The sequence below is a fragment of the Tardiphaga robiniae genome, from assembly GCF_001618955.1.
Taxonomy (GTDB): domain Bacteria; phylum Pseudomonadota; class Alphaproteobacteria; order Rhizobiales; family Xanthobacteraceae; genus Tardiphaga; species Tardiphaga robiniae_A.
On record NZ_LVYV01000006.1, the window covers coordinates 115344 to 168992 of the forward strand.

The window sequence follows — 53649 nt, forward strand, 5'->3', positions numbered from 1 at the left end:
GCAGTGAGCTGTATGCTCCAGCTCGTCGTGCCTTCGGACAGCATCGGCGCAACCGCCCAGTTATCGCTCCGCACGGCGCCCGGCCGCAGATTGACAGCAGAATCGCCCGGCAACTGGACATCCGTCCCCGACGGGATGACGGAGCCGCGCGCCAGCGTCGTCTGCACCACCGTCTTCATGGCGGTGGGCAGCACGACGTTCTTCGGCCAGACAAGTGCCGCAACATCGGCAGCGGCGCGCAGCGGCGTGCCCGCGCCAAGCTTCATGCCCGCATCGTCAACGAGATCGGCCGTCAGCACGGTGCCGGCGGCAGCCCGAATGCTGCCATCGGCATTATAGACATTAGCCGACAGCACGGTGCCGGCTCCGAATGTGTAGCTTCCCGTCAGCACCGCATCCACCGGCAGCGTGGTGCCGACCGGCAGCGTCATCGCGGCAACCGGGATATCGAAGTTCAAGGCGACCTTCATCGGAAACACGGTTCCGATGTCCAGCACCACGCCATCGATGGGGATGGTGATGTCGGCGCCATAGGCAATGTGCTTGTCGAATTGCGGCAGGCTCTTTTCCGACAGATACCAGCCCTTGTCGCCCGGCGGCGTCTCAGCCGGCGGCGCGAAGCCGTCCGTGATGCTGCCATAGACATGGAGATTGCCTGCCGCGCGGAGCACCAGCGCGCCCGGTTCGCCGAAGCCGCGCCGCGCTACGCTGTGGATGTCGGAATCCGGCCCGTAGCGCCAGTTCGACAGATCGATGTCGCCGAGCACAGTAAGGTTGCCGTCCGGATTGACGACGCTGTTGCTGACGATCTCGACACCCGGACGCAGATGATAGTTGCCGAGCCCGGCAAGTCGCGCCGTGAGGGCGTCGTTGTCGAGCGCCGCGTTGATATAGGCCCTGCTGTGACCGTCGATAATGTTGAGATAGTCTTGGGTGATCAGCTGCGTGGTCTGCCCGGCGGCATCTGCCGTCGGCGCTGGCTGCGCGTCGTCGTAGGTCCGGAAGCCGTAAACGGCGATGGTCTGGGCGCCAAGGATCTCAGGCCTGCCGGCGACATCGACCGCAACGTCGTTATCGGGCGCGACATCGGTGCGTCCGATACGCGGCGCGTTCAGCGTCAGCGTGCCGCGCGCCACACCATCGTGATTCGCCGTATCGGATGTGCCGAAGCGCAGGTCGATCCGTGCGGCGCTGCCAAGCGTCAGCCGGCCGTCTCGCGTGGTGAGATCGACGATAGCCCGGTTCGGGCTGTCGATGATCTTGCCATAGCTGTCGCGGCGGATGCCGGTGGCATGTGCATCGAGCGTGCCGTTGACAGTCAGGTTATCGCGCGCCGCAAGCCGGATCGTACCGACCTCGAAGCCGCTGGCATCGACGGTGCCGTTGACGATGAGGCTGCCGCCGTCGGCCGTGATCTCCACATCGCGGGCACGCACCTCGTCGCCGATGACGATGTCGCCCTGCTTGATCTGGAAACGCCGCGCGCCGAATACCTGGCCATTGGTGAGACGTGTATTCAGCCCGGCGAAATCGTTCACCGCCTGCGCGCGGATCGTGATCTCCGATCCCGCGGCGGGGACGAAGGTGCCGCCCGCATCATACCAGCCGCTGCTGCTGCCGAGCACCGTTCCGCCGAGCGCGACCTGCCCGGCGCCCGCGCCGAGCGCGACGGCCTCGACGGAACCGGCACTGTTCAGCACTGCCGAAACGTCGATCACCGAACCGGCCGTCTGCGTGATGTTTCCGCCGGTGCTGGCCATCACCAGCTGGCCACCCGCACTATAGCGGCTGGCCTCGAAGAAGGAGAGCTTGCGGCCGGCCAGATCGATGCGCGAGCGGTCATCGAGCAGGATGTCGCCGGTGGCGTTCAGGGTCAGTTTGCCGGAGGAAAGCGCGATGGCGCCGTCGATGCGGATATTCTGCGCGGACAGGCTGAGTTGCGCGCCGAGCGTCGTGGACGTTCCGGTCTCGCCTCCAGCGGGCGCCAGCATGGCGATGGTGCCGCCGACGGTGATCGCATTATCCGATCCCGACACGCCGGTCAGCACCGGCGCGGTGATGGTCAGGTTGCCGCCCGAATACTGGTAGCCGGTCACGGCATCGTAGCTGCCCTGTTGCTGATAGACCTTGAGCGTTCCCTTGGCATTCGAGGTGACGCTTTCGGATGCGGTCAGGTTGATCGTGCCGAAGCCGAGCGCCAGACGCTCCGCCGGCATGATCGCGATCGGCTGGGTGCCGCTGGCATAACCGAGAATGATGTTCTTCGCGTTGATATCGAGGGTGCTGCTGCCAAGCAGGCTGCCGATGGCAGCGCCGGGTGTATTCGGCGCATAGCCCTCCGACACATATCGCGCCGGCTTCTGCGCAAGCCCGGTCCAGACGAATTGTTCGGTCGTGATGACGGCGCGATCCCCCGCGCCGCCATAGCCATAGATCGCCGGCGTGCCCAGTACCAATTGGGCAATGGATGATTTTCCGGTTGCGGGATCGAAAGTATCAAGCACCACCGAGCCGTAGATGTTGACGGAATCCCGCGCCGTGATCGTCAGCGTTTCGACCTTGGGCACGTTGGCAGCTGCGTTGCCCGCCAGCAAATTGTTCAGAATGCCCTGATTGAGCGACAGACCCGCCGGCAATTGTCCGTTGGCTGTCGCCTGCTGCAGCGCCGCGTCGCTGCCGAGATTGACCGACGACACCGCCAGCGCCAGATTTTTGGCACCATAGACCGTCTGCGGCGTCAGCGTGAAGGCCTTGTCGGTGGCGATCGCCAGCGTCCCTTCGGTGAGGATCGAGGTAACGCCGCTGCAGCCGCCGCCGGCACAATCGCCGATGCGAATCGTACCTGGAGAGGAGAATCCCTCCGCCACCGGCGGCAGCAGATTGATCAGCCCGTTGGAAACGGCAACCACACCAGCCGTGCTCGCATTGAACACAATGCCGTTGGTGGAGTCATAGACCGCCCGGCCGCGTCCGATCGTGTCGATCGATGCGCCCTGCTCGATCATGATGCCGCCCCATGGTGTGAAGGACATCAGGAATATCTCGGCGCCAGTCAGATGCGCGCCACTGCGAATATCGATGACGGCGGCCTGGGCTTTGAAGCTCGCAAAATTCTCGGCGTAATCGAGTTGAAGCGCACCGCCGACCAGCAGCCGCGGCGTGCCGAGCGCATTGAGGTCGGCGGCGTGAATCGACAGGCCGGCATACCCGGCCGTCGGCGCCGCACCGGCACCAAGGATTTCGATGTATTGCGCCACCACCGAGGTGGTGCCGCCGAAGCCGGCGCTGTCTGCTTCCGGATTGAACAGCGCCGTGCCGTCGAAACTGAACATCGCCACACCGGGCTTCGGTCTCGAATAGAAATATTCGAGCCTCAGCGTGCCGGCATCGGCGGCGATCTGCCCGCGCATGCCACCGAGCTTCGCCGCATTGGCGACGGTATAGGCGTCGTAGCCGGTCTCGTTATAGGTCGAATGGCCGCGCACCGTGGCGGCCGAGGTGATGATCAGCTGGCTTGGCAGCGTATTGCGGATCGCCGTATTGGCGATGCCGAGATAGCCGGCGCTGATCGTGCTGCCGTTGCCCAGCGTCACCGTATTGCCGACCATCGCACCGGTCTTGCCGATCTCGACGCGAAAAGCGCCGGGCATCAAGGCATAGGTGGAAGGCAGCAGCGTGTAGGTGCCGGCGTTGAGGCCGCCGGCATCCTGCGTCAGCGTGATCTGCTGGCCGACCAGCGGATTGCCCGCTCCGGCATCTGCAGTAACTGGCGCATACACATTGCCGAAAGACGGCACGATCGCATAGACGCCGTTGCCCGCAGCACTGACCGGGAATGCCGGATTGGCATTGGCGAAGGGCGTGCGCAGCACATCCACGGAACCGCCACGGCCGCTGATAAAGCCAGCCCCCGTCAGCATGCCGCCGCCGGACAGATCGAGCAGTGCGCCGGCTTCGCCAATCACGCTGTCGCCGTTCAAACTGATGCCACTGGTTCCGAGCGCACGCGGTTTGATCGCCGTGCCGTTGTAGCTGTAGGACACGCCGTCGGAAGTGCCGCCATAGGGCATCAGCACGCCGACGCCGCTGACCGACGTTACACTGCCCGGCAGCAGCTTCAGCAGGCTCGCGCGTCCAGTACCGTTGCCGCGGTTATCCGAGCCGAGGATCAGATTGCCCATGGGAGCACGGACAACGCCGCCCTGCAGCACCGTATCGCCGCCAAGCGCGAGCGTTCCGAACACCGATTGCGGCGCCGCCACTGGGGCGCCATAGCCGTTGATCGTCAACACGCTGCCGACTGCATAGGCGCCAGTGGTGGCGCCCGCCAGCAGTTGTGCGTTGACATCGCTGGCCGGATAGATCTGCGCTGCCGTCAGCGTCAGGTCGCCGGGCGACGCCAGTTCGGTGGTGGTGGCGCCGCTGAGACCCATGCCGAACTTGCCGCCAAGCAACCGCACATCGCCGCGGCTGGTGACATCCACATGGCCGAAGCCACGGCGATCCATCGTCACCAGTGCACCCGACTTCATCGCGACGGTGCCCCCCGCGCCGAAGCCGACGCGGTCGCGGATTTCGACGAGATCCGCCGTGGCGGAGAACCGCGCATCGCTGCTGCGGCTCGAGGGGCCGTCGCGCCAGGTCACCGTCGGCATGATCTGGAAGTCTGCCTTCGCACGCGTGGACCCCGCCAGTCGCAGATAGGATGTCGCGAGCGACACCGCCGACGTGCCCGCCGCCGTCTCGGTCAGCGCGTAGCTGCCGGCATAGATCCGCAGGCTCTGCGCCACCGACAGCGTGACGTCGCCGTCGAAGCTGAGAATGCCATTGACGAGCAGCGACAGCGTGCCGAAGCCGCCATCCGACACCTGGTTGGCGCCGAGCCGACCGGTGCCGTAGCCCAGCGCCGGATCGACTGCATTGGGCACCAGATCGGCAGCAAGGCCGCTGCCGCGATTGATCTGCGAGACGATGAACTCGCGCGGCACGCGGACGGCGTCATCCGCCGCCGCGTTCAAGCTGAGCACCGGCGTTTCCAGTGCGATCGCCAAAGTGCCGCCCGCCGCGCCGAAGCCACCGGCCTCCGCGCGCATCAAGCCATCGAGATACAGGCTGCGCGACGACTTCAGCACGATGGCGCCGCCATTGCTGGCCACGTCGGTCGCGACGAAACCATTCGGGCCCTGCACGTCGATTACCGCATGGGTGCCGGACGCATCGAGCAATGCGCCCGACCTGATGATCACCGCGATATCCGGCGCGGTGATCGATGCTCCCGTCGTCTCCCAGTCGATGTTCCCGCCGATGGCGATGGTGCCGCCGTCGAGTACTTTCTCGAAACCACGGCCATGGCCATCGATCGCCGTCACCGCGACGCCGGCAACGTCGAGCACGGCCCGTTCGCCGATCCAGATCGAGCGGTTGTTGGCCGTCACCGATGGCGATGTCTCCGCCGAGGTCAGCGCCGCCACGATATCGATGGCAATCTTGCCGGATTTGGCATGCAGGGCGCCATCGACGGTGATCTGGCTGGTGCCGCCGCCGATCAGGCTGATGCTGCGTCCGGCATCCACCGTGATCTGCGCATCGGCGCCGATCGCGATGTCACCGCCCTCGAACTGACGCTGCGAACGCAGAACGAGATCGGCGCCCGCGCGCTGTACAATCTTGTTCGACGAGGAGGATGCCAGATAGAGCGGCGGCGTCCACAAATCGCTGCCACCAGCGCCGAAGACGCCTTCCTGTCCGGGGGTAGCCAGCGTGTAGACCGGGACCGTGACATCAAGCACCGTTCCTGCGGCGACCGAAAGCCCGGCATGGCCGTTGATGTCGTAGCTGGAGAAGCCGGTCTGGAAGCGCTCGACATCGAGCACCAGCGCCGTGCCTGCGACAGCAGGCTTGCCGATCACCACGGCCGATCCTGATTCGAGCTTGAGCGTGCCACCGCCGCTGGCGCCATAGCCGGCGATGGCGCCAGCCAGCCTGAGCGATCCACCGCCGGCGACGCTAAATCCTTCGATATCCGCCGACAGGGTCACGTCGCCGCCGCGACCTCCCTTGATCGATCCGTTGCGCAGCAATGCCGCACCCGAGGACACATCGATCAGGCTGCCAGCTTCCACCGCGATATCATGCGTTGAAATAAAGGATACTGTGCCGCCATTCAGATAAGCCTGTCCCTTCGCAGCCGCGTCCTCGCGCAGGTCGACCCAGTTGCCACGCAGGTCGATGGTCGCTCCGCGATGAACCGTCAGAGTGGAGGCGCCGGCCAGCGTCAACGGGCCCGACAGACCGCTGGCATCAGTTGTCCGGAAAATATTGGTTGCGGTCACGCTACCTGATCGGACGGTCACGTCGGCCTTGATATCGATCACCGGCGCGGTGAGATTGACGCTGCCGCCATCGGCCAGCAACAGCGGCGCGTCGATGGAGATCGTGCCACGGGTGCCGAGATCGAGCCCGCCGAGCTTTTGCGCGTTGAGATGAGCGGCATCGAACCAGACGGTGTTGATCCGGTCGGCTGGCGGCGCCGATACGGCGCCGCCAGCAAGCCCGTCGCTCACGTTCGGGACAGTGGAGATGCGCACATCGCTGTTGTAAAGGTTGGTGCGCCCAAGCGCGGTATATTGCCCGACCGCCAGTGTGCCGGCGAGCGGCGTTGCATTCTGCACCTGTTTGTAGCCGTCGGCGACATTCGCGGCGCGCGCGCTGTTCTGGCGCTCGCCCGCGATGACGTCGGCGATGATATCAGCCTCGAAGATCGCGGTCGGCGTCGAGAGATTGAGGCGGCCGGCGTCGCGGCCCACGGTATAGCCCGCCTCGTAGCGCCACGACGACGAGCGATCGAACACCGTGCTCCAGACTTCGGTGAGCTGGTCGGCGACTTTGCCCTGGATATTATGCTGACGCACGAAGCCGCCGGCGGCGCCGATGAACTTCATGTCGGCCGGCGCATTGTCGAAACTGTAGATGCGGCCGTCCGAACCAATCAGCTTGCTCGAATAGATCCTGCCGCCGTCATAGCTCACCGAACCGCCGGAGATGTCGAACTTTGCGCCCGCCTGCGCGATCACCTCCAGCGCCGCCAGCGTGATGGTGCCACCCAGCGCCGTCCATTCGCCGATCTTATGCGCGGTGTTGGAAAGATAACCGCCGAGTTCGAGCAGACCGCCCTTGGTGTAGTAGCGATCGCCGGCATAGCCGCCAGTGCCGGCAGGCACCAGAGCGAGATCTCGGATGTCGATCCAGACATTCTTGTTGAGCAGCGCGCCGCTGTCGCGATTCACAGGTGAATCCCTAAGTTCGTTGCCCTGGACGTTCACCAGCACCTGGTTGGCCGACATCGGCCGCACCGCGCCCCGCACGCCGGAGACGTCGATGCTCGAGCCGGTCTTGGCGAATACCCGCATGCCGGCGCTGACAGCGACCTGGCCGCCCTGCGCCATGGTCTGCGACTGGTTCTGGAAATTGACCACGCCGCCGGTGACGATCTCGATACGGGACTGATCCTGGCGGTCCGCCAGAATCGACAGATTATCGAATGCACCCGTGGCGCTGGCGGCGCGCAAGAGATTTGCCGCCGCCGAGGAAGCGATCAACGCATCGCGCTGGCTGTCCAGCGCGGTTTCGCTGCTGTCGAGTTCGGGCAGGATGGCGGTGACACTGTTCCCAACAAGTGTAACGCTGCCCTGGCTATCGGCCGCCGAATTGGCGAGATGGATGGTGCCGCGGGTATTGACGGAACTGGTGGACAGCAACACGCCGCTCTGCGTGAGCGTGCGCCCGGCCAGCGTGATGTCGCCTTGCTGGGCGAAAATCAATCCGCTGTTGCTGACGCCGCCGGTGCTGCCGATGATCGTGGGCGAAATCTCGATGCCGCGCGTCGTCGAGGTCGCGTTGCCTTCTGTGCCGAAGCCACGGCGCAGGATAAAGCTGTCGCCTGCAGCGAGCAGCGTCTGGCCCTTCGGCGTCGAAATGCTGCCGGCATTCTCGACCTCGCTGCCGATCATCAGGACATAGCCGCCGCCGGATGTCACCGACGATGGCGTGCGCGTTACGATCGACGCACCGGATTCGACGACGACCTTGCCGCCGGCTGCGGTGAAGCTTGGCGCGTAAATGTTGCCGGTCTGGGTGCTGTAGATGCCATTATTCCGGAAATGCGTATCGTCGATGTCCGCCGTGGACGCGATCAACGAGCCGACATTGACTTGCGAACTGCCGCCGAAAATGATGCCGCTCTGGTTGATAATATAGACATGGCCGTCGGCCTGGATGTTGCCGAGGATCTGGCTCGGTGCGGTCGTATTGTTGACGCGGTTGAGCGCAACCCAACTGCCATTGCCCTGCTGGTCGAAGGTCAGCGTGGTGCGCGCGCCGACATTGAACGATTGCCAGTTCAGGATCGCCTGCTGCGTCGTCTGCCGGATGCCGACCTGGGTCTGGCCTGATCCATCGACGCTCTGCGTCGGCGCATTGGCGCCGGTCCAGCCTTCCGGCATGTTCGGCAGCAAAGCTCCGGCGCCAATGCCGTTCGGCACACTGATAGGCGCAGCCATCGAAGTCTGCCGCGCGGCAGCCGCAGCACGCGCCGCCGCTTGCACGCCCTGCATCTCCTGCACGGCACGTGCAGCGCGTGCGAGTGAATTTTGCGACTGCCGCGCGGCCGCTGCCGCCTGCTGCGCCGCCTGCGCTGCGGCATCCGACGCGATATTCGGCGCCGACACCACGCCGCCTCCGCCGCTGCCGTTCAGCGAACGCGCGTCCACGCCGGAAACGCTCAGCGTCAATGCCAGAAAGCTCGTGCCAGCAAGCAAAATTGCCGTAACGGCGAGACCTTGAGCGGCAACACCTTGAGCATAACGGGAGATGAGCATGACGAGCCTTCCGGACGAATGAATTCAACAGGAAGGCACCGGGCCAGCAGACCAAACGCCTCCTGACCGATAAGGACGTTCGCCGATCCGCGAGACCGAAAAGAAATCTTAAGATCCGGAAAGTTTTTCCGCCTAGCTCAAGAACACCAGGCCGCCCGGGAGCGACGTCACCTTGGCGCCAAACACCTGTTGCGCCAGCGTCATGATTTCATCGACATTCTGCACGCGAAAACGGGCATTGACGGATCGCTCGCCCAGGCTGGCGTTCATCAGCACGATCTTGCCGGGGCGATAGCGGTTGATCTCGGCGACGACCTTGGCCAGCGGCGTCTGATGGAACACCAGCAGGCCCTCCTGCCACGCGGTCACCGCCGTCAGGTCGGCAGCCGCGACCGCCCCGGGATTCTGCCCGCCATACGTATATTGCTGACGCGCCTCAAGGCGCCTCGTGGCGCCAAAGCGCGCAAAGTCCACCACGCCCGCAAGACAAGTCACACACGACAGTGTGCCGTCATGGCGAACATTGAAGCGCGCGCCGGTGGCGCTGACCCGGCCATTGCCCGCGATCACGGTCAGTGGGCTGGTCAACTGGCGGCCGGTATCGATCAGCGCTTCACCATCGATCAATTCGATCTGGTTGGTTGTCGTGTTGGTCGCCGACTTCGCCAGCGCCACGCTGGTCCGCGTATTCAGTTCAATTGAAGCGCCATCGACAAGCCGGACACTCTTCTGTTCGCCCGCCGCTGTCCGATGATCTGCGGCAAGCTCCGACATCGACGGCCAGAGCTGCAGCGGCGGTCGCACCACCACATAGGCGGCGCAGGCTGCCAATGCGCCGCCTACTAACAGGCGCCGGCTAGGACGAAACGCTGGCCGCGCGGGCGCCAGAAGATCCTCACCGCTGCGCGCGAGGACGTTCTGCCCGGCCGGCCCAAGCTGCCCCCACAGCCGGCCGGCAAAGGCAAAAGCCTCCTTATGCGCGGCACTGCGCGCCTGCCAAGCCTTGGCGTCCTCGACGTCGGCGATGGTCGCCTCGCCGGAGATGAGACGGCGCACCTTCCCGAGCGCCTGGCGCTGCAGGTCGGTGAGATCGTCGTCGTTGCCGATGGATGGGGTCACGATTGCTGTTCGTTCTGACGGCGCGGAAATTCGCTGCTTTAATTGATAGACGTTTCTCGCGGCTTTGGACCGAATCTCCGCACGACCTGACGTTGCAGGCGTTCGGCGCAGTGGTCCAGCGCATGTTTCAATTCGATCTCGACGAGACGCTGCGAGACGCCGAGCCGCTGGGCGATCTCCTGCAACGTGGCCTCCTCGACCCGCGATGCCAGCAGGATCATCCGCCGCCGCGGCGTGAGCTCCTCCAACGCGGCCTCAAGCTCTGAAATCTCCTGGCGCGCGGCGAGCTCCCGCTCGGCGGACGGGGCATCGTCGGCCATATCGAGCACCGCCATCACCTCCGTCCGGCGCGCCAGCCGCGACTGCTTGCGGCCGCGATCGGTCGCAATATTAAAGGCGATCCGCAGCAGGTAGCTCGGCGGACTGGCAATCGTGCCTGTCGGCGCGGCGCGATGCAGATGAAGCCAGGTTTCATGCAGGGTCTCGCGGGCAAGCTCCGCCGAACCCAAACGCCGGGTGAGCCGTTTGCGAAAATCATCATAGCGCTCCACCAGCAACTGGCGGAGGCCTATCCAGGCAGGATCGGTCATGGCCCGCCCGCTTTTGTACGCGTGACCTGCCGCCCCGACACGGCATCGCAATCTCCGGTCGCCTCGGCCGCGCGCGGCGCGACCACCATTGTCACTGGCTGCGGCAGCCTCGGCGGCGGCGCGTCGAAGCTCACGCCGCGCAACTCGTCGGCGATGATTGAATCCCGCCGGAGGTCGCCGGTAGAGTTGAGTAGGTTGAGACCCTGCAACTCGCCGGACGAACTGACGGAAAATCGAATTAGCGCGCGATAATCCCCGGGGATCGTCTCCGCATGGCGACAGAAGGCTCGCGCCACGCCCACCTGCAGGGCGTTATAATACGAGCCGAATTCGGAAAGTCGCGCACCGCCATATTGCGTCAGCCGCGTTGCTGCCACGACCGCAAGGGCCTTTCCGGTCGATACTTCAGTCAAACCGGTCCCTTCCAGCAAGACCCGCAAGGCGACATCAGGCGCCAGGATGCCTTTCACCGCGGTCGATCGCCGCGTCCGCGCAAGTTCACTATCGTAAAAGGTCTCGATACTTGTGACGGTCGCATAGGCGTCCAACGCAGATGCCAATGACTGCGCGGGGATGTCGAAACTGAGCCGATCGTCTTTCGCGTAGAGTGCGGTTGCAACCGTCAGCGTCATGACCGCCGCGGCTACCAACAGCCGACAGCCTGAAAAAGACCGTCGCCAAACTCTCGAAAGCGCTTCTTGCCACGCATACGCGATTTGATATTCGTACATCCGTCGCGATCAAGCAATTCAGGTAGGCCATTTCGCCCGATAAGACGGCGCATCCGAACGCACCGATCATACCTTAATCTCTTAGAGACCAATTATTACGAATAGACGACCGCCCCGAGATTGGACGGGAACAGTCCAACGTCCACGTTGTGCGGTGAGTTCAACCGGTCCGCGCAAAAATAAAATTTTCAGGAAAGATGGAGCGCGAGATTGGTCATGTGACGTGCCATAGCAGGCGTCCTCTCCGCGATTGCCCTGCCGTTCGACACTTAGGTAGGACATCTTGCGTATTCGATGGGCTGCGGCCATTCAAATTTACTGCCATCATCGCGGCCACTTCTGGCTCCTGGCTAGTCTTTCGATAGATTGAGCGAGAAGCGCAGGTTGATCGGCTGCAACATCTCTGGCGGCGGCGCTTCGCCAATATTGCCGCGGGTCAGAACGGTGCGCAGATCGGTGTTGGCGCGCTCGTCCTTGAACGGCGCGAATGATACCCGTTCAACGGTGCCATCGGGGTTGAGCCAGGCCTTGACGACGAGCGATGCCGGCGCACCATTCTGAGTGCCGTTCGTCTCTTTCAGCCAGGAGCGGAAGCGATTGGCTATCGCTTCATCGGCAGAAATCCATTCCTCGAACCTGTACTTCACCAGCTTCGCAAACTGTCCCCACGCCGGTGGCGCAGCGTCAGGGCTGCGGTAATCGAGACCTTGAGCGATCGCCGGCGACGCCGCAATCGTAATCAGGCCGACGGAAGCAAGCAGTGCACGTAGCTTGCCCATTCTCAGGGCTCCCGTGAAAGAGCTGCGCGTTCGTTTCATGGTGACGCCCTCTAATTTAAACAAATGACACGTGCGGAAATACTTGCCGCCCGATGCGCCCGCGATGCGGAGCCGCTGATTTGAGGCCGATCGTCTTCCTGAAGCCGCACATTGCTGGCAGCAAGAAACGCCTTTGCGCCACCGGCGCCGACAGCGAGCACGCGATTGACAGCAGTCTTGCGACTGACAACGCCTTCGACGAGCCCGCGCGAGTCCAGAACCGGTGCGCCGCTCGCGCCGAAGGTGATGTTGGTATTGAGCGCGATATGCCCGGCTTCGTCGCTTCCATTGGTCGTGCCCACGGATGCGTTGGCGAGCATCGCTCCCCGGGCCAGCGATGTCGGCAAATTCGCGTAGTCGGCCGCGAAGACGATGCCATTAGGAGCGGAAGCTATGCTGCGCGGGAAGGTAGCAGCCAGGCCACGCGTTTTCGCGGTCTTCAACAAGGCCAGATCATAGGGTGTCGAGACGGCCACCAGTCGGGCGGCGCTGGTGCGCCCCTCTTTTTGCACCATGATACGACCGCAGGCCTGCACCACATGGCGCGCCGTCAGTACATGACCAGCATCATCGACGAAGAACCCTGTACCCGCGCGCTCACCGCGCTCCACCGGCGGGAGATCAGCGCGCGTCAACGGCTTCGGCGGCGCAAGCACGGGCACGTCGGTTCGGGCTGGCAACAGGAATTGAGACCGGGCCGGCGACACCGAGCCCGCGGCAAGCGGGACGACCACCAGGACCATTCTGGCGAGCCATCTGGCGATTCCTGACTTGCCCGGCTGCGCAAGACGATCTGGAAGCGCGACGGTCATCGGCAATATCGGGACAGACATGTCTGGCTAGCGCCGCGGATTGCCATTGAACGTCGGCTGCGGCAGCCGGAACGGCACGATCGAGCGACCGTAGTTCTGGCCATATTGCTGCTGAACCCCAGGCAGGTTCACGATCCCGATCCGGGTATCGGACGACCGGGCGTCAATCGGCGGCAAGTTCAGGCTCGGATTAACCTTGTCCACATCCCGCTTCAGCGTTTGATTGAGACAACCATAACTCCGCGAGCCGCCGATCTCCACGTCTACGCAGCGCTCGAACGTACGCGCCGGCGCTGCCTGACCACCGATGATCACCTCAGGCTTTGGTGCATCAACTTGCGGCGGCTGTTGTGCCAATGCCGGCATCGACAGCAAGACGGAACACATCATGATGGAAAGCCTGGCGATCATCACGCTTCACTTTCCTGCCGTCTTCGGGACGTTGATCTGAATGGCAACCTGCGCGAGACGATTGTTCAGCGCTGCGAAGTCCACACGGCCGACGCCACCCAATGTAAGACAGCGCTTACGGCAGCTCGCCATCGCCGTGCCGCCACCGAGACCCGGCCTGAAGCCAAACGTTGCAACCGGCACCGTTCCGGTCAGCGGATAACCTTTAGCAGCCAAACGTGCCCGCGCCTTCGTGCAATAATCGACCGACAATTGCGAGAACCGTGTCTCGCCATGGCCAGCACGATATTTCATCAGCGCCGTACACAGATCGCCGCCGGCTTTTGACCACGCTTGCGCGAGATAGCGCACACCATATTTGATATTGACCTCGGGCGCGGCGAAGCCAGCCATGTCGCCTGAATAGCCGAGCATGCGCGCCGTCGCCGGAATCACCTGCATCAAGCCGATCTCACCATCGGCGCCGATCCGGCTCGGTTCATAGCCGCTCTCCACACCCATCACGGCTTCGGCGACATCCGCCGGAAGGCTCGTGAGGCGCACTTCCTGCTCGATCAACGAACGATAGAGCGCACGCGGATTGGCTGTGCGTAGCGTTGCGACTGGCACCATCGGCGATGCCGGCGGAGCATCCGTTCGCTGCTTGTCGGACGCCGCAGCATCAGTTCCGGCTTCAGCCACTTCGGTCTGCACCGAAGCGACCCTGGTGTTCTCGATGGTCTGAGCCAGCGACGGGACAATGCATGCTGCCAGCAAGCCGACACCAAGAGCCATCCGGGCGCCCGCATTGCAAGCAGTCCGGATGACGAGGGAAGCGCGATGGCTTGCGGAAGAGAGCACGAACTTATCCCGGGTCCTGTCAGGCAACCTTGGCTTCGGCGGGCACCTGATCAGGCGCCGCAGGAGCAACGTTCGCCTGTTGTGAGGTACCAAGCTTCTGCAGTTCCTCCCGCAGATAAGGCACCAGCGCCTGCACCAGATGATCCCAGATCTCCACATTGGCGCGCACATTGTTCGGCGAAACGCCACCGATCAGCGACACATCCATGGTGAGCGCCAGGAAACCCGGAACGACCTGCAAGCGACCGAAGCGACGCAGCGCGTTCCAGCGATTGACAACGTCCAATGGCAATTCGCCCTCGATGTTTAGCCAGGCGCTGAACGTGAAATCCACGAAGCTGTTCTCGTCCGCTGCTAGGCGGTTGCCGGGGCGAACATCGAAGCCGAAGCCGGCCGTCGACGAGCGCAGCAGCGAGATGTTGGCTGCGGGATCGGAAACCAGATCCACCCGGTAGCCCGAATTCTGCATGAGATCACGAAGCGATTCCAGCGTGACGCTGACGAGATTGGTATCAGTCATTACAGATACTCCTGAGTTGCGAACTTGTTAGTTCCGCGCCTTGTCATCGAGCAGTTTGGCAAGCGCGAGTTCGTTGATGATAGGCGGCTGTTGCTTGAGCATTTCCGCGAGGTAGTTCTGTCGCAACGCGGCCGCGCGCTGAGTGCGGATCTGGCGAACAAGTTGTTCGCGCACTTCCGGCAACGTGCGCGTATACGGCACTTTTGTGTCAACCAGACGAATGACGTGGTAGCCATCGTCGAGCGTAATTGGATCGGACACACCACCCTTCGCGAGGCCAGTGATCTGCGCACGGATTTCCGGACGGATCTGATCTTCCGGCAGCAGGCCGAGATCGCCACCACGCTCGGCACTTTCGCCCGCAGCACTATCTGTACGCGCGATCCCGGCAAAGTCGGCACCCGGCGCTTTCAGCTTCCTCTGAACTTCGTCGAGCTTCTTCTTGGCGGCGTCGGCGGTTGCCTTGTCCGCATCCTTCGCCATCGGAATGAAGATCTGCGACAGCTGATACTGACGCGGCACCAGGAATGCCGCGCGGTTGGCTTCATAGACCTTCTGCAGATCGTCATCCGACGGGAAGTTCGCCGGCGGGTTCGAAACCGACTGGAGATAGAGTTCAACCAGCGCATTCTCGCGCAGCTTCTGTAGCTGGGCGGTGACCTGCGGCTGCTGGTCCCACTTCTTGGCGTTCAGCTCCTGCAGCACCAGGCGATTGGCCAACATCATGCGCACCGCCTGGCTCAGCAATGCCGGGTCCTGGGCCACTGCAGCCTGCTCGCGCGGTCCGAGCGTCGCGAGATAGGCGCGCAGATCGTCCGCGCCGACATCGTTGTTGCCGACACGAGCCACCACTTCGCCCGATGCCTTTGCCGACGCCACAGTGCTCGCAGCCGCTGCGGGAGCAGCTAGCGCCGGAGCAACCGCAGCCGGAGCTGCTGGAGCAGCGGCCTTCTGCTTTGTCGGAGCAGGCGCCTGAGCCACGCGCGGCTGTGTTGGCTGAACCGGTGCCTGTGCATGAGCCGCTGTCAGCATGAGGGCCGAAACACCGGCCATACCGAAGCTCGTCGCGAAGATGGAGGAATGCGTACGCATTATTGAATAACCTTTTGCTCAAGCAGTTTGTCGTCGTAGTCCTGCAGGATGTTCTGAACCTCGACACGACGGGCGCCCATCAACGGTTCGTTGATCACGGCAATGTCGCCGAACGAGACGCCTTCGTAACGACGCAACAGCTCACGGCCCACCTTCATCAACTGACCATTTTTTGCCACGCAGCTTTTAGTGCTGGCCTTATAGGCAATCGCCTCGCCTTCGAATTTGGCGCGCTCACCATCCTTGGTACGCGCGACCGTGGCGGCTTCCTCATAGGCGCCCTTCCACTTTTCCAGCGTCTGGTTGCGATCCTCTAGACGCTGGTTGAATTCGTCCACCGCTTCACGATGGGTCTTCTCGACTTCCTTGACCTGGGCCTTGGCCGCAGCGATCTGGGACGTCAGTGCGGCTTTTTCACGCTCGGCATCGGCGACCTTGGCCTGCAAGGCCGAGCGCTGATCTTCAAGCGAGCGGGTCTGGGCCGTTGCGCTACGCAGGGCCTCGCGGAGCTTGTCCGATTCGGCATCGGCACGCGCTTCCACGCTTGCCAATGACGAGAGAACAACAGCGACAGTCAGCAAATGACGTTTCATGATCAGAATTTCGCATTCAGGTCGAACTGGACGACGTCGACGGCATAGGGACCGCCAGCGATGTTGTTGGCACTCAGCCAGCGAAGCGACGCCCAGACATTGTCCGCGACGCCGACATTACCGCCGATGAAGTAGCCCTTGAGGTTGGTGCCACCGAGGCCGAAGTCAGAGTCGGCGAACGCGTCGATCGTGGCATCGGATTCGAGGTACTTGTAGCCTGCGTGGACATTCCAATCCCACAGACGTTTGACTTCCTTATGACCAACGGTCACGCGGCCCATCCAGCCCTGATTGCCGCCCTGGAATGGTCCGATCGAGCCATCCGACGTTGGCGCATTGTTGTTGATAGCGATCAAATTCATCGCATTGCGATCAAAGGCGGTGTTGTTGACGTACTCGCCGTCGATGACAACGTGGACCGGATGGAAATCCCCGAGATCCAGCTGACCACTGATCACGACAGGGCGAGACTGGCTAGCCAGGCCAAAGTACTGGAACTCTGACTGAAGCGTACCGGCAGGCATCACCTCCGGAATGATGTTTCGCAGCCTGCGATACGTATTGCCCTTCTGTGCAAAGGACGGACGGGTCTGGTCGGTGTTACAGACATCGGCAGAGACGAGAACGGAGCACGGGGTCGAAAGTCGCCCCTGCGTGTTGGTGAAGTCATAATAGGCGACGCCGAACCGGAAGCTCGACTGCGGATCGAACTTCACGCCGACGCCGGCCTGCACACCAAACATCCATTTGTCGTTGCTCGGATACTTACCCGGCAGACCGTCTTTAATATCGTTCTGGTCGAGATTGTAGCCAGCATTCAGGTCGGAATTGAATGTCGGGAAAGCACCTGCGACGAAGAAGGGTGTCACGCCAGGGGCAACCTCATGCCGAATCTGGGCGGCAACACCATCGAAGCCGAGATCGCGGTGCCATACGAGATCGGTGGGCGACCAGAATGGATTGTCGAACCGACCCACCGCAACGTTGAATTCGTTGGACGGTTGATACCGCACATAAGCGCGGTCGAGCCACAGCGAGTATTTCGAGAAATTTCCGCCACTGCCGCCCAAGGTCTGGTTCAGAGACACCGGCGAATTGCTATCGCCCGTTGCGATGCGCAAGCCGCCGACGAAGCTGTCGGCGATGTCGATGTCGGCACCCAGACGAACGCGCAAGCGTGCGCGATCACGGTTCTGGCTGGTGTTGTAGGTCGGCGCCCAATAGAACTGGTTCTCGGAGAGGTCGTAAGGCGAACCGGTGTTGATCGCGTTGTAATTGATGAGGCGCGGATCGTTTCCGGTCGGATAGAACTGACCTTCGTAGCGTGCACGCATGTCGCCGGAGAAGCGGATGCGCTGTGCCCATTCCGGATACTTGCCCGGTGACGCCCAGTTCTCGCTGTGAGCCCGATCCATGACTTCGCGCTTGATCTCGTCGCGCAGCTGGCGCTTCACGATCTCCGGCACATAGGTGACGTGCTTCGTTCCCGGAGGTAACGCCGCGGCCGAGGCGGCGTTCGCAGTCTTTGCGGCTTCTTCCGCACGTGCCGCTGCACTCTTGGCGGATTCGCGGGCGACATAGGCTTCGTCATCGGCCTGCTTGATCAGCGCTGTTGCCTGTTCCTCAGTGATCACGCCCTGCTTCACCAGCAGATTGACCAGGCTCGACGTCGAGTTCGGCGAGATCGGCTTGGCGCGTGACACTGCCGGGCGCTTACCATCGGCGCGACCGCCGCCATCCTGCGCCAGGGCAGGAACGGTACAGGCCAGTGCGCACATCGATACGGCGAGCGGCGCCAGGCGCCAGGCGGTATCGGATTTTCTGTCAAACATCGGTCTCAAGTCCCCTAGTGATAACGTGATGCGTATTCTCGACCGTCCCCCGGTCGAGCGAACTAAGTTGGTTTCCGGCCGGTCGCACGGATGTTGATGGGCATAGGCATGTCGGTGGGCGGCGGTTCGCGTAGCGTCAAACGGCCGATCACATCGCTTCGCACTGCGGCATCCACTTCCGGACTGCCGCTCGAGTTGACGAGCTCGACGCGGCTGATGCGGCCGGTGTTGTCCGCCCAGATGCGAAACTGCAGCTGCATCACCGCATTCTTGGTCTTCTCGTTGGCGCGGATCGCGGCTTCGATCTGCGTCTGCACGATCGATGCGTACCACCCCCAACGACTACCGCCGCCGCCGCGACCGCCATAAGGGCTCCCGCCGACCTTGCTGCCGAGATTGAACAGATCGCCCGGCCCGGTCGCCTTGGCGTCGAGCGCCAGCGGTCCCGGCGGCTCCTCGTTCTTGGCGTCCTTGACAGGATCGTCAGCCGGCTTCTCGACGGGCTTATCCTCGAGCGGCTGTTCGACCATCTTGGTCTCTTCGGTCACCTTCGGCTGCTCCATCATTTTTGGAGGCGGCGGAGGTGGCGGAGGCGGTGGTGGCACGATGTTCACAACCGTGAGTTCGCGAACCTGCTTCGGCGCCGGCACATCGCTGCCACCGCTCATGAAGTACCAACCACCGGCAAACATCACCGTGATCACGGCGACGGCGCTTCCGTAACGGATATAGGCAGTCCGGCTGTTCCGCGCGTCCTCGTCCTGTTGCTGTTCGAATGAATTCTTCACGACGCAGCAGCCTCCAGCACTGTCTCGTCGGACAGCTTTTCAACCACGTATTGCAGAACGAATTTCACTACTGCATCGAAGTCCGTCGTCTGGATGATCATCCGCGTCCCGCTTGGGGCTTCGATCACCAGGTCGAATTCGGTGCTCTGCGTATCGAATTCGATGTAGGCGCTTTCATCGATCGATAGCCGCAACAGCGGATGACGCGACAATGTCAGCAACAGACGATCGAATTGCGGAACCAGCTCCGCCACCCGGCGGCGCAACAGTTCCGCCAATCGTACCAACAGCGCCTCACCGCGCAGCGGGAATTGCAGCACGGTGCCGCTCTCCTGATGCAGGCTCGGCTCCGAGTTCCCGTAAAGCGGCAAATCGACCTGGATCGCTTCCTTCTTCGAAGCCCCACGACGCAACCAAGACCACAGGGTCGCGAACGCCCGCTTGGTTTCGTCAGGAATGTGGCTGGCGCTGTGCATCAGCGTGTTACTTCACGAGTGGTTTGGTGGCGAGACCGACCTGGGACAGGCCGACACGGCCGAGCAGATCGAGCACATCCATGACGCTCTGGTACTGTGTCTGCGCGTCACCGCGCAGAACCACCGGAAATTCCGGCGTCAGGGCTTTTTGCTGAACCAGGCGCTGCTCGAGTTCAGGCAACGTCACCGGAATGGTGTCCAGGAAGATCTTGCCGTCATTGGACACGGTGATCGCCTTGGTGGTCTGCGTGGCCAGACTTGGCGCCGCAGACGCCTTCGGCAGATTGACCTTCTGGCCCTGCACCGTCGCCGTCGTCATGACGATGAAGATGATCAGCAGCACATAGGCCAGATCCAACATCGGCGTGATGTTGATGTCGTCATAAGGTTTGTTACGGCTCTGGAGCTGCATAGTTGTTACTCCGCAGCCTGGCGGTGATCCACGACGGCTTCAGGCGAATAAGCCTCGGCCATCTTGGTCACGAACTCGTCGATGAAGACCTGCATGTCGGTGGTCAGTTCGCCAATGCGGGTGACCAGATAGTTGTAGGCGAACAGCGCGGGGATCGCGACGAGCAGACCCGCAACCGTTGCCACCAGTGCCGCCGCGATGCCCGGTGCAATGGCGTTGACGTTGACGTCGCCGCTCTCGGCGATGGCTGCGAAGGTGATCATGACGCCGACCACGGTGCCCAACAGACCAAGGAACGGACCGCCGGAGATCGAGATGGTGAGAACCACCATCATCTTGTTGAGACGCTGGCTTTCTTTCACGAAGGCGCCATCCAGCGCCGCACGAATAGCGGCAATCGACGGACCGCTCAGGCGCAAAATCTTCGCGCTATTACCGAAGCGGTGGCTGATCTGCTCAGCGCCAACGTGATAGATGCGGTACAGCGACGAAGCACGGAGCATCTGCCCTTCTTCGGCACTCAACCGGCTGCCGAGCACAGCGGCACTTTCGTCCACTTCACCGCGATCGAGCGCTGTGAGGTTGTCGGCGAGCTTGCGGAAGCTCTTCATGAAACGGTCGTTGGCATTAGCCTGCTTCTTGAGGTAGCTCGCTCGATCGAACGTCACGATCCAGCTGGCAACCGCCATAACCATCAGCAGGCCGATGACGACCCAGCCGTCGATAGTCACCGACTTCAGGATCACCGCGACATAACCGGACATCCAGCTTGCGGTTTCTTCATCGGCGCTGAGGGCGATCAGCTTGGCCGGTTCGCTGCCCTGTTCGACGGCAGCAAACTTGATGAAGCCTGCCGAACGCGCAATCTTGCCGATCTGCAGTTCGTCGATGTCACCGACAAAGCCGGCCATCGCAGCTGCAGCGACCGGCGCTGGAGCCGCTTCGACAGCGGGCACAGTTCCGTCGGTAGCTGGTGTCACAGGATCGACTGCCGGTGCGACGGGCGTAGCGACGGCGGGAGGCGTCGAATCTCCGCCAAGCCGTGCAACGCCTGTCAGTGCCGGCAGCGACGCAGCCAGGGTCGCATAGGCCGTGCCGTCCAGATAGACGGTGACCGTGCCACTCGCCGCAACAACGGCGAGATGGTGCCAGGAATTTGCAGCGACCGGAGCGCCAGCGCCGCTGCGCTGGGTACCGGCCGCATTGCTCACCTCGACAAATGGGGCACCATTGTCGAGACCGATGATCAGTGCATTTGCGCCATCGCGACGACTGAACAGCGCCGAGTTTGGCTGCGGCGCAGCCGGCTTGATCCAGGCCGACCAAGTGAATGGCGCGCTGTCGGCCATGCCGAGCGAAGGCGAAGCCGGCAAGGTGACGATGTTGCGGCCGTCGAGACGCAGACCGGTACCGATCAGCGCACCGTCAGCCGGCTGGCCGACGCTCTGTGCATTGTTGGCCCAAACCGACGAGTCGATTGCCGGCGTGCCGCGCTCGTTGAAATGATAAACCAGCGCCGTATCGGCATCATAGGTGCCCTTGGCATCGTTGGTCGCGGCGGCTTTCTTGTTGCCGTAGTAGATCCAGAATTCGGACTTGGCGCCCGGTGCCACGTTCGGCAGCGACACCCAGACCAGAGCTTCGCCAAGCAGCGAATCCCACTTTTCGACGTGATGCTTCAGCGGGGTCTTGTCGTCGGATGCCACGAAGCGCAGATCACTACCGTCATCCTTGGCAAGGCTGAAACGGAAATTGCCGACATGCAGACGCACCAGCGTTGGCACGGTGCCGATCGGATCGGTGATGTTGGCGCCGGTGGCGCTGACATCAATGTTGATCTTCTTGCGCAGCTGCCATTCGTCGTTCCACCACGCATTGGCCGTGGACGGAAACAGCGTCATCGCAGCGGCGAAGCCGAGCGCAAGCCCCGCGGCCGCGTTTTTCATTCGTCGGCGCAGGACCGAAATGCCATTGCTCATGTGACCAGACCCCATAGCCATTAGAATTCACCCCAAATTCGGAAATTGACGCGTCCCGAGCCGGCCTGCGAATAGGCCTGGCTGATCATGGGCACCGAGTAGGCGAGCATGCCGTTGACGCCGTCGAAGACTTTGAAACGCGTGCCTGCGCCGTAGCTCCAGACATCGAATTTCGATTGTTGTTCAGGCAGCGGGCGCTGCACGCGCACATGGCCGGCATCCGCAAAGCCGAAGAAACGCCACTCGTTGAAGGTCACGAAACGCGGTGTGCCCTGCCCGGTCTCGTCCTTCATTTCCTTCTGCAGCATCGACCCGACATCGGGCGAGCGCAGTTCGAGATTGCCGACGACGCCGTCATCGCCGAGAACTTCGGACTCAAGATAGCCGCGGACCGTATCGAGGCCACCGACGCTGAACTGTTCGCTGGATACCTGCGGGCCATCCGATACCTGGCCCTGCATCTTGCCCCAGAGCTGGAAGCCTTCAGGCAATTCGTGGGTATGCGTGAGATCGACGTTCAGATGCGAGAAGCTGCCGGAAGCCCAGGCACGCTTGTTGTCGAAAGCAATCCAGTCGCTGCTCGATGGGCGCATATTCGCCGTGACCGACGCATTGAGCTGCGTGAGCGACTTCTCTGCCTGGAACGTCGCGCCATAGCTGGCGACGAACGGATAGTAGGTGATCGGAGTGGAGAAGCCACCGGTGAAGTCGCGCACCGTCTGATCGAAGTGCTTGTAATCGACACCGGCCGAGAGCGTGTGGAAGAAGTTATCGCGCGCAGGCAGCGTCATGACAGCACGACCACCGACGATCTGGCCGGGGCCGATCACGTTCATGCCGCCCACGGTCGCAACGTCGCTGCTCGACTTCACGCCGTAAACCAGCAGTGTCAGCCAATCGATACCCTCGACACGCGCGAGATACGAGCCCGAAAACACCTCGGCATCGCTCTTGTTTTCCGGCGCAACCTGATAGGTGAAGCTGAACGAGTGACCGAGCTGCCACAGATTGTCGTAGCGCACGGTACCGATCATGCGCGTGGCCGATGTGTTGGGCGAGCGGCGATTGTTGACTTCAAGGCTGCCGTGAATCGGCGCCTTGTCCTCGACCGCCAGATCGACATCGACCGTGCCGGGGGTGACGCCCGCACGCAGCGCCGGCGTGACGCGGCGATCAGGCCATTGATTGAGGCTGACGATGTCGCGCGTCACATCGTTGAAGTTCGGTACCGCCCCCTGCTTCAGCGACGTCGCGCGGTTCTTGATATTGGCAAGATCGAAATAGCGCGAATTCTTGACGCGCACCTGACCGACCTTGAGTTCGGAGACCTTCAGGATCACGCGCCCGGTCAACGCATTCTGCTGCGGAACGGACACACTGACGGTCTGGAACCCCTTGTCGTGATAGGCTTTTTCGAGCGCAGCGCGGGCCTTCTCCACGTCATCGGCGCTGCGGCTCGGGCCGAGGAACGGATAGATCGCCTCCTCGACATCGATCTGCGGCAGCGTATCGGCGCCCTGCACGGCGAAATCATCGATATCAAAGCGTTGCAATGGCGCTGCCGGCGCCTGCTTGGCATCCGCTGCGGCTTTCGCGTCCTTGCCGTCCGCTGCAGGCTTGGCAGTGGCCGAGGGCTTATCCGATTGCTGGCCCGGCTTCGCATCGGCCGTCACTGTCGCAGCAAAAATAACGCCGATGCTCGCAAGCATCAGGGCGGTTGGCGCCGAACAACGCAGGAAGTGTTGCTTTGTCCAGCCTGCGCCGACACCGTCTCTGTTCAGAAGAAGCATATATCAAGCCCATAAGAGGGCACACCGAGCACGAGCCGCACGCCCATGTTCAGGTCCCTACGTCTTGAAGACGTTTGGGCGGGTCGTAACCCGCAAAAGAAAATTAAGAGGTTGGTGCCACCCGAATCACCGACAGAGCGCGGTAGCAAAACGGTCGCGAAGAATACTGCGCGCAACACGCAACATGCGACGGTTTGAAGACAACCAAAGAGAAAAGAGAAAGAGAGGAGAGCAATCAGCTCAGCAGGACGATGCCGCCCGGCAGCGCGCGCACATTGGCGGCAAACAGCTGCCGCACCTGCGCAACGAAATCATCAAGCCTGTCAGTGTGAAACGTACCGTTGACAAGGCGCTGGCCGAGCTGCGTATTGGTCACGACGATCTTGCCTGGCCGATAACGATTGACTTCAGCCACGACGGCCGAAAGCGGCCGATCGCGGAAGACCAGCAGTTTCTCACGCCACGCACTCGAAGAACTGGAATCGACGATCGATACCGGCAGCCCCAGCGGATCAGACGCCGAATAACTAACCTGCTCGCCGCGGCCGAGCCGAACGCTGCGTCCGCCATGCGAGATGGTCACCGAGCCTTCATTACATGTCGCGAGAACAACACCGTCGATGCATCGCAGGTTGAAATCTGCGGCGCTGGAAGTAATTTGCCCATCCGCAGCGATCATCACCAGGGGCTCGAAGCTGTCGCGCCGCGTGGTGATCGCAGCTTCTCCGGAAATCAACTCGATCCGCGGATTCACATCGTTCCCACGAACGGCGATGCTGGTCTGGGTGTTCAGCTTGAGCGCGACATTCGACGCCAGCTTGACGTCAAGCTGCTCGCCCTTTGCCGTTCGATAATCCGCCGACAACTCGGCAAGCGACGGCCACATCTCCAGCGGCGGCTTTACGATCATGTAGCCCGTGACGGACGCCGCAAGCGCGCCGCCGATCAGGCTACGACGGCTGACCATCTGTTTTGCGGCGGACACACGTGCCACGAAGGGACGGACATTGCGGTTCTCAAGCTCCGCTCCCATCGCGCCAAGATCGCGATACAGGCGCACCGCTTGAACAAAGGCTTGCTCATGCAGATCGCTCTGTCGGCGCCAAAGCTGCAGCTGCTCGGCATCTTCAGTCGTCGCCTTGCCGGAACGCAGCAGCAGGACCCAGTCCGCCGCACGCTCGAGCAAGTCGGCTTCGTCGAGAGGGGCGCTCACGAGATCACCACCAAAAAGGCGGAAGCTTGGGCAGGGATAATGATGTGAGTCATTGTCGTCGCTGAGCTTCTGATTCTGCTATTGGGGGCCGCGAAAATTACCTTCTGATGTATAGACGGTTGAGGCAAGGCTATCCCGCAAGCGAAAATAACAATAATTAACGAGATTCGCGGGACCGCAACGACGGCCCGGTGATCAAACGCGGGAAATGGCAGTAAGACCGCAATTATTTGGGACGCGGGCCACCGGATCGTCGCAGCAACGTCCGGCCGAGGCGCGCAGCGCAGTGCTTCAGCGAATTGCGAAGGTCGATCTCGACAGTCCGGACGCTGACGCCAAGCTGCGCAGCGATCTCGTGATCCGGCATTTTCCTGACAACGGCAGCCATGAACACCTGGCGGGCTCGGCTCGGCAACTCGGCAAGTGCAAGATCAAGTGCCTGAATATCCTGTCGGCCCTCGACGATCGCCGCCGCGTCGGGCGACTCGTCCGGGATGTCGAGCAAGGCGTCGATCGCATCCATACTCAGCAGACGCTTTTCGCCACGACGCCGATCTGTCGCCACGTTGAGCGCGATGCGGAACAGATAATCTTTCGGACTGTTCACCGCCGGGGCATTCTGCATTTGCTCGATGCGCAGGAAAGTCTCCTGTAACGCATCACCAGCCAGATCTTCCGACCCCAATCGTCGCGTCAAACGCTTGAACAGACCGCTATAATCGGCCGTTAACACGTTCCGCAGAGTTGTACGATTTGCCCCAGTCACCGGCTATAGCCCTTACGCGTAGAAATACTCGTCTCAGCAGCACGGTGTTACCCATCGCACATGACAGATTGATTACGAAGCTAGAACACCTCGAACTCAACAGAGATGTGAGACTATCGCGCATCGAAGGTGACGGGGATCATCACGGTTAGAAGCTCGGGCATATCGGCCGGAATGCGCGGCAGCGGTTGCGCGCGGCGGATCGTTTCGATCGCTTCCCTGTCCAGTACGGAGCGCCCTGAACTCGACTTGATATCGACGCGAACGATGCTGCCATCGCGACGCATGGCGAACATGACCATCACCGTTTCCTGCGAGCCATCGCGGCGCGCATCGTTCGGATAGCGCTGATAGCGCTCGATATGCGCTTCGAGCTGGCGCTGATAACGCGTTGCCGTTCCTGCCGGGACTGGGCGCGCCTGCCCGCCTCCCGCCGGCTTTTGCTCCGGAGATGCCGTGGGACGTGGCGGGAGCAGCGGCTGTGGCGGCATCGCCTGCTGTTCGACCGGCGGCAGCACCTGCTCCGAAATCGTCGGCGTCACCTGGAAATCGGCAATCGGCGGGCTAGCATAGAGTGAAGCTTGCTTCACTTCAGGTGAAGGCGTCGGCGACGGAAGCAATTCGACCTGAATCGTCGAATAGCCCTGCCGCGCCGATGGACCAGTGGGCACATGATGCAGCCAATAAACACCGGCGGCGAGCATCACCGGCACCAGCACGACGCTACCGGCCAGCCAGCGCCAATGCCCAAAGCTGCCCGAGGTGTCGTCATACTGATCGGATACGGGATTCCTCCGTGTCAGATCAGGTGCCCTCCAATGTATTGGCAATGCCATCTGTCCTGCCTAGCGCACGGTGATCATGACCATGACGGGCTGCGGCGTGTTCGCAGGCGGGGCCTGGCTCACCTGTAGCCCATCAAGCAACCGCCCGATGGCATTGTCCCGCTCCTGGTCGCCCGACGAACGGAACAACTCGGTCCGTTTCACGGTCCGCGGTCCGTCGATCCAGAGTTTGATACCCGCACTATAGCTGCCATTGCGCGTCTTGGCTTCCTTACGCAACGCCTGCTGGATATCGGACTGGATCACGCCGCTATACACCCGCAATTGCGATGGATCGCGAATTTCCCGTGTACTGCGAACCCGTAACGGATCGAGCACCAGATCGGCCTTATCAAACACCGCAACGGGCGGCATGTCGGGATCTGCCGAGGCCGGCACCAAGGTGATGGAATTGGCGCGCGTGTAGCGGATCAGCAGATCGACATCGCCGAGCAAAACCCGCAGCGCCGTGTCCCTGGTGAAATCGCCCTCGACCAATGTTGAAACAAGATTATTGGCCGCGCTGCTTTCATACAGTAACTGAACGCCGGTGATCTTGCTATACGTCTGCAATGCAGAGGCCAGTGGCTGAATCGGAATATGAAAGCGCATCAGCGCCGGATTTTCTCGCTGTTCGCTCGCGGCCAGCGCCGAAATCATTGCACCGAACACAACGATGGTAGCACCAACGAACAACAGCGGAAAGAAACGGTGACAAGCAACGCTGAAGCACGCCCTCGACCTCGCCCGAAGGCGCATGAACAGATCGAGATCGTCCCACTGCCGAATAGCACTCATATTACAGACTTCGACTTACTGACCTTGACCAGAACACCGACAACGCCCGTAGTCGCTGGCGACATTGCGTGAGGCACTCATATCGGACGCGCAATGATACAGCAAGGATACGGACGCACCAACTCTACAGACCGACAATAGCGATTGCTAAGCCGCCACACTCGTTTACGTAGTTTTTGTGACACGTATTCTATGTATCTCACTATATTTCGATTCAACGTGAAAGATCGGCGTTCAATATGGCGCCAACCGCAACTGTCGGCTGGCACCACGTCGCAAATCACTCCGTCATCATTCGTTGTCGCACTTCCAGGGGCAGCATCTGCGCTTGGACATCCGGCTGCACTCTGTAGCGCGCGGTGCTGCGATATAGCTTAGCGCGTCGACTGTGGCGCCCACATAACCTGGCGTTCCCCCGCTTGCGCGCCGTCCAGCTCGCTTCAACCGCAGCCATCACCGAGCACTTCCATGATGATGACCGAGGGGGACGCGTTGCCGCTGCCCTGAATCGGCCTCGCCGTCTGCCGCGTCGCCGCTGAAGCATTGGAGTTCGACAACGCTACGCTGGTGCCCGGCATCTACACGGTCGGCAAGCCCGTCGACGTGCCCTTGCACCGGATGATCGCCGCTTTCAGCAGCTGCAGCGCCGCAGATCGACGTTGCCGAAGACTCCGGTGGCGACCTCGGCCACGTCGATCATCCACGCTGTCCGTCGTCGCCGGCATCCAAGCCAGGCGCCGTTTCGCAAGGAAAAGTGGCGTCGAGGATGTACGGCACTCATTCTCAGTGCCCTGTTATTGGATTGCTGACTCCTGAATATCCCTTCCCGAGAAGCATCTCGATCGCGAATTCCGCCTTCCCTCCGGCGCTGACGACGCTTTGCGCCGCCAGGAACCGATATTGCACACGTTTGGTCCATATCGCATCATCTCGCCGTTCTCAGCGAATCTGTCACCTCCCCGCAATCTCGGCGAGGCGTGATCTTTCTGCGTCCGTCAGGACCTGTTTCTGCTCCTGATTCAGCGGTCCGCTGCCGACGACTTGAATGACACTGTTGGTGTTGTAGCTGCGTCGATCATCCGACTTGCGGCGGTCGTCATCCTCACGCTGCTGAGTGTCATTGCCGCCCCCGCCATAACCAAGCACCTCGACAATGATGATCGACGGCCGCTCACTCGACCCGCTCTGCGTCGCGTCCTTGACGGCGTCGAAGGCCGCCTTGTCCTTGGTTTCCACGGTGAGGTTGACCGGCGCGCTTGCCACTTTCGGCACACCCTTGGTTTCGCCGCCGACCTTGATGTTTTCGGCATTGAGCACGAACATCGCCGCCACTGTGAAGTTGCCGCTGACGCGAATGCCGGCGTCACCGGCATCGACCGTGCCACCCGGCGCGATCAGCGTCACGTCACCTTCCTTCACACCATCGAAGCCGATGATCGTGCCGATGCCGCTGCCGCCGATATCCGCGCTCTCCTGCACCTTGGTGACCGCATCGACATCGGTCGTGATGTCAGGCGCCGAGGGAACGCGCGTGGTCTTGGAGCCGCGACCGGCATCGATATCGCCGAGCGTCGACCAGATCACCTCGTCACCGCCGGCGAATGTCAGGATGCGCGAGCGGTTCACCGTCACGCTATCCCGCGCGAAGATGTTGATATCGCCCGACCCGAACGTCACGAGGCCGTCTCCGGCCGGCACCGCCGTGCCGAGCGCCGCGACCTGCAATCCGCCACCCGGCGTCAACGTCTCGATGCCGCCACCGGCCATGGTCCGGAAGGTCGCATTACCGATCTTGACGTCACCGCTCCAGTCCTTGCCCGGAAACAATGTCTCGATCGCCGTGTAGCCGCGACGGTAACCGCCATTGATCGGCCGGTCATTGGCGTCGAGAGCGAGCTGGTTATCGCCGGCAGCCTTGAGCTCCTGGCTGTAGACGTCGCGCAGAAAACGCTGCTGCGTGAGCGACGGCAACGACTTGAAGCGCGACCATGCATCGAGCGGCGCCAGGGTCTCGCCGGTGATGCCCTTGATGAAAGACACCAGGCCGGAACGCGCCGTGTGCTCCTCGCCGCGGCGCATCCCGACCAGATCGAACAGGTAGATCGGCAGCACTGTCCCATCGATGGTGGTCTTGAGATAGTCAGGCATCGCGCCGACATTGGCCGGATCGAGATAGGCAGCGATCATCGCGTCGTAGGACGGCTGCTTGCCTTTCAAGCCTGCCATCACTGAGATCGACGCGCCGTCCCGGGGGAGGCCGCGCACTTCGCTGAGTGCTACGGCCCGGATACGATCACCGACATTCGGCTTGCTCTCATCGTATTTGTCGAAGTTGCCGCTGCTGAAGATCTGGAACGCCGTGCCATAGACGTCACGTCCCGCGACGAGCGCGATGGCGCCCGGCCCCTGGATATCGATCTTGCCGCCGATGATGTCGGTGCCGGCTTCCAGCACCGACACGTCGGTGCGATGCAAATTACGCAAGTTGTAGTCGATGTTGCGAATGTCCGTCCCAGCGCGGAACCAGGTCTGCTCGTTGGTCGTGACCTTGCCGAGCCTCGGACCCTGCGGGCTATCAATCAATGATCCAACGATCGAACCGTTTCGCGCAAAAACGCGGCTAGGCTCGATGTCGCTCCCATTAACTAACTGCTGCGGATTACGCATACTAGCAAGATAACTGAGCAATACAGCACTCGTGCTGGGACCCCATCTGGCCTCCAGTTGATTAAGAATCAGAGCCGTGAAGCCGCTTTCTGATACGTCCTGGAAATCCCTGGGTGTCATTTCCACGCGCAATTGTAGCGCGGCATCTGCCACACCGCCGTAAGGCCGCAGCGGACTTGGCATCATCTCGGGATTGGCGCGCGACATGGTGATATCGCCCAGCACGATCTCTCTCTCTGCCAGGATGCGAAGCTCCGGATTCGCACCTGGCGCGGTGAACAACCGGTTCTGATTGGTCACCGATCCATTCAGCGCGGTAATGCGCGTGACCGAGGGATAGAGATTTGTCGCCAACAGGCCAATCAGCGAATAGTCCACGTCATCATCATATGAACCAACGGAAAGGTCGAGTTGCTTGGACAGGAAACGCCCTTGATTGGTGAGTGAGACGTTCCCGCCTACAGAAATCAGTTCAAGAGAGCTCCTGCTCGTATAGCCGCTCATGTAAGCATTGTATCTGCTGAGGCCTCTTGGAGCGAAAGGGCCGGATGGAATGTAAGTGTCGGAATTGAGCAGCAACGGATCCATAACGGTCTGCAGAACAAGATCGCCCGACGTCTTCACTCTCATCGTGGCGTCGCCCAGCGCGAGGACAGGGGCGATGTTGTAGACAGCATTTTCCTTTGAACGGAGCACCGCGGAGACCGTACGACCAATCGCGAACTCGCCGGCATTAATGACGCCCTCACCACGGCCGACATAGTAATAGCCCGCGCGAACGGCACTGCCTGCCTCGACCTGCATCAGGCCGCCATTGCGCATCTCGAGAAGCATAGCCTCGCCGCTCGATCGCCCGCCTCTGACGCGGCCGTTGGTCGGCAGAGCCACCAGCATATTGACGAGGTCGCCGCCGGTCTTCACCGACACGTTGCCGCCGCCGAGCGCGCCGACACCCTGTTGGAACATGCTATAATCGATCCACCACGAGCTTTGCCGCCGCGGCCCGTTGGGGTCAGGATCCAACAGTTCGAAAACAAAGTCCGCATTGAGCGAGCCGACCTTCTTCAGCCATTCCATGAAAAGCTGGTTGTCATCGGGTTCGACAGGCAGCACCGAGGTTGCGCTGCCCTGCGCCGCGATCCGCAAATTACCGCCGCCGATGCCATAGGCCGCGCCGGTCGGCGTGTTGAAGTCGGCATAGACGGTCTGATCCGCGCGACCCGCGGTGTAGACGGCCGATGTGTTGTGCGCGAGAAGCAGATCGCGGCCTGCGGCGATATCGATGTCGCCACTTCCCGTGCGAACGACATTGCCGGACGCGCTGTTGCCGATGGACAGCGTACCGCTGCCCGCCCCCAGGGCTGCGAGCGGCTTGACGGCAAGCGCGCTCGCCGAACTCAGGTCCGCGCCCGCGACCAGGCGCAAATCCCACGACGCCGTGTTCTGCAGAACGCCGGTGAGCGCCGCGGACGAGAAGCCGTCGCTGATATTGCCCAGGATCGTGAGGTTTCCGGCTGCGCGCAGCGTAAGGCTGCCCATGCGGGCCGACGCAAAATCCGCAGCCAGATTCCAGTCGGTCGCCGCAACGAGATCGCCGGTGCTGCGAATTTCGATGCCGGGCATCACCGCGACGCCACTGGCATTCGCGTTGAGGCGCGCTGCGATCGCTGCAGCGCTAGCTAAGAACGTGTTGGCATGGGTAATCGCATCGCCGCGAACCGCATCCACCGACCCGCTGTTGTAGACACTGACACCCTCCAGAACGCTGGAGCCCGAGCCGACGATGGTCGCCTGCAGGTTTACGACCTCGATCTCGTCGTGGTTCGTCGCTTGCAACGCGCGGAAGCGCACGCGGCCGCCATCGCCTCCCGCCACATCGATCGTGCCGCCGCGGATATCGAGCTGGCCGCCGCTGGCTTCCAGCGTCACCCGGCCGCCGCCGAACTCGCCGGTCGCGCCGGCCTGCAGCAGGGCCGAGCCCAGCATGGTCAGACCATTGCCGGCGCTGACCGAGATCCTGCCGCCATATCCGGAGCGGGCATCGATCGTACCGGCCAAAGTCACCGAGCCCTGGTCCGCGGCCAGCGCGAAATCCGCGACCTGCGTCAGGCCGTCGATCACCACATTGCCGGAGCGGATACGGAATTGACGCGACGCCGAGAAGCCGGCGGCGTTCAGCAACTGGCTCTGCGCCGCAAAATCGGGAAGTGCGGCGATATCCAGGGCAAAGGAGCCGCCCGTCTGACCCGCCGCGGCATGCGCCTCAATGCGCCCGCCGAGCACCACGGTGCCGCCATTCGACGCCGCCAGAGACAGCTTGCCGGCGGCTCCACCGTCGGCATGAGCGGATAAATTGAGATAGCCGCCCGGCGCCACGACGACGGACCCCGCCGCCGTCAGACCGATGCTGCCTGCATCGGCATACTGCGCGACATCGAAGAACTGCTTCCTGAAGCCGCCGACATCGATCACGCCGGTCTGGTCGATCACCACATCGCCGGCCGTTGCCGAGAGATTGACTGCACCGCCGAGGGCGACGATGCGCCCGCCAAGTTCGACGCTGGTGCCGGTGAAATTAAAACGTGCACCGAGGCTGGCTTCCGGATTGTCCAGAGGCGCATTGCCGCCCGCGAGAACGCGGATCATGTTTTGCGCCGTAATCGATTGCGATGCGCCACCGCGCCCTGTCACCACCGGGCTTACCAGCGTGACCGACGCCGTCCCCGCATCGATCGAGCCGTTGCCCTCGCCGGTGATCTGGTGGCTTGCATTCAACGTGACCGTATCGAAGCCGCGCAGCGCCTTTGCACCGCCGCCCAGCACGATTTCATCGGCATTCAGCGACAGTTGGCCCGTACCGACCATACCGGGATTGCCGAAACTGCCGCCGCTGTTCTGGAAGGCGATGGTCTTGCCGGTGACAGCGATCGCGCCGACGCCATAGCCGACGAAGCCGGCGGCATCGAACACGACCTTGTCGAGACCGGCGCTGCCCAGATTGACGGACGTATAGAAATCCATCGTGCTGTAGCTGCGCAATGTCAGCGCCTGGGTGTTGGCGAGTTGTGCCAGCGACGTGGCGTCGAGCACGAGGCCGCTGTTTCCGCCGCCGAAGCCGATCCTCCCGCTCGCCAGCGACATCGCCGCGCCCGACAGCCTCGCGCTGCCGGCGACGACCGTGTTCTGCGTGGCATCCAGCAACAACGCGTTGCCGCCGGAAATGGTCGCATTGGCACCGATGGTAACGACGCCCCCCGTCGATATATCGACATTTTCGCGCAACACGTTCACCGCGTTACTCGCCGACACCCGGATCAACGCGCCATAGTCGCGCGTCGGCGTGAGCAGGACGTCGTTGCTCGGGATGCCATCATTGATACCGCCAGGATCGCCATAAACGGCCCTCACCTGGGGCGCGAACACGAGATCGACGCCGCCTCCCGGTGAATAACCCGCAGCTACGATCACGCTGCCCTCGGCGACGCGAACCTCGCCGCTTGCAGCCAGCAGGATTTCCGGTCCGCTGAGGGCGCTGAACGCATCGTTGCGAACCAGAACGTCGCTGGCCGCGACATCGATACGCAATCCGCGCGCATCGCCGCTGCGCACGCCGCCGATCAGCAGGCTTCCCGCGCCGAAATTGCTCAGCGACGTGGCATCGATGATCAGGTAGCCGGACAGATCGCTGCGATCCTGCCCTGCTCCGACGACAGCGATCTTGCTGCCGGCAATATCGACCAGCCCGCCACGTCCGCCTGCGGCCGGCTGCGATTGCAGTTGCCCATCGAGAACGAGAGAAGATGTGGCGTTGAACACAACTGATCCGCCATCCACCGGCATGCGCGGCGTCACGATATCGATGCCGTTGAGACGATACTGGCTGAGCTTGAATGCGTCCGACGCGAAATACGTATTGGCGTAGGCTTCGTTATACTCGCTGTAGGTCCGCAACGTCACTCCTGACATCACGCGCCAGGACGACAGGAGTTGGTCGAAACCGCCGCCAAAACTGTCGGCCAGACGGCCGGCCATCGTCGTCGAACCATCCGGCATCGTCATCGTGTTCGGCGTACGGGCATTCGCGGACCCCTTCGCCATCGACACGGCGAAAGCGCCAGGCAGCAGCGCGTAGCGCGCCGGCAGCAAGGCATACCAGCCCGCGGCAAGACCGTTGCCGCCAGCGAGCCAGACCTTCTGCTGTGATGCAGCCGAGACATTCAGCCCCGGCATGACGGCGTACATCCCCGGCTGGGCCAGGACATCGTGCGAGCCGCCGGGACCCGGCACATGCTCCCAGGCATAGAGATCGCCGCCACCGCGGATATCGACCACGGATCCCGCAGCGAGTGTCACGTTCGGGCCTTGCAGAACGATGCTCTTTTCCGGCAACTGGCTCAACGGCAGCGTCGGCTTGTCCAGGGCCAGTGTGACGAGCGGACCGTTCCAGAACTCATTGTTGCCCAGCGTGCCGTAAGGCAGGATCAAGCCGTCTCCCGAGACCGACGTGATGCTGCCGGCGCCGAGCGTGATGCTGTCGGTCGCCGTCATCGTGATGCTGCCGAATGGCGCACGCACCACGCCGCCCTGCACGATGACGGGGGCCTGAAGCTTCAAGGTGCCGGCCGCGGACAACGGCAAGCCGCTGTCGCCATTGCCCTGAATATCGAGCTGCGCGCCCGCCTTGATCGACGCGACGATGCCCGTCGCGGGATAGACCTGGGCGGCCTTGAGCGTGAGCTGACCATCGGCCGTCAGATAGGACCTGCGATCCTCGGTGCCGTCGATGCCGCCGATGAGGGCGCCGATGCGCAGGTCGCCGGTCACCAGCCGCGTCTCGGCAAAGCCGGAAAATGTCGCGCGGGTCACGTCGATCAGGTCGGCCGTCACGGTCAGCTTGCCGCTGCCGGCCGCGCCCGCCATGCCGTTGCCGGACAGTATCTGGATGTAAGGCGCCGTGATGCTCGCAGCACCGGCGCCGCCGCTGACGATCGGACTTGCTATCGAGATGGATTTTCCGACCGCGAGATCGACGCCCGGCGCAACCATGAACACACTGGAATTGGTGGTGAGCGTACCGAAGCCGCCGCCATTGACGGCATCGGCGGACATTTTGGTCATCTTCACGACGACGTTGGGCAATTCCCGCGATAATGGAATGGTCGCATCGGGATCGACATAGAAGTGTGTGCTGAGAAGATCGAGCTGATCGATCAGGTTGGGCAGGATCAATGCCAGCGGCTGCTTCACCGTGGCTGGAGACGTGTCGGATCTGAGATTCACAAATGCGAGACCACCAGAGCGGCTCAGGCCGGTGGTCCCAGAATAGATTTTATCGAGCACGTAATAGAAGCCGAAGGTCGGATCCGCGCCTGAACTATACTCGCCATAGACGTCCAGATTAATCGACATGTCGAAATTCGACAGATCGAGCAACTTGATCACACTGTCCCTGCGATCGCGGTAATACAGCATGAATGGTGCAGTATAGGAATCATTGACTTCGGCGACCGAACCGACGCTGATTGCCAGATTGCCACCATTGGCCCCGGCACCGCCGGCATGCGCGAGGAAGGTCGCATCGACGATGTCACGGGCTTCACCGCTGAAGTTTAGCGAAATGCTCCCACCATTGCTAGCCAGTGTATATACTTCGGCGCCATTACGTCCGCGGTTGATATCAAACGTGCCGCTCGCGCCCGACACGTCGACGATTGAACCCGTTTCGAGCTTTATCGTCGCAGCTTTTCTGAAACTCACACTGCCGCCGGCCAATACGCTTCCGGAGCGGAGGCCGCGGATGTCGGTGTCGACGACCGCAAGGCCGCGAGCGAGAATCCGCCCGGTGGCAGCGAGTTTCAATTCACCATCGGCACTGAGCGTGATCGCCCCGGCCGGCGCTTCGAGCGTGCCGTTAACGGCCAGATTGCCCGACGTGTTCGGATCCGAACCGCCTGTATTTGCGATGGCGGTCAGATTAATACTGCCGCCGACATCCGTTTGGACGACTGCGCTAGCCCCGATTGTGACATTGGCGCCGGTGAGGCTCAGTTCGGTCGGTTTGTGGGTAATGCGCCCGATAGGCGGCAACACCGCCAGATGACCGATGTCGCTGATCCGCGCGCCGGATGCGATTGCGGCGGGATTGACACCGCTGAGATCCACGCTCGTCGGAAGCTGCAGGATCGCAGCGCCGTCTGCAACAATGACGTCACCAGTCGTCGTCAGCGCAAATCCACGAAACCCGCGCTCGGCAAACAATGAGGCCGGGAGCCAGCCAGTGGCCGGATTGGTCGGCGCTGCGCCACCGATCCAGATCGAGCCGGCCGTCATCACAGTGATAGTGCCGCCCGAAGCCGCAGAGTATCCGCGCAGATCGAGGCCTGCCAGTTGCGCCGTGGTCGTGGGCAATATCGTCAGAGCGCCGGCATCGCCGAGTTTCAATTTGGGCTTGATGCTTGTCGTGTCGTACCAGCCACCGCCGGAGACATCGAGCGTGACGCCCGGTGCGAAGTCGCCCGAGACAGAGATTGCACCGCCCTTGATAACCGGTGGCAATCCATCGGGGGCCCCGTTAAGCCAGACGCCGCTGACATCGATCGTGGCCGTGGAGCCGTAATTGGCCGTCACGTCACCGGTCAATGAAACTCTGCCGCCCGCAATGCGGATGCTGCCATCGACGACGAAGTGGGCCGGATTGTCTGTGCCGGCATTGCCATAGACAGTTAAAGTGGTGGCCGGTGCCAATTCAAGATTCTGGTCCTTAGCCAGCGTAAAGCCGGCAGCGACATTGAAGACAAGCTTGGACATCCCCGCATCCGCAAGCACCTGCGAGTCGAGATAAGTGGTCTTTCGACGCGCCGACGCTGTGTCGGCTGAAGTGCCGACATACCAGATCGGGTCAAGAACGCTCGTCGCGTTGAAGCTGGTCGGCAGCAGTTCGGGCTTGTCGGTGATGACGAGATCGCCCATCAGCCACTGCCTATGTTCGATACTGCCGCCGCCGATCGTGAGAGAACCGGCGACCGCAAGATTTCCGGATGCCGCCTGTCGCTCCCCGGCTACCGCCCCACCCCAATAGCCGCCCTGGAGCACCATGGCTTCGGCGGCAAAAAACTGGATCGAACCGGCCTGACGACCTTCCGTGTAACCTTTCTCGAACCGCCGAGACTGATTGCGGTCGAAGACCGACATCCAGGTCTCGGTCAGCCGCGGATCGGCCTTGCCCCGGACATTGTGCGTTCGCGAGAATGAACCTGCGAGACCAACATAGATCTGATCCGGCATGGCCGCGCCGATATCATAGATACGGCCATCGGCTCCGACCAGCCGCGTGGTGGTGATCCAGCCATCCTGGTAACGCACCGAACCACCGGAGACGTCGAGCAGCGAGCCTTGGCGCGTAATGACCGAGCCACTCGACTTGATCGTAATCGACGCTTTGCTGGCATCGGCAGACAACGCGCCGAGCGTTGTTTTTCCGACCCCGATCCAGCCCGAGAAATCACCCAGCGGCGTGCCCGCCCAGGCGCCCGGCGAGCCGGAGATCCATTGCACATCGGCCATCGGACCATCGGTGAAGAGGCCGGCAACGCGCTTGTCCACGCTGACGGTTTTGCCGCGCAGCCAGGAGTCCCGATACAGTGGCGAGTCACGCAGTTCGTTGAGACGAAACTCGCCGGTGACAGTGTTGCTCTCCATGGTGAGCAACATGTCCTGCAGGCCGGCGACGCTCAGATAAGCGTCTTCGCCGATATAGACGCGGCTGCCGTCGCGCACGACCATCTCGCTGCCAGTCGGCGTCTCTCCGGCTAAGGTCGATGTACTGGCAACAATGCTGATGGTGCCCGCCGGCACGATCACGTTGGCCCGGGCCTCGATATCGATGGACTGCCCGCGCATCTCGATGCGGCCGGGACCGTAGCGCGTGGCCAACGAGGTCTGTTCGATCTCGCTGGTATCCTTCAGGTCCGGCATCGCCGTGGTGACGCTACCGGAGCCGAGCGTGAGCGTACCTGCCGACCAATAGCGCATCGGCGGCCCCTCCGACGGACCGTAGGACCTCATGCCCTCGCCCCAGGCCAGCAACCGGATCGAACCGTCGCGATTGTTTAACGCGGTCGATGCCTCGAGTGCGCCGTTCTGGACGATAGTGCGCGACATCAGCGTGATGTTGCCGTGGTCGGCTTTCACCATGCCATCATTGACGACGCTGTAACCTATGGCGGCGGCACGCGCGGCCATCTCAGGGAAAACGATCGATTTCAGATCGTTCTTGAACGCGGTCGTCCCATCGACAGGCATAGGGGTCTGGCCCGACGCAGCCATCATGCCGTTGTAGTCGAACACCCAGCGCATCGGCGCCGAGACCGCGACATCCAGCCCGCGCACGTCCAATGATGTAGTCAAATAGATCTGCTCGCCCGCCGCCATAATGACCTGGCCATCGGGTGCGCGGATGGCGCCGGCATTCATGACATGCGGTGCGAAGACGAGCGCCTTGCCGCCGCTCGCCGTGGTGATCTGCGCGCCGGCCTCCACACGCACATCGCCGGCGGGAGCTCCGATCACCGCCGGTGCCGGCTGACTGGGATCCGTCAGCGGGAGGTACTTGTTGGGCTGCTGCTGGCCGAGATAGCCGAATTGCGGCGTGGCGATGCTGCTACCTGATGGATCGTCGAAGATCAGAAGCTGTTTGTTTATGCCAGCGCGGAACTGTTCATTCGACAGGCTGAGCGATGAAGCAACGAAACTGTTGACGTTGACCTGTGACGCCCCGCCGAACACGATGCCGTTCTTGTTGATGACATAGACCTGCCCATCGGCTTTGATGGTGCCGAGAATGCGGCTCGGCGCCAGCGTCGGATCGGTGACGCGATTGAGCGCGATCCAGTTTGCCTTGTCGGCGCCACCGGCACTCTGGTTGAAAGTGATATCGGTTTCACGGCCGACATTGAAGCTCGACCAGTTCAGGATCGCCTTCTGTTCGGTCTGCTTGATCTCGACCTGGGTACGACCATTCGCTTGCACTTGCGACGGCGCTCCGGCACCAACCCAGACATCCGGCGTCGTACCGGCACCCGGCGCGACCGCGAGGCCACCCGCCGTCAACCCGTTGGGCACCCCGCTTCCTGTCGCCGCCAGCGCGGCAGCACGGGCTGCACTCTGCGCGTCACGCATGCCCTGCAAGGCCTGGGCAGCACGTGCCATCGACTGGATCGCCTGCCGGCCTGCGGCCGAAGACTGTTGCGCGCTTGCAGCCGCGGCAGCCGCTGCGATCGCCGCCGGGCTGCTGGGCGCAGCGGAGCCGCTGCTGCCGAAGCCGCGCGCATCTACCTTCGCTACCGTGCCGAGCAACGCCAGAAGGCTGACGCCAACGAGCATCCTGCTGCGGTTGAACGACTGACGCGTGTGGCGCGATGGCGAAGTGGTGGCATGAACGACCATGGAGACTCTCACAATTCCGAAGGCAGACAGGATCCGCCGGGAACGACTCCGGCAAATGTAACGTCCTCCCTGAGACACCTGAGGCTCCGCGGCCCCCACCGGAAATTTATGAATGTTTCATGTCACTGAGATCGCGAGCCAGCGCAGGTAACGGCAGAGGTCAGCCGAGCAGGATCAATCCGCCCGGCAAGGTCCGTCGACGGACGTTGAACGCCAGTTCGATCTGGGCCAGGGCATCGTCGGGACGATCGATCTTGAAGCGACCGTTGACGGGGCTTTCTGCGAGGCTTCGGTCCAGCAGAACGATGTGGCCCGACCGGTAGCGATTCAACTCGTCGATCACGTCACCGAGCGGCGTCATGTTGAAGATCATCAACCCACGCTGCCACGCAGCAGCGACCGCAGGATCGATGGTAAGCACACCTTCAACCGCGTCGGCCCGATAGCTGACCTGCTGACGAGGGCCGAGCGTCATGGTGCGGTCGGGATGCTCGATCCGGACTTCGTTCGCGAAGCATGTCACCCGCACACGCGCACCGATATGGCGGATATCAAAACGCGCATTCGTGGCGGAAGCCCTGCCGTTGCCGGCAACGACCTCGAACTGCCGCGGGCGGCTCTCCGGAAGCGCGAACGAGGCTTCGCCTGCAATCAGTTCGATGGCATCCGAAGCCACCGAGATGCTCGTCCGTGCATTCATCTCGATCGCAACCCCGTCGGACACCGAGATAGTCCGTTGCTCGCCGACACCGGTTCGGAAATCGGCCTGCAATTCGGCGAACGATGGCCAGAGATCGAGCGGTGGCTTCACCAGCATCACCCCGGCTGCGGAGGCTGCAAGCGCGCCGCCGATGAAGGCGCGGCGCCCCATCGTCCTCGCGCGTCGTGCAGACAAATCCGACGGCGTCCGGCTGTCCTCGAGAACGCGGGCCGCGGGGCCGAACTGACGCCACAGCCGGCTTGCGGCGGAGAACGCAGTTGCATGCGCGGGGCTCCGCCCGCACCATTCGCGCAGCGCATCCGCGTCGGTTGCGGTGGCCTCCCCCGATGTGAGGCGCCGGACCCATGCATGGGCTTCACGGTCGAGAGGCGCCAGTTCATGCGTGGATTGCATCGTCATATCTTTTTCCAGCCAAACCGCGTCGCGCAATATTCCTGCGCCTGCTGCAATTCCTTGTCGACCATGCTCACCGATATTGAGAAGCGTTTGGAGATCTGCAGCCGCGATGCTCCTTCGACGCGCGATGCCAGCAGGATCGCGCGCTGCCGCGCCGGCAGCCGGGCGAGGATCGCGCCGAGACGCGCGATATCGGAGCGGCCTTCGAATATCTGCAATGCATCGGGGGCTTCGTCGGCGATGTGGAGCAGCCCCTCAACTTCGACCGCCGACAACCGGCGCTGGTCGGCGCGCACGCGGTTGAGAGCAATGTTGAAGGCGGTCCTGAACAAATAAGCGGTCGGGTTGCGCACCGTTCCGGTCAGCTCAGCGCCGTTCAGGCGCAAATAAGTGTCCTGCAGTGCCTCTTCGGCCCATTCCTGCGAGCCAAGGCGACGCGCCAGCCGGGTTTTGAGAGCGCCATACCGGTTGATCAAAAGCTCCTGCAACGCCAGCAGTGCCGACGCACTCTGCGGGCGCGATGAGAAGCGATCGGCCGGCTCCGGCTTGGCGGGCAAATGCGGTTTCTCAGCCATTGCGGCCGGCACTTCTGGTCGGACGGCAATCGACGGTGCCGCCGGACGATGTCGGCAGCACGACGATCGTGAACGGCTGCGGCATATGAGCAGGCGCCGGCCGCCCGATCGCAAGCGATTGCAGCGCGTTGAAAATGGCGTCGTCGCGCTTGTCGTCGCCGGACGATCCAAGCAGGTTGAAATGCTCGACCCCGCCTGCCGGCCCGACACCGAAATTCAACGCGACACGGTAGTTTCCCGGACGCGTGAGCGTGCTTCCACACAGCGCATCGCTGATCTTTTCCTGAAGCAGCGCGGAGTAACCCTGCTGGATCGCATCCTGCTGTATGATGCCCGCTCGCGCCACAGCATTGACCGGTTTCATCGCCGGCGAGACACCAGGAGCCGCGACGATCGCGAAAGCATCTGCCGCGGCGTATTCCGCCCGCAGACCGCTATCGTGCAGCAGCAGCGCAAGTGCCGCGGCCGGCGTGAAGCGCCCCGCCACCGTCTTCGACACGCGCCCGATGGTGAGACGCCCCTGATAGAGCCCGACGATGCCCGTCGTGGCGCTGTATCGATCAAGCGCCGACGCCAGAGACTGCCGGGGAATGTCAAACTGCAAAACCGTGTCCGGCGCGACCGTCTCGGATAGCGCCACCCGCGAACTCGCGATCAAGGTGAATGGGAGCACGCTGGATACCAAAAAAGTGACGCGAATGACTGCATGCCATCGGCAATAAGGCCTCGATGAGCACCAGGTCTTCACGCCGACACATCCTGAACAGGAATACGATGCGGTCGCACGCCAGCAACGACCGATAGCCCGTCCGTTTCTTACGCTCGTTTAGGTAACAGTTTGGTGACATCCCCGGTCAACTCGACTTCCGCGTCGAACTCCCAGAAATTGGTAGGAAGCCAGAGAGCACTCACGGCTCGTTCGAGCCAAACGCGGACATCGGAGGCGATGTCAATTTATCTGAGGGGGCACCTCAATAGTTCTGCCTCGGATACTGTCGGGTGCTCCAATTGAAGCGCGGACATAGCGCTTCCGCTCCGCCGATCATCAAGCGAGGAGCCCCCTACCCCCATCTACGGCTCATCGAAATTTCGCCGCTCCACCGCTGTCAGTTTCTGCCGTTGCGATGACGACAACTCGCCTGAGCCAATCACCTGCACCGGGCTGGATGGATCCTGCATGCGATTGTTGTCGCTGCGGCGATCGCTGCGGCGAGATTGCTCGTCGTCCAGAGCGTTATCGCCGTTACCACCGCCATAGCCCAGCACTTCGACGATGATCACTGAGGGCTGCGCGTTGCCGCCCTGGGTTGGTGTCGCGGTCTGCTGCGTCGCCGCCGTTGCATTGGAGCTCGACAGTGCAGCGCTGATGCTCGGCGCCTGAACGGTGGGGATACCCGACGACGTGCCCTGTACCTGGATGTTCGCAGCATTGACGATCTGCAGCGCCGCCAGGTTGACATTGCCGGAGACGCGGATACCCGCTTCGCCTGCATCGATGGTGCCGAGCGGCGCGATCAGATCGATGTCGCCTGGCAATACTTCAGCGATCGGGTTCAGGGTCGCGATACCCGCACCGGATGACGGCACCTGCGGTGACAGCACCGCACGACCGTAATTGTCGTAAGTCCGTTTCGGAGGTGTGTAGATCACCGTGGTCTTCGAACCACGGCCGGCATTGATGTCGCCTTCGGCCGACCATGCGAGAATGTTGCCGCCAAAGGTGGTCATGATGCGCGACAGGCCCAGCAGGATGCTGCCCTGCGAATAGATCTGGATGTCGCCCTTGCCCTGCGTGACCAGGCCCGACGATGCCGGCGGCACCTGCCCTTCGACGCCGATGACGGTACGACCGCCCGGCGTGAGCAACTGGATGTCGCCGCCGAACAGCGTGCGCACGCCGGAGCCGCCGAACATGGTGAGATCGCCGCCATAGGCCGATACGTTCGGGAACAGCGCAGCAATGGCATTGCGTCCGCGAAGATAGCTGCCGTAACGCGAGCTGTTCGCGTCGTTATATTCACGGCCACCTGCGGTGAGTTCGGCGAAGTACACTTCTCGCAGGAAGATGTGTTGCTGCTCAGGCGCCAGCCGGGCGAACGTAGCCTGCGCTTCGGTATCAGGGCCGGCAAATCCATAGCGGTCCTTCAGCCAGGTCGCGAGTTCCTTTTGATAGGTCTTGGCGACCTTGCCCGGCTGATCGGCGAGCGGCATGCCCGTAGCGGCCAGATTTCCCGGATCGAGATAGCGTGACGCGAGTGCATCGTAATCCGGCCCCGCCGCTCCGACGCCGGCCATCATCGCGATACTCGCGCCGGGACGCGTATCGCCGATCGCGATCGGTCCGATACTGGTGAACGCGCCCTTGTCTGCCTGATACAAATTGCGCCCTGCCGAGATTTCGAGCGTGCCGGGACCGGCGATGTCGAAATTGGCATAGATGATGTCGCGCCCCGCCGAGATGATCGAGACGTCGTTCGGATCGCTGTGCACGATCAGATTGCCGCGGGTCGTCGCGTCGGGAACTCCGCTCGACTGCGTCGTGTTCGGCGCGAAGCCGGCACCGACGATATCGCGGCCCGCGCGGACCCTGACCGGAGCCCCGGCATTGCGCCAGTTGAAGACTCCGCCTGTCCTGGAGATCGTCAACGTCTCGCCGGTGTTCAGACCGACGATATCGCCGGTCAGCGCATAGAAGCGCACGGGATCCGCATCGGGCGCGCGGCCGATGGGAAGCACAGCGGTGTTGGGACCGAACACGAACAGCGACAACGCGACCGGATTTCCCCCCCCATCGACGGTACCAAGAACCGATCCGTTGGTGAACATTATTTTGCCACTCACCACTCCGCCGCCCATGAAGGCCGGATTCAACGACGTCGGTAATGGCGTTCCCGTGCCGGACGGACTGAATGTATATTGCCCGCCATAGATCGAATTGCCCGCCAGCATTTCCAGCGCGCCGTGGGCGGACGGGGCCAGAGTGACGGTGGGATAATCGGTCGCACCACTACTGCGCATGAATGGCACCGCATTGGCGCCGTAATAGATACTGCCGGTCAGCGCCGCAGCGCGCAGGACCGACGGGTAGGTAAATGTTCCATCGGTACTGTTCTGGTCGCTGTTGAGATTTGCAGACCCGCGAAGCGGCGCTTCAGCCGTGGATGTTGTCGGCGTGAGGCTACCGCCCGCAGAGATCAGGTTGATCGCCGTGTGATCGGTCCATAGCGAGAACCAGCTGCCTCCGCTGTAGTCGACCCCACCGGCCTTGAAAACAGTCGCATCTGTAGAGACGGAGCGACCGGGATCACCCGTGCCTCCGAGCACGAGATCGCCGAGCGTCTGCAGATAGACCGCGGAGTCACCGGGCACCAGCGTGATGCCGGACCGCGCTTCGGACGAGGTCGCTGCATAGGGATCGTAGCCGCGCGGATCGAAAGCGTCCCTCGCTCCATCGCCGAGGCGGTAGATAAGCTTGATGCCACCGATCGACTCTGCGTTCACCTGTATCGCACCGCGAACATTGATCAGCGCACCCGGCAGCGCATGTTTTTCGGTGAAGCTGGTCAGCGCCAGATTTGGATTGAGCGCGCCGGCGATCCGCATGTCGATATCGCCGCCGCCAGTCAACGCCAGCGCCCCGTCGGCACCGACGCGTCCGGTACCGCCGACGGCGACCACCAGACCCTGGCTTCTCTCTTCGCCCGTACCCTGCTGTCCCTGGCTGCCGCGCAGCGTGATGGCGCCTGCCTCGCCGCCGACGCGGATCGCGACATTGCCGCCACCGAGCGCGCCGATGCCGGTGAAACCGACGAGATCGGGCAAGTTCAGAGTATTGTACGGGGATGTGTTGGGAACATAGGTGCCGAAATTGATCCACCACGAGGTTGGCACTGTCGTATCGACCGCTGTCGAACCCGTCCCCTGGCGCCACAGCCAGTTGCCGGTGATGACGCTCGACGGGCTCTGCCGCGCGGACTGGCCGTAGATGTCGCCGGTGAGATTGCCGCCGGCCGAGATCAGGACATTGCCGCCCTGGTCCGGGTACCACGCCTGATAGGTAGCCATCGCAGACGCGTAGTCGGCGCTCAACGGACCGAGCAGCATGCCATCCGCGCGGGGGCGGTTGTTATAGGCCGGATCAACGGCGGTCGCCGTGCCGGCGGTGTAGACACCGTACAGCGAGTCCATACGGATATTGCCGGCGGCCGTCAGCGACAGATTGCCGGTGCCGGTGCGGACCACGCTGAAAGACGACGAGGCATAGGTGGTCGATGGCGGCAGGTTGATGGTGCCAGCATTGCCCGCTCCATTGTCCCAGAAATTGGGCGCCAGACCGAATTCATCCCATGACCCGGCCATGTAGAGAGAGACGATCTCGCGCTGCGTCTTGTTTAACAGCTCGATCTTGTCGTTGATGCCGGGAGGGAGGCCGCCAGCCACGTTCACGATGGCATCCACGCCCTGGATGGTAAGGCCCAATTCGATATGGTGCGCCGCGAGATCCCAGAAGCCGACAAGCGCCGGATAATAGTCTGTCATCTCTGACCATGACGATCCTCCGAGGATCGTTACGGTTTCGGCTTCCGATTTTCCAATCAGGTCATTTATGGTGAGATAAGAGTAATCCGAGCCAAGCATCGCCAGCAGGGCGATAGCGCCTGCCTCGCTCAAATTCATCAAAACACCGCCCGGCGCAGTGCGTGAGACATAGTGGCTGTCGGCGAGTACGATATCGCCCTTGCGCCGGCTGTTGCGTGCACGCACATCGGCCGAGCCGAGATCGGCACCGGCGGTGAACTGCATGTCCCACGACGTCGCGCCGGCGCCGAGCATCGGCGCAACGGCCCAGTTCGCTCCCTGCCGATCACCCGTCGGCGTGCGCAACTCGACCCGCTGGCCGCCCGCAAGTTTCACATTGGTCATGGACGGGATCAGCGATCCCGGCGCCAGCGCGAGAGTTCCAGTGGATGTCATGTCCACCGGCAGCGGCACGCCCTTCGGCCAGATCAAGGCCGCGAAACTGGCCGCGCTGCGCAGCACCGTGCCGGCATCGAGCTGCATGCCTGCGGTCAGCGTCACCGTATTCGTGAGCACCGTACCCGCGGCATAGGCCACCGAACCGTTCGCATTGTAGATGGTCGCCTGGACGACGGTGCCCGCGGGCAATGCGAGCACGTCTCCCAGCGTTGCACGCACCGGCAGCACCGTGCCGGCCGGCAGGTTGCCGCTGAACGATGCCGGCAGATCGTAATTAAGCGTGGCGCCCTTCTTGAACACCGTGCCGGCTTCGAGCGTGACGGCAATGGGCAACACGAGATCGCCGCCATAGGGCACGACGCCCTCATCGAGCAGCCAGCCATTGTCGCCGGTCGTCACCGGCGGCGGCGCGAAGCCGTCATTGATGCTGCCGCGGATGTTGAGATTGCCGGCGGCGCGGAAGTTGATCGCTCCGGGTTCGCCGAAACCGCGCAAGGCGGGATCGTTGCGATTCGCATTCGGGCTGTAGCGATAACCGGACAGATCGAGATCGCCTGCAATTGTGAGGTCGCCGTTCGGATTTTCGGCGCTAATCTTGCTGACGATGTCGACGCCGGGACGCAGATGGTAGTTGCCGAGCCCGGCAAGCCTGGCGCTCAGCGCGTCATTGTCGCGCGCAGCATCGATAAAGGCTTTGTTGTGTGGATCGATGCCGCCGGCGATGATCCTGCCATCGACAGGATCGACGATACCGTCAAGATAAGCCTGCGTGATCTCCTGTGGCGTGTAGCCCGACACATCGGGCGCCCCGGCAAGCGGTGCGTCGTCGTAGATACGAAATGCATTGATGACGGTTGTTTTTGCGCCGCGGATAAGCGGAGCGCCAAACACGTTGACGGCCACGTCATTGGCACCGTTACCCGCGCTATCAAGACCGCCCTGTCCGCCCGTACCGCCAAGGCGTGGCGCGTTGAGCGTCAGCGTGCCGCGAGCAGCACCATCATTCTGGCCACGGCCACTGCCTATCGCAACACCTGTGCCGGCGCGCAGGTCGATCGCCGCATTGCTGCCGATCGTCAGCGTGCCCATGCGGGTCGTCAACTCGACACTGGCGCGATTCGGCGCGTCGATGATCTTGCCATAGCTGTCGAAGCGCATGCCGGTGCCGTGGGCATCGAGCGTGCCGTTGATGACGAGATCGTTCATCGCCGCAAGACGAATGCTGCCGACCTGATAGCCGCTCGCATCGATGGTGCCGTTGACCATCAAACTGCCGCCATCGAGCGTGATCTCGACGTTGCGCGCCTTGACTTCATTGCCGACGACGAGATCGCCCTGCTTGATCTGGAACCGCCGTGCGCCGAACACCTCGCCTGCGTTGAGACGCGCATTCAATCCTGCGAAGTCAGCAAGCGTCTGCGCCTGCACCGTGAACTCGGCCGCATCGTAGGGCACCAGCGTGCCGCCGGCATCGTAGAGACCCGACGCGCCGCCGCGGACCGTGCCGCCGAGATCGACGTGACCCGCGCCGGCGCCGAGCGCCGTGATTGTCGCCGTGCCGCCGCGATTATACTGCGCCGACAGATCGATGACCGAACCAGCATCCTGCCGGATGCTGCCAGCGCTACTGCTCAGCACCAGATCGCCACCCCAGCTATATTTGGTGACGTCGAACATTGGCACCGCGCGGCCCGCCAGATCGATACGCGAGGCGGCGCCGAGCACGATGTCGCCCGTCGCGGTCAGCGCCAAACGTCCCGACGGCAGCACGACGCTGGTATCGATGACGATATTGGCGCCGGTCAGCTTGAGCTGGGCACCGAGCGCATCGACGGCGCCCGCAGCGGCGCCCGTTCCGACCACGCGAATATCGCCGCCGGCCGTGATCGTGTTGCTCGACCCGTTTCTGCCCGTGAGCAGCGGCGCTGCGATCGTCAGATTGCCGCCGGTGTATTGATAGCCGGTCGCGGGTGTATATGCGCCCTGCCGGTGATAGACGCCGAGCGTGCTCCTGTTGGTCGATGTCACATATTCGGCGGCGGTGATGGTGACGTCGGTGAAGCCGAGCGCGAGTCGGTTGTCAACGACCGTGTTGCTCGGCTGCGAAAGTGGCCCGTAGCCGAGCACGACACGATTGGCTGCGATATTCAGCCTGCTGTCGCCGAGCATGTCGGCCATCGCCGCGCCCGGTGCCGTCGTCGAGCCGGTCCAGACGAACTCGCCGGCGCGGATCGTCGCAACGTCATCGCTGGCGCCGTAACCATAGATCGCCGGCGTTCCCAACACCAGACGGCCCACCTTCGAGGCATCCAGCGTCACCGAACCGAATACGTTCACCGCATCGCGTGCATTAAGCGCGAGGGTTTCGAGCGCCGGCGCGCCGATCGCCGTATTGCCGGCCAGCAGATTGGCCAGCACGGTGTTGTTGAGGGCAAGTCCGGCCGGCAGGTGACCGGCTGCTGCGGCCGCCGCGAGGCTGGCATCCTCGCCGAGATTGATGGCGGACAGTCCGAGCACGAGATTCCGCGTGCCGTAGGACACGTTGTTGGCAATGGTAAACGCACCGGCCGTCGCCACGGCGATCGTGCCTTCGGAGACCACCCTGGTGGTCAGATTGCAGGTCACGGTGATGCAGCCGCCGACCGTGATGTCGACGTCGGTACCGTCATCCGCCTGCGTCTCGCCCTGCAGCAGATTGATCGTGCCGTTGGACACCACCAGCACGCCGACGCCGACGAACACATATCCATCGCGCGAGTCGAAGCTGGCGCGGCCGCGGCCGATGGTGCTGACCGACGCGCCTTCCTCGATCGTGATGGTCCCCTTGTCGCCGGGCCCCGTTCCCCTGCCGGCGAAAATCACCTCAGCCGCAGACAGATGGGCACCGCTGCGCAGGATGATCGAGCCATAGTCACCCACAATGCTGGCGAAGCGACCGGCCTGGCCATAGGCAATGCTTACGGAGCCGTTCAGCACCAGACGCGGCGCGTCGAACTTGCTGATCTCGTCGGCATAGACGGAGGCTCCCGCCATGTCGGACGCAGCCGTCTGGCCGGTTGCCAGAATTTCGCTGAGGCCATGAAGCTGGATGGTGCTGCCGAAGCCATCGCTGTCGGCCCGGGCTCCGCTGCGCAACTCGCCATCGAACTGCAGTTGCGAGCGACCGTCGGCGTTGCGCGGCCTGGCCAGCAGGATATTGAGCATACGCGCATCGATGGTCATCGCCGCCCGCGGCACGCCGACGCGTGCGGCATCCGCCAGCACGAAGGCGTCATAGCCCATCTCGTTATAGGATGAGTGCGCGCGAACGGCGCTGGCCGGCGTGATGATGACCTGGTTCGGCAGCGACGCGCGGATCGCGGTATTGGCGACGCTCAGAGTGGCGCTCACGAGATGCGAACCGTTGCCGGTCGGAACGACGCCGGTCGCTGCCGGACTGATGCTGCCACCCAGTTCGACGCGATAGGCGCCCGGCAGCAGCGCATAGGTCGCGGGCATCAGCGTATAGGTGCCGGCCGCAAGACCCGGCACGCCGTCGGGAATGGTGATCTGGCGGCCAACCGACGGCAGGCCGTAGCCCGCGTCCTGCACGACCGGCGCATAGGCGCCGGAATGGCTCGGCACGATAGCATAGACCTCGTTGCCCTTCGCGCTGTATCGATAGCCGGGATTGGAATTGACGAATGGCGTGGTCAGGATGTTCACCGACCCGCCGCGGCCCGACACGAAGCCGGCACCGGTCAGCTCGCCGCCGCCCGACAGGTCGAGCACCGAACCGGGCTGCGCGTCGAAATGCAGCGCGGAGACGGAGACGCCGCCCATAAGTCCTGCACCGCTGAGCCGCACGCTCGCGCCGTTGTAATTATAGGTGATGCCGTCGAGGGTGCCGCCATAGGGCATCACCAGCCCGGCGTCGCTCACCGATGTGATGCTGCCCGGCAGGAGATGAACCGAATCCGCTTGCGGTACGCCGCCTGATGAAATGCTACCGAGGACGATGCCACCGAGCGGCGCACGCACCACACCGCCCTGGTTGACGGTATCGGCCGCGAGCGTGAGCCCGCCGAAAGCGGAATACGGCATATCGGGAATCGTATCCCCATAACGCCGGATATCGAGCACGCTGCCGGCACGGATCATGTTGTCGACGGCCGTATAGCCGGCGGTGATCAACCCGGTCGCGCCCGTCGCCGGATAGATCTGCGCGGCGGTCAATGCGATGTTGCCGGGCGTTTGCAGCGCGGCGCCGATCGCCTGGGATCCGCGGAGCAGACGGATATCGCCGCGGCTTAGGAGATCGAGCAGCGCGAAGCCGCGGCGATCGACGGTATAGGTCTCCGCCATGGTATCGATGTCCTGGCGTACACCGAAAACGACCCGGTCGCGAATATCGAGCAGATCGGTGGTGACCGAGAAGATGGCGTTGGTGGCCTGTTGCGTCGGGGTGCCAATTTGCGTTGGGTTGCCAAAGTCCCACCGCACGGCGGGCAGCGTGTAGGGGTCCTTGGTGAAATGCGTCGCCCCTGCGAGCCGCAGATAGGGCGCCGACAGCGCCACCCGCGAATTGGTATCGGCATTGGCGCCGAGGGCGAAGACGCCTGCATAGAGGCTCAGGCTCTGGTTCATGGCTAGGGTCACGTCGCCATCGAACGAGATCAGGCCGCCCGACAGCAGCGACAGGGTGCCGAAGCCGCCGGCATTGACCCGATCGACGCCGAGCCGCGCCGTGCCGGTGACAAGTCCGGCTTTTGCCTGTGTCATCGAGCCGGCAGAGGCGATCACGCTGTCGCCCTGAATGTTGCCGATGACGAATTCGCGATGCCGCAGCACGTCGCCGGACGTCGCGCTCGTCAGATACAGAGGCGCCTCGAGCGCCAGCGCCAGCGTACCGCCGGCGGCATTCGCGCCGCCCGCCGCCGCGCGCAACGTGCCATCGAGATAGAGGCCATTGCTGGATTTGACGACGATGGTGCCGCCATCGCTGGCGACGTTCAGCGGCGTGCTGGCTTTCTGCAGCCCCGATGCGAGAATGTCCAGCACCGCACTGGTGCCCGATGCGTCGAGCAGCGCACCGCGCCGGATCACAACGAAGGCATTCGGCGTAACGGATTCACCCGTCGCTTCCCAATCCACCGCGCCGCCGATCAGGATCGAACCGCCATTGCCGACGACGCCATAGGTCTGGCCACGCGCATCAATCGCCGTCACGGCACGCGCCGCGACATCGAGCACAGCATGATCGCCGATCCAGATCAGGCCGGCTTTGTCACCAAACCCCCTATTTTCAGTTTTCACCACCCGGGTCAGGCTGATCGTGCCACCCGGAGCCGTCAGCGTGCCGTCGATGGTGATGTCCCGTGCCTGCACATCGATCGACTGACCGGCATCGACCCTGATCGACGCGCCTGCGCGAATGTCGATCGGGCCGCTGGCCTCGGTCAGTCCAGCCTCACCCACATTCGAGCGCAAGATGATGCTGGCGCCGCCGCGCTGGGTCAGCACGCCGTTCATCGGATCTTCCTGGTACAGCGGCGGCGCCCACAGTTCCAGAACGCCGGCCGGATCCGCGCCCGTCGCAGTCGAAGCGGCGGCGTTCGTCACGCGATAGACCGGCATCGAGACGTCCAGCTTCGTACCGTCGGTGACGACCACGCCGTTGCGGGCGGTTACGTCGTAGTTCGAGAAGCCGGCCTGGAACAGGCCGGTCTTGAGTTCGGCGTTGGCGGCGATTGCGATTGGGCGCGGAAGCGTCGTTCCAGCCGAAAGCACGGTCCCCTTCGGGACGGTCAGATCGATCGGAGACGGTTCGCCGGCATTGACGGTTTTGCTATAGGCCGGAACCTGCAGACCGTTCGGGAAAACCAGGGGATCGACTACCCAGCCTGCCCAGATCGCTCCTCTGATGAGACTAATTCTCGTGCCGGCGGGAATATAGGCAATATCGATGTAGTGCTCATCGCGACCGTCATAGTAATAGTATTGAGACCTTCCAGCAGAATTCACTATGACTTCGCCATCGACGACGCCGAGACCGGGAACATCTAGACCGGCAACGCCAATCGAATATTGCGCTCCCAAGTTTGGAAGCGTCCAATCCACTCCGAGGCGGTATCTGCCCCCGACCGACCCAACGATCCCATTCGCCCCCCCCGTCGGCACTTTTTCGCCGGGAAGCGTGACATTGACGGAATAGCTATAGTCGATCGGCAGGATGTCGCCCTTCCCGACCGCATAGTCCTGCATCAGGACGACATCGACCGGCGCAGCCTGACCTGCCCCAAGCAGGCCGTCGGTTTCCAGCAACTTGCCACCGATCGAGATCGCCGTACCGGACTCGATCCTCAGCGTGCCGCCGCCGCTGACGCCGTAAGCGTAGATGGCGCCGTTGAGAGTCAGCAGACCGTCAGCCTGTACGTCGGGAGCCTGCTGGTCGGCGATCAAGGTGACGTCGCCACCGCGGCCACCCTTGACCTTGCCATTGGTCAGGATCGCAGCACCCGACGAGACGTCGATGGTGCTACCCTTCGCCAGTGTCACGTCATGGGTCGAGCGCAGCGTGACTGCACCGCCATTGATGAACGCCTGCTTCGGCGTATCGGACGGGTTCAAGAGCGCATTGACCCAGACGCCGCGCAGGTCGAGCGTGGCGCCGTCATACACCGTGACAGATGCCTTGCCGTCCTTGAGCAGCACTTGCGCGGCGCCGCGATCGCCGCCGCCCTTGAAGTAGTTGTCCACAGTCAGCGAACCGCCACGCGCGGTGACATCGGCCTTGATGTCCACCACCGCTGCATTGAGAGTGATCCTGCCGCCATCGGCCAGCGTGACTGCACGATCGATGGTGATCGTGTCGGCGGTCGCGATATCAAGCCCGCCGAGATGCAGCGTATTGACGTGGCCGGCGTCGAACCAGGCCGTGTCCTTACGTGCCAACGGCAGCGCATCTGTAGCGGACATCCCGCCAGTGACCGCGGCCACATCGCCGAAGCGGACGTCCGATGCGTTCAGACCGCCACCGCCGACGACAACGCCGTAACGCCCGAGTCCAAGCGTACCCTGCAGCGGTGCAGCGTTCTGTACCTGCTTGTAGCTATCGGTGACATTGGCGGCGCGCGCGGAATTCTGCCGTTCACCAGCGATGATATCGGCGATGATATCCGCCTCGAACACCGATGTCGGCGTCGAGAGGTTGAGACGGCCGGCATCGCGGCCCACGGTATAGCCCGCCTCATAGCGCCAGGACGATGAGCGATCGAATATGCTGGTCCAGACCTCGGTGAGCGCGTCGGCGACCTTGCCCTGAATATTGTGCGTGCGCACAAAGCCGCCGGCGGCAGCGACGAACTTCATGTTGGCCGGCGCATTATCGAAGCTGTAGATGCGACCATCGGTGCCGATCAGCCTGGTCGAATAGATCCTGCCGCCGTCATAGCTGACCGATCCGCCGGAGATATCGAACTTTGCGCCCTGCTGCGCGACGACTTCCGGCGCCGCCAGCGTGATAGTGCCGCCCAGTGCCGCCCACTCGCCGATGCTGTGCGGGCTGTTGGCGAGATAGCCGCCGACTTCAAGCAGTCCGCCCTTGGTGT

Annotated in this window: 26 protein-coding genes (1 of these 26 cut by a window edge); all 26 read right to left on the reverse strand. The window is 62.7% G+C overall.

From position 1 onward, the window contains the following. Positions 1 to 8876: the 5' portion of a filamentous haemagglutinin family protein gene (locus A4A58_RS10315; RefSeq protein WP_204378173.1), read on the reverse strand. Its footprint begins 3484 nt before the window's first position; only the first 8876 of its 12360 coding nucleotides appear in the window; it begins with the start codon at positions 8874 to 8876; its stop codon lies off the left edge, out of view. Positions 8877 to 9008: 132 nt separating this feature from the next. Next, positions 9009 to 9995: a FecR family protein gene (locus A4A58_RS10320; RefSeq protein ID WP_068731577.1), complete on the reverse strand. Its 987-nt coding sequence runs from the start codon at positions 9993 to 9995 to the stop codon at positions 9009 to 9011. A 38-nt stretch (positions 9996 to 10033) separates the two neighbouring features. Beyond that, positions 10034 to 10585, reverse strand: a complete 552-nt coding sequence (locus A4A58_RS10325; protein WP_068731579.1) for an RNA polymerase sigma factor — start codon at positions 10583 to 10585, stop codon at positions 10034 to 10036. Beyond that, positions 10582 to 11316 carry an STN domain-containing protein gene (locus A4A58_RS10330; RefSeq protein ID WP_139069824.1) on the reverse strand — a complete coding sequence of 245 codons (735 nt, stop codon included), beginning with the start codon at positions 11314 to 11316 and terminating at the stop codon, positions 10582 to 10584. The genes A4A58_RS10325 and A4A58_RS10330 overlap by 4 nt, the downstream gene beginning before the upstream one ends. Before the next feature lie 350 nt (positions 11317 to 11666). Next, positions 11667 to 12095: a hypothetical protein gene (locus A4A58_RS10335; RefSeq protein ID WP_086937012.1), complete on the reverse strand. Its 429-nt coding sequence runs from the start codon at positions 12093 to 12095 to the stop codon at positions 11667 to 11669. A 50-nt stretch (positions 12096 to 12145) separates the two neighbouring features. Next, positions 12146 to 12745, reverse strand: coding sequence for a S1 family peptidase (locus A4A58_RS10340; protein WP_244499721.1), 600 nt, complete (start codon positions 12743 to 12745; stop codon positions 12146 to 12148). Positions 12746 to 12973: 228 nt separating this feature from the next. Beyond that, a complete protein-coding gene (locus A4A58_RS31465; protein ID WP_244499722.1) occupies positions 12974 to 13357 on the reverse strand; it encodes a hypothetical protein in 384 nt (127 codons plus the stop codon). A 6-nt stretch (positions 13358 to 13363) separates the two neighbouring features. Then, positions 13364 to 14197 (reverse strand): lytic transglycosylase domain-containing protein, encoded by an 834-nt coding sequence (locus A4A58_RS10350; RefSeq protein ID WP_244499723.1) that lies wholly within the window; start codon positions 14195 to 14197, stop codon positions 13364 to 13366. A 19-nt stretch (positions 14198 to 14216) separates the two neighbouring features. Beyond that, the gene (locus tag A4A58_RS10355) at positions 14217 to 14717 is read right to left on the reverse strand and encodes a YbjN domain-containing protein (protein WP_068731587.1); all 501 of its coding nucleotides are present in this window, start codon (positions 14715 to 14717) and stop codon (positions 14217 to 14219) included. Positions 14718 to 14744: 27 nt separating this feature from the next. Next, a complete protein-coding gene (locus tag A4A58_RS10360) occupies positions 14745 to 15809 on the reverse strand; it encodes a peptidylprolyl isomerase (protein ID WP_244499724.1) in 1065 nt (354 codons plus the stop codon). After that, positions 15809 to 16402: a hypothetical protein gene (locus tag A4A58_RS10365; protein ID WP_068731589.1), complete on the reverse strand. Its 594-nt coding sequence runs from the start codon at positions 16400 to 16402 to the stop codon at positions 15809 to 15811. The genes A4A58_RS10360 and A4A58_RS10365 overlap by 1 nt, the downstream gene beginning before the upstream one ends. 2 nt (positions 16403 to 16404) lie before the next feature. Next, positions 16405 to 18234 (reverse strand): putative porin, encoded by a 1830-nt coding sequence (locus A4A58_RS10370; protein WP_068731591.1) that lies wholly within the window; start codon positions 18232 to 18234, stop codon positions 16405 to 16407. Positions 18235 to 18296: 62 nt separating this feature from the next. Then, the gene (locus tag A4A58_RS10375; RefSeq protein WP_068731592.1) at positions 18297 to 19022 is read right to left on the reverse strand and encodes a TonB C-terminal domain-containing protein; all 726 of its coding nucleotides are present in this window, start codon (positions 19020 to 19022) and stop codon (positions 18297 to 18299) included. Next, on the reverse strand, positions 19019 to 19498 hold the full coding sequence (locus A4A58_RS10380) for a hypothetical protein (RefSeq protein ID WP_244499725.1): 480 nt from the start codon (positions 19496 to 19498) through the stop codon (positions 19019 to 19021). The genes A4A58_RS10375 and A4A58_RS10380 overlap by 4 nt, the downstream gene beginning before the upstream one ends. A gap of 7 nt (positions 19499 to 19505) precedes the next feature. Further along, positions 19506 to 19910 carry an ExbD/TolR family protein gene (locus A4A58_RS10385; protein ID WP_068731594.1) on the reverse strand — a complete coding sequence of 135 codons (405 nt, stop codon included), beginning with the start codon at positions 19908 to 19910 and terminating at the stop codon, positions 19506 to 19508. A 5-nt stretch (positions 19911 to 19915) separates the two neighbouring features. Further along, on the reverse strand, positions 19916 to 21856 hold the full coding sequence (locus A4A58_RS10390) for a DUF2341 domain-containing protein (protein WP_068731596.1): 1941 nt from the start codon (positions 21854 to 21856) through the stop codon (positions 19916 to 19918). 53 nt (positions 21857 to 21909) lie between these two features. Further along, a complete protein-coding gene (locus A4A58_RS10395) occupies positions 21910 to 23598 on the reverse strand; it encodes a ShlB/FhaC/HecB family hemolysin secretion/activation protein (RefSeq protein ID WP_068731598.1) in 1689 nt (562 codons plus the stop codon). Positions 23599 to 23914: 316 nt separating this feature from the next. Then, positions 23915 to 24892 (reverse strand): FecR family protein, encoded by a 978-nt coding sequence (locus A4A58_RS10400; RefSeq protein ID WP_081421809.1) that lies wholly within the window; start codon positions 24890 to 24892, stop codon positions 23915 to 23917. A gap of 226 nt (positions 24893 to 25118) precedes the next feature. Then, the gene (locus A4A58_RS10405; protein ID WP_244499726.1) at positions 25119 to 25625 is read right to left on the reverse strand and encodes an RNA polymerase sigma factor; all 507 of its coding nucleotides are present in this window, start codon (positions 25623 to 25625) and stop codon (positions 25119 to 25121) included. A 146-nt stretch (positions 25626 to 25771) separates the two neighbouring features. Beyond that, positions 25772 to 26494: an energy transducer TonB family protein gene (locus A4A58_RS10410; protein ID WP_081421810.1), complete on the reverse strand. Its 723-nt coding sequence runs from the start codon at positions 26492 to 26494 to the stop codon at positions 25772 to 25774. A gap of 9 nt (positions 26495 to 26503) precedes the next feature. After that, positions 26504 to 27280 carry an STN domain-containing protein gene (locus A4A58_RS10415; protein WP_139069825.1) on the reverse strand — a complete coding sequence of 259 codons (777 nt, stop codon included), beginning with the start codon at positions 27278 to 27280 and terminating at the stop codon, positions 26504 to 26506. Between the two features lie 951 nt (positions 27281 to 28231). Next, positions 28232 to 39391: a filamentous haemagglutinin family protein gene (locus A4A58_RS10420; protein ID WP_068731606.1), complete on the reverse strand. Its 11160-nt coding sequence runs from the start codon at positions 39389 to 39391 to the stop codon at positions 28232 to 28234. A 160-nt stretch (positions 39392 to 39551) separates the two neighbouring features. Beyond that, on the reverse strand, positions 39552 to 40511 hold the full coding sequence (locus tag A4A58_RS10425) for a FecR family protein (RefSeq protein WP_068731608.1): 960 nt from the start codon (positions 40509 to 40511) through the stop codon (positions 39552 to 39554). Then, on the reverse strand, positions 40508 to 41083 hold the full coding sequence (locus tag A4A58_RS10430; protein ID WP_081421811.1) for an RNA polymerase sigma factor: 576 nt from the start codon (positions 41081 to 41083) through the stop codon (positions 40508 to 40510). The genes A4A58_RS10425 and A4A58_RS10430 overlap by 4 nt, the downstream gene beginning before the upstream one ends. After that, complete coding sequence (locus A4A58_RS10435) at positions 41076 to 41756, reverse strand: hypothetical protein (protein WP_068731610.1); 681 nt, start codon at positions 41754 to 41756, stop codon at positions 41076 to 41078. Before A4A58_RS10435 ends, A4A58_RS10430 begins: the two co-directional genes overlap by 8 nt. A gap of 398 nt (positions 41757 to 42154) precedes the next feature. Continuing rightward, positions 42155 to 53649, reverse strand: an 11495-nt coding sequence (locus A4A58_RS10440) for a filamentous haemagglutinin family protein (RefSeq protein WP_068731612.1), incomplete at its 5' end; no start/stop codon positions are given.

What these genes read in the sequence shown, in the direction of transcription:
- A4A58_RS10325 (WP_068731579.1), bottom strand. Translation starts at nt 10,585, where the DNA reads ATGACCGATCCTGCCTGGATAGGCCTCCGCCAGTTGCTGGTGGAGCGC.
- A4A58_RS10330 (WP_139069824.1), bottom strand. Translation starts at nt 11,316, where the DNA reads ATGTACGAATATCAAATCGCGTATGCGTGGCAAGAAGCGCTTTCGAGA.
- A4A58_RS10335 (WP_086937012.1), bottom strand. Translation starts at nt 12,095, where the DNA reads ATGGGCAAGCTACGTGCACTGCTTGCTTCCGTCGGCCTGATTACGATT.
- A4A58_RS31465 (WP_244499722.1), bottom strand. Translation starts at nt 13,357, where the DNA reads ATGATCGCCAGGCTTTCCATCATGATGTGTTCCGTCTTGCTGTCGATG.
- A4A58_RS10355 (WP_068731587.1), bottom strand. Translation starts at nt 14,717, where the DNA reads ATGACTGATACCAATCTCGTCAGCGTCACGCTGGAATCGCTTCGTGAT.
- A4A58_RS10360 (WP_244499724.1), bottom strand. Translation starts at nt 15,809, where the DNA reads ATGCGTACGCATTCCTCCATCTTCGCGACGAGCTTCGGTATGGCCGGT.
- A4A58_RS10365 (WP_068731589.1), bottom strand. Translation starts at nt 16,402, where the DNA reads ATGAAACGTCATTTGCTGACTGTCGCTGTTGTTCTCTCGTCATTGGCA.
- A4A58_RS10370 (WP_068731591.1), bottom strand. Translation starts at nt 18,234, where the DNA reads ATGTTTGACAGAAAATCCGATACCGCCTGGCGCCTGGCGCCGCTCGCC.
- A4A58_RS10380 (WP_244499725.1), bottom strand. Translation starts at nt 19,498, where the DNA reads ATGCACAGCGCCAGCCACATTCCTGACGAAACCAAGCGGGCGTTCGCG.
- A4A58_RS10385 (WP_068731594.1), bottom strand. Translation starts at nt 19,910, where the DNA reads ATGCAGCTCCAGAGCCGTAACAAACCTTATGACGACATCAACATCACG.
- A4A58_RS10390 (WP_068731596.1), bottom strand. Translation starts at nt 21,856, where the DNA reads ATGAAAAACGCGGCCGCGGGGCTTGCGCTCGGCTTCGCCGCTGCGATG.
- A4A58_RS10395 (WP_068731598.1), bottom strand. Translation starts at nt 23,598, where the DNA reads ATGCTTGCGAGCATCGGCGTTATTTTTGCTGCGACAGTGACGGCCGAT.
- A4A58_RS10410 (WP_081421810.1), bottom strand. Translation starts at nt 26,494, where the DNA reads ATGGCATTGCCAATACATTGGAGGGCACCTGATCTGACACGGAGGAAT.
- A4A58_RS10415 (WP_139069825.1), bottom strand. Translation starts at nt 27,280, where the DNA reads ATGAGTGCTATTCGGCAGTGGGACGATCTCGATCTGTTCATGCGCCTT.
- A4A58_RS10420 (WP_068731606.1), bottom strand. Translation starts at nt 39,391, where the DNA reads ATGGTCGTTCATGCCACCACTTCGCCATCGCGCCACACGCGTCAGTCG.
- A4A58_RS10425 (WP_068731608.1), bottom strand. Translation starts at nt 40,511, where the DNA reads ATGACGATGCAATCCACGCATGAACTGGCGCCTCTCGACCGTGAAGCC.
- A4A58_RS10430 (WP_081421811.1), bottom strand. Translation starts at nt 41,083, where the DNA reads ATGGCTGAGAAACCGCATTTGCCCGCCAAGCCGGAGCCGGCCGATCGC.